The 42097-nt window shown below is 60.0% G+C and carries 31 protein-coding genes, 8 tRNA genes and 2 pseudogenes (1 of these 41 only partly in view); 3 read left to right on the top strand and 38 right to left on the bottom strand.

Features of this window, described 5'->3' with window-relative positions:
• Nucleotides 1–2: 2 nt before the first annotated feature.
• The 4 genes and pseudogenes from ACM6IK_RS04090 to ACM6IK_RS04075 all read right to left on the bottom strand — a co-directional run.
• Nucleotides 3–602 (bottom strand): annotated as a pseudogene (locus ACM6IK_RS04090) (group II intron maturase-specific domain-containing protein); the annotation flags it as partial.
• Nucleotides 599–733 (bottom strand): annotated as a pseudogene (locus ACM6IK_RS04085) (group II intron reverse transcriptase/maturase); the annotation flags it as partial. The pseudogenes ACM6IK_RS04090 and ACM6IK_RS04085, both read right to left, overlap by 4 nt.
• A gap of 736 nt (nucleotides 734–1469) precedes the next feature.
• The gene (locus tag ACM6IK_RS04080) at nucleotides 1470–3089 is read right to left on the bottom strand and encodes a hypothetical protein (RefSeq protein WP_414873256.1); all 1620 of its coding nucleotides are present in this window, start codon (nucleotides 3087–3089) and stop codon (nucleotides 1470–1472) included.
• A 362-nt stretch (nucleotides 3090–3451) separates the two neighbouring features.
• Nucleotides 3452–3528, bottom strand: a tRNA-Val gene (locus ACM6IK_RS04075).
• Between the two features lie 184 nt (nucleotides 3529–3712).
• Between ACM6IK_RS04075 and ACM6IK_RS04070 the strand changes: the two genes are divergently transcribed.
• On the top strand, nucleotides 3713–4996 hold the full coding sequence (locus ACM6IK_RS04070; RefSeq protein WP_414873255.1) for an NAD(P)/FAD-dependent oxidoreductase: 1284 nt from the start codon (nucleotides 3713–3715) through the stop codon (nucleotides 4994–4996).
• A gap of 162 nt (nucleotides 4997–5158) precedes the next feature.
• On the opposite strand, the gene ACM6IK_RS04065 is transcribed toward ACM6IK_RS04070, so the two are convergent.
• The 23 genes from ACM6IK_RS04065 to leuC all read right to left on the bottom strand — a co-directional run bounded on the left by ACM6IK_RS04065 (nucleotide 5159) and on the right by leuC (nucleotide 30286).
• On the bottom strand, nucleotides 5159–6130 hold the full coding sequence (locus ACM6IK_RS04065) for an XdhC family protein (RefSeq protein ID WP_414873254.1): 972 nt from the start codon (nucleotides 6128–6130) through the stop codon (nucleotides 5159–5161).
• A gap of 1 nt (nucleotide 6131) precedes the next feature.
• Nucleotides 6132–7370, bottom strand: coding sequence for a c-type cytochrome (locus ACM6IK_RS04060; RefSeq protein ID WP_414873253.1), 1239 nt, complete (start codon nucleotides 7368–7370; stop codon nucleotides 6132–6134).
• A gap of 2 nt (nucleotides 7371–7372) precedes the next feature.
• Nucleotides 7373–7912, bottom strand: coding sequence for a (2Fe-2S)-binding protein (locus ACM6IK_RS04055; RefSeq protein ID WP_007982256.1), 540 nt, complete (start codon nucleotides 7910–7912; stop codon nucleotides 7373–7375).
• Nucleotides 7905–10736, bottom strand: a complete 2832-nt coding sequence (locus ACM6IK_RS04050; RefSeq protein WP_414873252.1) for a xanthine dehydrogenase family protein molybdopterin-binding subunit — start codon at nucleotides 10734–10736, stop codon at nucleotides 7905–7907. The genes ACM6IK_RS04055 and ACM6IK_RS04050 overlap by 8 nt, the downstream gene beginning before the upstream one ends.
• A gap of 459 nt (nucleotides 10737–11195) precedes the next feature.
• Nucleotides 11196–11272: transfer RNA gene (locus ACM6IK_RS04045), tRNA-Asp, on the bottom strand.
• A gap of 92 nt (nucleotides 11273–11364) precedes the next feature.
• A tRNA-Asp gene (locus ACM6IK_RS04040) sits at nucleotides 11365–11441 on the bottom strand.
• Between the two features lie 53 nt (nucleotides 11442–11494).
• Nucleotides 11495–11570, bottom strand: a tRNA-Val gene (locus ACM6IK_RS04035).
• A 245-nt stretch (nucleotides 11571–11815) separates the two neighbouring features.
• Nucleotides 11816–12592, bottom strand: coding sequence for an SDR family oxidoreductase (locus ACM6IK_RS04030; protein WP_414873251.1), 777 nt, complete (start codon nucleotides 12590–12592; stop codon nucleotides 11816–11818).
• Nucleotides 12589–13800, bottom strand: a complete 1212-nt coding sequence (locus tag ACM6IK_RS04025; RefSeq protein ID WP_414873250.1) for an O-succinylhomoserine sulfhydrylase — start codon at nucleotides 13798–13800, stop codon at nucleotides 12589–12591. The genes ACM6IK_RS04030 and ACM6IK_RS04025 overlap by 4 nt, the downstream gene beginning before the upstream one ends.
• A gap of 82 nt (nucleotides 13801–13882) precedes the next feature.
• Nucleotides 13883–15388, bottom strand: coding sequence for an amidophosphoribosyltransferase (gene purF / locus ACM6IK_RS04020; RefSeq protein WP_007935163.1), 1506 nt, complete (start codon nucleotides 15386–15388; stop codon nucleotides 13883–13885).
• A gap of 41 nt (nucleotides 15389–15429) precedes the next feature.
• On the bottom strand, nucleotides 15430–15990 hold the full coding sequence (locus ACM6IK_RS04015; protein WP_414873249.1) for a CvpA family protein: 561 nt from the start codon (nucleotides 15988–15990) through the stop codon (nucleotides 15430–15432).
• Between the two features lie 98 nt (nucleotides 15991–16088).
• The gene (locus ACM6IK_RS04010) at nucleotides 16089–16751 is read right to left on the bottom strand and encodes an SPOR domain-containing protein (RefSeq protein ID WP_414873248.1); all 663 of its coding nucleotides are present in this window, start codon (nucleotides 16749–16751) and stop codon (nucleotides 16089–16091) included.
• The gene (gene folC / locus ACM6IK_RS04005; RefSeq protein ID WP_414873247.1) at nucleotides 16735–18042 is read right to left on the bottom strand and encodes a bifunctional tetrahydrofolate synthase/dihydrofolate synthase; all 1308 of its coding nucleotides are present in this window, start codon (nucleotides 18040–18042) and stop codon (nucleotides 16735–16737) included. The genes ACM6IK_RS04010 and folC overlap by 17 nt, the downstream gene beginning before the upstream one ends.
• Nucleotides 18039–18959, bottom strand: a complete 921-nt coding sequence (gene accD / locus ACM6IK_RS04000) for an acetyl-CoA carboxylase, carboxyltransferase subunit beta (RefSeq protein WP_414873246.1) — start codon at nucleotides 18957–18959, stop codon at nucleotides 18039–18041. Before accD ends, folC begins: the two co-directional genes overlap by 4 nt.
• A 217-nt stretch (nucleotides 18960–19176) precedes the next feature.
• Nucleotides 19177–19803, bottom strand: a complete 627-nt coding sequence (locus ACM6IK_RS03995; protein WP_414873245.1) for a phosphoribosylanthranilate isomerase — start codon at nucleotides 19801–19803, stop codon at nucleotides 19177–19179.
• Between the two features lie 63 nt (nucleotides 19804–19866).
• Nucleotides 19867–20691 (bottom strand): tRNA pseudouridine(38-40) synthase TruA, encoded by an 825-nt coding sequence (gene truA / locus ACM6IK_RS03990; protein ID WP_223547831.1) that lies wholly within the window; start codon nucleotides 20689–20691, stop codon nucleotides 19867–19869.
• Between the two features lie 289 nt (nucleotides 20692–20980).
• Nucleotides 20981–23572 (bottom strand): FimV/HubP family polar landmark protein, encoded by a 2592-nt coding sequence (locus ACM6IK_RS03985; RefSeq protein ID WP_414873244.1) that lies wholly within the window; start codon nucleotides 23570–23572, stop codon nucleotides 20981–20983.
• A 128-nt stretch (nucleotides 23573–23700) separates the two neighbouring features.
• On the bottom strand, nucleotides 23701–24711 hold the full coding sequence (locus ACM6IK_RS03980) for an aspartate-semialdehyde dehydrogenase (protein WP_414873243.1): 1011 nt from the start codon (nucleotides 24709–24711) through the stop codon (nucleotides 23701–23703).
• Between the two features lie 259 nt (nucleotides 24712–24970).
• Nucleotides 24971–26083, bottom strand: coding sequence for an aspartate-semialdehyde dehydrogenase (gene asd, locus ACM6IK_RS03975; RefSeq protein ID WP_095052129.1), 1113 nt, complete (start codon nucleotides 26081–26083; stop codon nucleotides 24971–24973).
• Nucleotides 26084–26149: 66 nt separating this feature from the next.
• Nucleotides 26150–27232: a 3-isopropylmalate dehydrogenase gene (leuB, locus tag ACM6IK_RS03970; RefSeq protein WP_414873242.1), complete on the bottom strand. Its 1083-nt coding sequence runs from the start codon at nucleotides 27230–27232 to the stop codon at nucleotides 26150–26152.
• A 65-nt stretch (nucleotides 27233–27297) separates the two neighbouring features.
• Entirely contained in the window at nucleotides 27298–28065 is a 768-nt protein-coding gene (locus ACM6IK_RS03965) for a class I SAM-dependent methyltransferase (RefSeq protein WP_414873241.1), read from the bottom strand.
• Nucleotides 28066–28208: 143 nt separating this feature from the next.
• Nucleotides 28209–28853, bottom strand: a complete 645-nt coding sequence (leuD, locus tag ACM6IK_RS03960) for a 3-isopropylmalate dehydratase small subunit (protein ID WP_414873240.1) — start codon at nucleotides 28851–28853, stop codon at nucleotides 28209–28211.
• 2 nt (nucleotides 28854–28855) lie between these two features.
• A complete protein-coding gene (gene leuC / locus ACM6IK_RS03955; RefSeq protein WP_414873239.1) occupies nucleotides 28856–30286 on the bottom strand; it encodes a 3-isopropylmalate dehydratase large subunit in 1431 nt (476 codons plus the stop codon).
• A 148-nt stretch (nucleotides 30287–30434) separates the two neighbouring features.
• On the opposite strand from leuC, the gene ACM6IK_RS03950 reads away from it, so the two are divergent.
• Both ACM6IK_RS03950 and ACM6IK_RS03945 read left to right on the top strand, forming a co-directional pair.
• On the top strand, nucleotides 30435–31325 hold the full coding sequence (locus ACM6IK_RS03950; RefSeq protein ID WP_414873238.1) for a LysR family transcriptional regulator: 891 nt from the start codon (nucleotides 30435–30437) through the stop codon (nucleotides 31323–31325).
• Nucleotides 31326–31392: 67 nt separating this feature from the next.
• On the top strand, nucleotides 31393–34671 hold the full coding sequence (locus tag ACM6IK_RS03945; RefSeq protein WP_414873237.1) for an EAL and GGDEF domain-containing protein: 3279 nt from the start codon (nucleotides 31393–31395) through the stop codon (nucleotides 34669–34671).
• 116 nt (nucleotides 34672–34787) lie between these two features.
• On the opposite strand, the gene ggt is transcribed toward ACM6IK_RS03945, so the two are convergent.
• The 11 genes from ggt to gltX form a co-directional block, all read right to left on the bottom strand.
• Nucleotides 34788–36422: a gamma-glutamyltransferase gene (ggt, locus tag ACM6IK_RS03940; RefSeq protein WP_414873236.1), complete on the bottom strand. Its 1635-nt coding sequence runs from the start codon at nucleotides 36420–36422 to the stop codon at nucleotides 34788–34790.
• Between the two features lie 400 nt (nucleotides 36423–36822).
• Nucleotides 36823–37269, bottom strand: a complete 447-nt coding sequence (locus ACM6IK_RS03935; protein ID WP_414873235.1) for an Hsp20 family protein — start codon at nucleotides 37267–37269, stop codon at nucleotides 36823–36825.
• Between the two features lie 130 nt (nucleotides 37270–37399).
• Nucleotides 37400–38359, bottom strand: coding sequence for a tRNA dihydrouridine synthase (locus ACM6IK_RS03930; protein WP_414873234.1), 960 nt, complete (start codon nucleotides 38357–38359; stop codon nucleotides 37400–37402).
• A gap of 159 nt (nucleotides 38360–38518) precedes the next feature.
• Nucleotides 38519–38968 carry an acyl-CoA thioesterase gene (locus ACM6IK_RS03925; RefSeq protein WP_414873233.1) on the bottom strand — a complete coding sequence of 150 codons (450 nt, stop codon included), beginning with the start codon at nucleotides 38966–38968 and terminating at the stop codon, nucleotides 38519–38521.
• Between the two features lie 49 nt (nucleotides 38969–39017).
• A complete protein-coding gene (locus ACM6IK_RS03920; RefSeq protein WP_414873232.1) occupies nucleotides 39018–39851 on the bottom strand; it encodes an alpha/beta fold hydrolase in 834 nt (277 codons plus the stop codon).
• A gap of 29 nt (nucleotides 39852–39880) precedes the next feature.
• Nucleotides 39881–40420 (bottom strand): TetR/AcrR family transcriptional regulator, encoded by a 540-nt coding sequence (locus ACM6IK_RS03915; RefSeq protein WP_414873231.1) that lies wholly within the window; start codon nucleotides 40418–40420, stop codon nucleotides 39881–39883.
• 184 nt (nucleotides 40421–40604) lie between these two features.
• Nucleotides 40605–40680, bottom strand: a tRNA-Glu gene (locus tag ACM6IK_RS03910).
• 80 nt (nucleotides 40681–40760) lie between these two features.
• Nucleotides 40761–40836, bottom strand: a tRNA-Ala gene (locus ACM6IK_RS03905).
• Between the two features lie 53 nt (nucleotides 40837–40889).
• A tRNA-Glu gene (locus tag ACM6IK_RS03900) sits at nucleotides 40890–40965 on the bottom strand.
• Nucleotides 40966–41044: 79 nt separating this feature from the next.
• Nucleotides 41045–41120: transfer RNA gene (locus ACM6IK_RS03895), tRNA-Ala, on the bottom strand.
• Between the two features lie 249 nt (nucleotides 41121–41369).
• Nucleotides 41370–42097, bottom strand: partial view of a glutamate--tRNA ligase gene (gene gltX / locus ACM6IK_RS03890; protein WP_108217797.1) — the 3' end only. The gene runs 754 nt beyond the window's last position; only the last 728 of its 1482 coding nucleotides appear in the window; its start codon lies beyond the right edge, outside the window; the stop codon is at nucleotides 41370–41372.

The following is a 42097-nucleotide window of genomic DNA, read 5'->3' as shown; positions in this document are numbered from 1 at the left end:
AGTCATGCGACTAAGCCGTTTATCGTATCCAATATTGAGATCAGCCCAAGGCTGTCCCATAGCTTCTTCGGCAGTGCCTGATTCATATGTGATCCTCCAGAGTTCCACCATGGGCCCAGTCCATTGGACGCTGATTTGCAGGCGCGTGCTTCGCTGATCCCCAGACGTATCAGGTTGCGCGCCCTCGTTGGGCGCTGCTTCCATTGACGCCAAATGACACAGCGAAGTTTACGGCGCATCCAGCCATCCAACTCCTCAAGGGGGCGGTTGCTCTGGCTGAGCTTGAAGTAACCCGCCCAACCACGTAGCACCGGGTTAATCCGCTCAATGACGCTTGCCATCTTGTGGCCCCGCGCTCCGCGCAGCAGTTCTCTGAGCCGGTCGCGCAAGCGATTCAGGCTCATCGTCGCTACTTTCAGCTTCGGCTGTTTATGCAAGCTCATCCCGTAACCCAAATAATCACACGCCCACGGCCGTGCTACTCGGCTCTTTTCCTGATTCAACGTCAGTTTCAGGCGCTGATTCAGGAAGCGCTCAACCTTGACCAGCACTCGCTCGCCAGCACGACGACTGCGCACATAAATGTTGGCGTCGTCGGCATATCCGCATCCAATATCCAGTTCACCTTCTGGCCTTTGAGCGCGACCGTTAAAGCATCCAGCGCATCGTGCTGGCTGCGTCCCGGCCGAAACTCGTACGAGAATCCTAGAAAGTCTTCTTCATGGGGTGCGTTTCGCTGACAACGATGAGCGCCTTGAAGGCTATGTGTCAGCCCCGGTTCGTGCCCAGGCTGTACGCGCAAGCGGATCTGGCAAATCTCTCCCTTCGCAAGGGCGACAAGCGCCTCGAAGGAAGTCGGCGATGCGAGAATGGCTTGTCGATCGGGGTCGACGCTGTCCGCGTAGAGCCAAGCTGCGAGGTCACGGTATATCAAACAAAGAATCAGGCCATGGAAAATGGCATGACCAAAGAAATATGCATTGTAGAGGGCAGCAGTGCATTTAGTTTCGACCACAGCACTGAAGGTGCAATCAAAAACCATATCAACAAATTATGCCAGTGCAGAGTTAGAAACGCTTACATGGAGTCAGCCCACACAGAGTCCCAAATGGGTATGAAGGGCATATCCTACATAAATCTGGTTGGGTTCAAATAGCACCTAACAAACAATGCGTATATGGACTCTCCTCACAAGTAGTGAGTAAAGCTCTTCCAACCCTGTCGTCAGTGCGGTTGCATTCGTGTATTCGGCCTGTAGTGGACGTTACCGCCCCGGCCACTCTGTAGTTCGCGCAGCGGGGCGGACGGTACGTTCCAAAGTCCTTCGCCTTGGAGGCTAAGTGACCCTTAGGATTTCGATGCCCCGGGCCGTCCGGGCCGGGGCCATCCGTTGTGCTCAGAACCAGCAGGAAGCCTTCACGCCGAACTCGCGCACCATGGTCACCGACAGGTCTGGGCACAATTTGAACCTATCTGGCACCGGCCGTTGCCTCGGGGCGATCTCTCAACGTGACCAACCCGTTCCGCACGCCGGCAACCATTACACCGCCAGGCAGGAAATTGATTGACAGCATCGGGCTGTCCAGCCTCTTTCCACTTCCAATAAATATTTCTGAAGCTAGTTTGCCAGTCTGGAAATCGAGGGCACTGAGATAAAATGCGTCCAGCTTGTCTCCAGCGCCCGATTTCATAGTGTATTGATAAACATAACCATCGGCAGTCGAAAGTTTGGGTGGAACCTTTGACGAAACCGAGTAATTCTCCCAGATCGTGTTGCATCCACTGTATCCAGGCCTGACATCGACTCTCGCAAGCCCGGGTTCGGATGCTGCCGGCTCAAAGAACTTCGACCCGTAATTATTTTGAATTACAAGTGACTTTCCGTAACCCACAAATGTATTATCAAGATATCCTCTATCTTCTTTAAACACGGGATGCTCACATACGACCCTGGAGCTGCTTGCCATTGCTGCGCCGTCGGTTTTAAGTACCAGCACCCTCGCAAAGCGATGCGAGTCATCGTTCAAACCGAATGAGATCAACTTACCTTCATCGAACAGCGTCGGAGCGGTCAAATCACCACTTGAGTTGGACTGTCCATATTCATATCGCCAGCGAGTGATAATCTTTCCATCATCATCTATTTCAAAGCGATAAAGTGCCATGGTAGTGAGTACGAACGTCGCATCCGCGTTCAACGCCAGTGCCGTACCTGAAACCTCACCCCCCGGAAGTTTAATACGCTCTATCTTGCCGGTCATTTGGTTGATGTAGCCGACATAGCCATACATCGTGCTAAACCAGAGATTATTTTTCCAGTCAGGATGAACATCTGAAATTGGTTGGCCATCAGGCAAGGCGCTGCTTAGGTCATACTCTTTTTCAAGAGACCATTTGTATTGGTCATTGCTTCCAACAATAGAATATATCTGAACTTTTTGTTCCGGGTTCGCCACGATGGCCCGACCCAGAGCGTCGAGGCCGGTGTACCAGCCCATTCCCGGCTCCAGGAAATTCATTTTCTTGCTGGTCGTGGCGACCTGCGCCGCGACCTTGAAATTGTTCTTGGGATCAAAAAGCACCAACTGGCTCGGATTGCCCAAGCCGACGCACAAGGACGCCAGTTTTTCACCGGGCGTCATGAGCATGGGCGTGCACATCGAAATCTCGTTGCCGAGGCGTGTCGGCACATATGTCGCTATTGGCGCGATCCCGAGAGGCCCCGCATATGGCGTGGTACTGGAATTATACGTATCCCCATGAACCCCGCCGCTCGCGGTTTCATCCATAAGAAATGGATGGTCTGGCATAGGCAGTCTCGGCAGGGGGTGCGGAATCAGCGGGTGGCTTCCAACCAGCGTTGGCACCCTGATTCCGTCTGCCACTTGAAATTCGCGGTTTGCCGATCCGTTGGCCAAGTGGCCAATATCGCCTGCCCCCCCGAGGATCTCCCGAAAGGCGGTCAGCGAGAGGGGCAGCTTATCCGCAACCAGGAACTTTATACCAATACAGGCCAGCACCAGCATCGAAGCTGACAGAAGAATATAGATCTTTTTCCTGGACCAGCGCTCATGGATATTTGTTGGCATGATTGGCAAATTCCGGATTAATCGAGAAGCCGCCATTGTCGAGCGCGCGCAAGCATCACTCATCGTCCAATGGGACTATTCCAAGGCCCGCTCGAGTCGCCTCCGTGGAAGTCTTTCCTGGAGGTGCTCAAAGAGCACCAGTCGGTAGGCGTGGCGGCTAATTCCTCGAACAGCCGCCACGGACTTACTTCAATGGCGCATCAGCCGCCGCTTGTTCACCTCACACCAAAGCTGCGGCGCTCACATTGCCCAGTGTGAACGAACCCTATAATTTGTGAACGTTCTGAAGAAATCCAAGACAACAAAAAAGGGCCCACCTTTCGGTGAGCCCTTCCAGACCGCCCAGCAGAGCGGATTTTGTTTGGTAGGCGCGATTGGACTCGAACCAACGACCCCCACCATGTCAAGGTGGTGCTCTAACCAACTGAGCTACGTGCCTGCTGTGAGGCGGCATTCTACGGAATTCCGTAGGGGTGTCAACACCTTTTTTCGAGCTAACCCTATGAATATGCAAAATATTTAATTTTGCCAGTGCAAAGAAGATTTTCCGGGTGGCTGGCGGGCGATTTTCAACTCGGGTACGATCGGCGCACTCGTAAAATATATTAAACAGAGGCTGCAGGATGGCTAACACCCCCTACCCAGAGTCCTACTACGCCGCATCGGCCAATGCGGTTGCGCCGCGCCCGGCGTTGCAGGATGACGTCGAGACCGATGTCTGTGTGATTGGCGCCGGTTATACGGGGCTGTCCTCTGCCCTGTTTCTGCTGGAGAACGGTTTCAAGGTCACGGTGCTCGAAGCGGCCAAGGTGGGTTTCGGGGCGTCCGGGCGTAATGGTGGGCAGATCGTTAACAGCTATAGCCGCGATATCGATGTCATCGAGCGCACGGTCGGTCCCAGGCAGGCCCAGTTGCTGGGGCAGATGGCGTTCGAGGGTGGGAGAATCATTCGTGAGCGCGTCGCCAGGTACAACATTCAGTGCGACTTGAAAGACGGTGGCGTGTTCGCTGCGATGACCGCCAGGCAGATGGGGCATCTCGAATCCCAGAAGCGTCTGTGGGAGCGATTCGGCCATACACAGCTTGAGTTGATGGATCAACGCCGTATCCGCGAGGTGGTCGCCTGCGATCAGTACGTCGGCGGGATGCTCGACATGAGTGGTGGCCACATCCATCCGCTCAACCTGGCGCTGGGTGAAGCGGCGGCGGTCGAGTCCCTGGGCGGGACGATTTATGAGCAGTCGCCGGCCGTGCGTATTGTGCGCGGCGCCAACCCTGTTGTGCACACACCGCAGGGCAAGGTCCGGGCCAAATTCATCATCGTCGCCGGCAACGCTTATCTGGGCAATCTGGTGCCGGAACTGGCTGCCAAATCGATGCCTTGCGGCACTCAAGTGATTACCACCGAGCCACTGGGCGAAGAACTGGCCAAGACCCTGCTGCCTCAGGATTATTGCGTCGAAGACTGCAACTACTTGCTCGACTACTACCGCCTCAGCGGCGACAAGCGTCTGATCTTCGGCGGCGGCGTGGTGTACGGCGCGCGGGATCCGGCGAACATCGAAGCGATCATTCGACCGAAGATGCTCAAGGCATTCCCGCAGCTCAAGGACGTGAAAATCGATTACGCATGGACGGGCAACTTCCTGCTGACCCTGTCGCGCCTGCCCCAGGTCGGACGCCTGGGCGGCAACATCTACTACTCCCAGGGCTGTAGCGGCCATGGCGTGACCTACACGCACCTGGCGGGCAAGGTCCTGGCCGAAGCGCTGCGCGGCCAGGCCGAACGTTTTGATGCGTTTGCCGACCTGCCCCACTACCCGTTCCCCGGCGGACAAATGCTGCGTACCCCGTTCGCGGCATTGGGTGCGTGGTATTACGGGTTGCGCGACAAGTTCGGGTACTAAGCGACACGCAATACATTGTGGGAGCGAGCTTGCTCGCGATGACGGACTGGCAGGCGACATTGCTGTTGAATGTTCCGGCCTCATCGCGAGCAAGCTCGCTCCCACAATGTTTTTTGGATACCCGCAGATGTTGAGTACACCCGCTCCCACAGGGGTTTTGGGTTAGAGCCGATCCCGTGGGATACCGCTGCGAATCCGCAAAATGTCCGCCAGTACCGCCAGGGCAATCTCGGCTGGCGTCTTGCTGCCCAGGTTCAAGCCGATCGGCGCATGAATCCGCGCCAACTCGGCATCCCCCAGCCCACCAATGCGCCGCAAGCGCTCGAAGCGCTTTTGCGAGGTCTGCCGGGAGCCCATCACGCCAATGTAAAACGCCTCGGTGCGAACAGCCTCCATCATCGCCAGGTCATCAATACGCGGATCGTGGGTCAACGCCACCACCGCCGTGTCGCTGTGACAGCCACCGTCGGCGATGAACAGCGACGGCAGTTGGCGACGAATCTCCACGTTTTCCAGCACGACGCCTTCCAGCACTTCGTCTCGCGGATCACACAGAATCACTTCGAAACCAAGACCCACGGCAAACTCGGCACAGGCCTGAGCCACACTGGAATACCCGGCCAGCAGCAAACGCTGAGCCGCGCCGACGCGCACACGCACCCGGTCGATTTCGCGCTCGATACGCACACCCTGCTCACGATCATCGAACAGGCTGCGCGCACCGCTCTGCAGATCGACTTCGCGGATCAACCGACGCCGGCCCGACAACGCCGACTCCAGCTCGCGCAGATGCGCTTGCACGGCACATTCGGCATCCAGCTTCTCGACCAGCACATCGAGCACCCCGCCACACGGCAGGCTGACGCGCGAACGTGGGTCATCGCCTTCGCCGTAACGAACAACGCTGACCGGCTGCACAAACGCGCCCTCGGCGACCCGCTCGAGAAAGTCTTCCTCGACACAGCCACCGGACAGCGAGCCGATCCACTGCCCATCAGCGTTCACCGCCAGCAGCGAACCCGGTGCACGCGGTGCCGAGCCGTAAGTGGCCAGCACCGTACACAGCCAGATGTGCTGACCGGCGGCCGACCACTCCAGCGCCCGGCGCACCACTTGCAGATCGATATGCTGCATGTCAGTGGGCCTTGTGCTCGAGCGGCGGCGCATCGGCCCGCAGCTTCTGCACGTCGTTCACCGCCAGCTCATTCGGCTGACCGCCCCAACCCTGACGCAGGTAGTTCAGCAGATCCGTGAGTTGCTCGTCGCTCAACTTCCCGGCGAACCCTGGCATCGGCTGCATGCGTTCGAAACCGGAGAACTTCTGTTCACCGATACCGTCGTCGATCACCCGTACCAGGTTGCGCGGATCTTCCAGGCGCAACGTGGTGTTGCCGCGCATGGCCACGGCGATGTGCGGCTTGCCCTCACCGCCCGGCGCATGGCACCCGGCGCAGACATTCAAATATTCCTGACGGCCGCGCTGTGCACTTGGGCTCAGTTTGTCCAACGGCACTTCGGTGTGCACTTTCGCCGCAGGCGGCTGATCGCCGAGCAGGAAAGTCGCCATTGCCGCCAGATCCGGATCGCTGAGGCCCTGGGTGCTGTTGTGGAACACCGGGAACATCTCGTTGAACATCGTGCCCTGGGCGCTCATGCCGTGCTTGAGGAACGAGCTCAGGTCCTGATGATTCCAGCCACGGGCCGCCAGGTCGGTGGCCAGCAGGCTCGGCGCCAGATAGCCATTGAGAATGCCGCCGGTCATGCGTTTGTCCATCTGCATCGCGCCGGGCAGGCCGCGTGGTGTGTGGCACTCGCCGCAGTGACCCAACACGTCGACCATGTACTGGCCGCGCGTCCAGGCTTCGCTTTTGCCTTCAGCCGGTTCCAGTTTCACGTCCTTGCCATACATCATGTTCCAGCCCATCAGGCCCAGGCGCACGTTGAAGGGGAAGCTCAGGCTGGTGACCGGTGCGGCACGCTCGATCGGCTCGACGGTTTTCAGGTAGGCATGAATCGCGTCGGAATCTGCACGCGGGATCAGGTGATAGGAGGTGTAGGGCATCGCCGGATACAGGTTCGCGCCATCGCGGCGCTTGCCTTCGGTCAGCGCGGCGAAGAACTCGTCATCGCTGTACAAGCCGATGCCATGCTCTTTGCTCGGGGTGATGTTGGTGCCGTAGATCGTGCCGAACGGCGAAACGATCGGCAGGCCGCCCGCGTATGGGGCGCCACCCGGTGCGGTGTGGCACGCCCTGCAGTCGGCGGCGCGGGCGAGATACTCGCCTTGCCTGACCTGCGCATCATCCGCGTGAGCCGCCACCACAGGCGCAGCCAGACCGACCGCCAACGCCAGGCGGCTAAGTAGAAGTTTCATGCTTAACCCTCCTTGACCAGGCCGAGATCGGTCAGCACGTTGCGCGTGGCGCTGTAGTAGCGCACATACCCGGTGCAACGGCAGATGTGATGACCGAGGCTGTCCTCGATGACTTTTTCCAACTGGCTTTTGACGATCGGCTGACGCTGCAGCTTTTCCACCAGCACGGTCGCGGCATTGACGAAGCCCGGCGCGCAATAGCTGCACTGGAAGGCGAACTCGTCGACGAAGCGCTGCTGGATCGGGTTCAGCTCGGTGACCTTGCCCTGCTCGTCGCGCGTCGCATGGCCTTCGATGGTCCGAACCTTCTTGCCTTCGAAATAGTGTGCGCCAGTGATGCAGGTGCGCACTTCTTCGCTGGTGCCGTCGGGGTTGTCGACGATCACCACGCAGGCGTGGCAGATGCCCTGGCCGCAGCCCAGGCGCGAACCGGTGAGGTTCTTGTATTCGTGCAGGTAGTCGATCATCGGCAGGTCATCAGGGATGTCCACCGGGCCGACGGATTGACCGTTGAGGGTCAGTTGAAGCGGACGGTTAGCCATTGAGGGCCTCCTTGATGCGTGCAGAAGTGATAGGCAGGTCGCGGACACGTTTACCGATGGCATGGGCCACGGCGTTGCCGATGGCACCGACCACCGGGATCATCACCACCTCGGCGATGCCCTTGGACGGGTCGCTCGGCGACAGTGGCGGCAGGATGTCCGCCGTCTGTTTCCACACCGCGACGTGACGCGCCATCGGCAGGCGGTAACGGTTGAAGTTCCAGTCACCCTCCCCCGGCCCGCCTTCGTACAACGGCATCTCTTCCATCAGCGCATGGCCGATGCCCATGGCGATCCCGCCTTCGAGCTGGCCCCTGACCAGTTCTTCCACCAGCACCCGACCGCACTCGACCCACGAGTGATGATTGAGCACCGACACTTCGTTCGAACCCTTGTTGACCTTCACTTCCACCAGTGTCGCGACCGGGCTGTAGTACGTCACCGCCGCGTTGTTCAACTGGGTCGCCGGGTAGGCAATGCCCTGCCGATCCAGCAGATGGAAACCGGCGCTGTTCATCTGCGCCTTCTTCGCCTTCGGTGCGCCGTCGCCGTACTTCACGGCCAGGCCATCGAGCGGCAAACGCTCACGCACGCCGTCGATGCTGAACTCGGCCTCGGCCCAGCTCCAGCGGTTGAAACCGTGCACGGTGGCGCCGCTCACCAGGCCACGCTCATGAACGCGCTTGGCGAGCATGGCGAATGGCAGTGGCTCCATGCCGTTGGCGGTGAGCTTGCCGTCGACCCAATGGGCGTCTTCGCGGCGCACTACGTAAGGGTTGGCCTGACCGCCGTAAGGGCCTTGGCGCCAGATCTCCAGCGCCGCCGGCCACAGGCCGTGGTTGAACAGCACGCGCGCCGCTTCACGGGTCGCATGGCTGAAGTAATACGCCGAGTTGGTCGCCGACGAAGCCGAAGCGACCTTGCCGACCCAGCGTGGATTGCGCAGGAAATTGTCCTGCTCGGCCTGGCTCATGATGTACGGGTTGCCGCCACTGACCAGCTGCAACTCTTTCCACTCGGTTTCGCCGGTCTTCACTTCGTGCGCCGGGAGACCGAGGAAATCGGCCACGACCATGGCTTGCGAGGTGGACATGCCGGTGCCGATTTCGATACCGATGTGGCGCAGGCTGATGCGACCTTCGGCCGTGAACTCAATGCTGGCCATCGGCGCTTCGGACCCGGTGCCGAAGTCTTTCTGGCAGATGGCGAAACCCACCCCGTACCAGTTGTCCGGGTCCGCAGCTTCGCGTTGTTTCTTGATCGCGTCACGGTTTTTCCAGGTGTCGTGGACCGCCGCCTTGTCGAGAATCTCGTGCAGGCGCAAGGCACCGGCCGGGATCGCGCCCTGGGTGTTTTTCATGCCCGAGCGCAGGGCGTTCTTGCGGCGCAGTTCGATGGCATCGACACCGAGGCGGCCGGCGATTTCATCGACCATCATCTCGGTCGCCGCCATGCTTTGCAGGGTGCCGTAGCCACGCATCGACCCGGCTTCAACGGCGCGGGAGTGATAGGCCGTGACCTGCAGATCGTTTTGCGGCATGTAGTAGATCGACTGTGCGGCCGTGGCGCCCACCGCAGCTACGGACGGGCTGTAGTTGATTCGCCCGCCACCGTCGACGCTCATCTCGGAGCGGAAAATCTTGAAGCTGTAGTCGTTCTTGTCCACCGCCAACTGGTAGCGAATGTCGAACGGGTGACGCTTGATGCCGCTCTGGAACTGCTCGTAGCGGTCGTTGGCCAGGCGTACCGGCACACCGGCGCCGTACAACGCGGCCAGCGCTGCGTAGTAGACGAAAATGTTGTGGTCTTTCGAGCCATAACCGACGGTGTAACCGGGGTGCATGTTCAGGTTGGCCAGGCCGAAACGCGACGGTGCGATCATCTTCGCGGTCTCGGTCGCGGTTTCCAGCGGACACTGGGTGGCGACGACGAAATGCAGGGTCTTGGTCGCCGGATCGTACCAGCCGTTGCCGTTGTCCGGCTCCAGGGCGGCCGGTTCGATCGACGGGGTCTTGTAGCGCTCGTCGAACACCAGCCAGTTGTCCGGCGGTGTATCGATCTGCTGCTTCATTCGTTCGGCGTAGAACAGGCCGCGCTCGGTCAGGTTGCCGTGCAGATTCGGCTGGGCATTCCACACCGGACGGCGATTGCGCAGCATCGGAAACAGGATCGAATCCTTGAGGCTGGCGAACTCGTCTTCGTCCGCCGAGGTCGCGCCGCCAACGCGCACATAGCGGAAGCTGCCGTAAGGGTCGCCTTCGTAGAACGGCACCTGCGCACCGTAACGAATCGCCTTGTCATTGAATTTGAGTTGGTTCTTGGCCTGACGGAAACGCTCGAAGTCGTTCCAGATCAGGATCGCCACCGGGTGACCGATGAACATCGGCACCTTGCCGGCCGGCAACAGCGGATCCGGGGCGTGCTCCTCAGGGAACACGATACCGTCCTTGACCAGATCTTCGGCGGTGACGATGCGGTCGGGCTGCAACCCGGTACCGAGCCATGAAAGGTCCAGACCCGCGTAGATGCGGTCCGCCTTGATGGTTTTGAGCAGCATGGCGTGCCCCTGCTGCTGCGGCCAGCCCGGCATGTCCTTGGCGCGGATGTCGCGGGCAAAGACCTTGCTGCCGCAGACCTTGGACAAGGCATCGTTACGGGCGCGCGCCTTGCCGTTGTTGCCGAGCCACTGCTCGGACGGCACGGTCACACTGTTTTCCATCAAGGCGGCCAGCGCCTGGCTGCTCAATGGCGTGAGCGTCACGCTCACACCCGCTATCAGCCCGCCCTGAAGGAACGAGCGCCGGGATATATCACGGTTGGACATGGATCATCCTCTGGGCGGTCATGGGGTCCGCCCTTCTGGTTATGTTCTGGAAATCTCGAGTCTTGCAGAAGCCCTTTTCGACGATGCAAAGGGCTGTTGTTGACAGTGCAAAGCTGACCGAAAGGTTAAGTTTATAGGCTTATGACCTTACGGAAAACCAAAAACTGACCGACAAATCAAAAAAACGCGACTATTCGACGCAGCACGTTAACAGTAGCCGTGAATCTCGGTAGCGCGAGGTCAGAGGCGCCGCTGAACGACAGCGTCGTCAGCTCCAATCGGCCATTCATGTAAAGAGGCATACAGAGAGGTCCGCCAGGAAAAAGGCGAGAGGAGAAAAACCTGAATTCCAGACACAAAAAACCCCGGTCTTTCGACCAGGGTCTTTGCTATCGACTCGAAGTAAACCAGCGGCTTTCTTCGTAGCTCCAAGGCGTTCAGCGGGCCTCGGGGCAGATATGGCGCAGCGGACGGGACTCGAACCCGCGACCCCCGGCGTGACAGGCCGGTATTCTAACCGACTGAACTACCGCTGCGTATCGCTTTGGACTTGCGTCCAAGTAACTTGTCTGATTGAAAACTCAGTAGCTTTTCAATCTCGAATCAAGCATGCCTGACTCGGAAAATATGGCGCAGCGGACGGGACTCGAACCCGCGACCCCCGGCGTGACAGGCCGGTATTCTAACCGACTGAACTACCGCTGCGCGTCGGTGGAGGCATTTCAGCCTACCTCTTGCTTTCGCAAGTATCTCGGGAGTGGTGGGTGATGACGGGATCGAACCGCCGACATTCTGCTTGTAAGGCAGACGCTCTCCCAGCTGAGCTAATCACCCGTTTGCATCTCCGAGGCCGCGAAATTTACGCAGGTAGCGAACCTAAGTCAATAGCAGGATTGAAGTTTTTCTGAAAAAGACAAAATCATTTCAATCCGGCCAATGTCGGCAACCATCAGTCCGCCATCGCGAGCAAGCTCGCTCCCACAGTTAAAAGCATGCTCTCTCCCTCTGTGGGAGCGAGCTTGCTCGCGATGAGGGCAGCACATTCAACATCAAATGCTGAAGACCGCACCCTGCCCCCATCACTCGCTGTAAATCATCTTCTTGGTCATGCCGCCATCGACCACGAACTCCTGACCGGTGACAAACCCGGCATTTCTCGACAGCAGCCAGGCCACCATCGCCGCGACATCCTCGACCGTCCCTACCCTGCCCGCCGGATGCTGGGCATGATCGGCTTCGGTCAAGGGTTCGGCACGCCGCACCGAAGGATCGCGCGCGTCGATCCAGCCAGGGCTGACGGCATTGACCCGAATCTCCGGGCCAAGGCTGATGGCCAATGCATGCGTCAGGGCCAACAAGCCGCCCTTGCTCGCCGCATAGGCCTCTGTGTCGGGTTCCGACTGCCCGGCGCGGGTCGAGGCCAGATTGACGATGGCACCGCTGTGAGCGCGCAGGTACGGCGCACAGTGTTTGGCCAGCAACATCGGCCCGCTGAGGTTTACCGCCAACACCCGATTCCAGTGAGCCAGATCGAGGCTTTCCAGGGTGATGTTGTGCGGATCGGCAACCGCCGCGTTGCAGACCAGCGCATCCAGGCGCCCGAACTGGCCGAGTACCTCGGCCACGCCAAGTGCGACTTGCCCTTCATTCGAGACATCCATGGTGATGAACCAGGCGTTGTCACCCAGCACCTTCGCCACTTTCGAACCGCGCTCGCGGTCCAGGTCCGTCAACACGACTTGCCAGCCTTCGCTGATCAGCCAGGCCGAGATCCCCAGGCCAATGCCCCGCGCAGCACCGGTCACCAGCGCTACGCGACCATTCGAGCCGGTGGCCGGTGCAGACAACTCGATCACAACGCAGCCAGGCCGCGCGCCAGATCGGCTTGCAGGTCCGCCACGTCTTCCAGACCGACCGCAACGCGGATCAGGCTGTCACGAATGCCTGCCGCTTCACGCTCTTGCGGCGCCAGGCGGCCATGGGAAGTGGTGCTCGGATGGGTGATGGTGGTCTTGCTGTCGCCCAGGTTGGCGGTGATCGAAATCAGGCGCGTCGCATCGATAAAGCGCCAGGCGCCCTCTTTGCCGCCCTTGACCTCAAAACTGACGACCGCACCGAAACCCTTCTGCTGGCGCAGCGCCAGTTCGTGCTGCGGATGGCTCTTGAGGCCGGCGTAATGGACCTTCTCGATGCCTTCCTGCTGCTCCAGCCACTCGGCCAGTTGCTGGGCGTTGGCGCAATGCGCCTTCATCCGCAGGTTCAGGGTTTCCAGGCCCTTGAGGAAAATCCAGGCGTTGAACGGGCTCAGGGTCGGCCCGGCGGTACGCAGGAAGCCGACCACCTCTTTCATCTGCTCGCCACGACCGGCGACCACGCCGCCCATGCAACGACCCTGGCCATCGATGAACTTGGTGGCCGAGTGCACGACGATGTCCGCGCCCATTTTCAGCGGCTGCTGCAAAGCCGGGGTGCAGAAGCAGTTGTCGACCACCAGCATCGCGCCTTTGGCGTGGGCGATTTTCGCCAGTTCGGCGATATCGACCAATTCAGCCAACGGATTGGACGGTGATTCGACGAACAGCAATTTGGTGTTGGCCTTGATCGCCGCGTCCCAACCGGACAAATCGGCCAGGGCCACGTAGTCGACCTCGATGCCGAAGCGCTTGAAGTACTTTTCGAACAGGCTGATGGTCGAACCGAATACGCTGCGCGACACCAGCACGTGATCACCGGCGCTGCACAGGCTCATCACCACCGCCATGATGGCCGCCATGCCGGTGGCGGTGGCCACGGCCTGCTCGGCGCTTTCCAGCGCGGCGATGCGCTCTTCGAACGCGCGTACGGTGGGGTTGGTGTAGCGCGAATAAACGTTGCCCGGCACTTCGCCAGCGAAGCGCGCAGCGGCGTCGGCGGCGGTACGGAATACGTAGCTGGAGGTGAAGAACATCGGATCACCGTGTTCGCCTTCCGGCGTACGGTGCTGACCGGCACGTACGGCCAGGGTATCGAACGCTACACCTTCGAGGTCGCTGTCCAGCCGACCGGCATCCCAATCCTGACTCATGCTGTCACTCCTTGCCCTGCTCTTGATAGATGAAGTTCTTTTTGCCAGATACAAAACCGGCCCCTCAGGGCCGGTAGTAAACTCAGTTGTTGTACAGATCGATGATCGCACTGACTGCCTGCGTCTTGACCTTGGAGGCATCGTTGCGTGCCTGCTCGATCTTGTTCAGGTAAGCCTCGTCGACGTCGCCGGTGACGTACTGGCCGTCGAACACCGCACAATCGAACTTGTCGATCTTGATCTTGCCGCCACCGACCGCTTCGATCAAGTCAGGCAAGTCCTGATAGATCAGCCAGTCAGCGCCGATCAGGTCTGCCACGTCCTGGGTCGAACGGTTATGCGCGATCAGTTCGTGGGCGCTCGGCATGTCGATGCCGTAGACGTTCGGGTAGCGAACCGCTGGCGCTGCGGAGCAGAAGTAGACGTTCTTGGCGCCGGCTTCGCGGGCCATCTGGATGATCTGCTTGCAGGTGGTGCCGCGAACGATGGAGTCGTCCACCAGCATCACGTTCTTGCCGCGGAATTCCAGTTCGATGGCATTGAGCTTCTGGCGCACGGATTTTTTCCGCGCGGCCTGGCCCGGCATGATGAAGGTCCGGCCGATGTAGCGGTTCTTCACGAAGCCTTCGCGGAACTTCACGCCCAAATGGTTCGCCAGCTCCAGGGCCGCAGTGCGGCTGGTGTCCGGGATCGGGATGACCACGTCGATATCGTGATCCGGACGCTCGCGCAGGATCTTCTCGGCCAGTTTCTCGCCCATGCGCAGGCGGGCCTTGTAGACCGAGACGCCGTCGATGATCGAGTCCGGACGCGCCAGGTACACATGTTCGAAAATGCACGGAGTCAACGACGGGTTGGTCGCGCACTGGCGGGTGTGCAGCTTGCCGTCTTCAGTGATGTAGACCGCTTCGCCCGGTGCCAGGTCGCGAATCAGGGTGAAGCCGAGCACGTCCAGGGAAACGCTTTCGGAGGCGATCATGTACTCGACGCCTTCGTCGGTGTGACGCTGGCCGAACACGATCGGACGGATGCCATGCGGGTCGCGGAAACCGACGATGCCGTAGCCGGTCACCATCGCCACGACGGCGTAGCCACCGACACAACGGTTGTGCACGTCAGTCACGGCGGCGAACACGTCTTCTTCGGTCGGCTGCAACTTGCCGCGCTGGGCCAGCTCGTGTGCGAACACGTTGAGCAGCACTTCCGAATCGGAGTTGGTGTTGACGTGGCGCAGGTCAGATTCGTAAATCTCCTTGGCCAGTTGTTCAACGTTGGTCAGGTTACCGTTGTGCGCCAGGGTGATGCCATAAGGCGAGTTGACGTAAAACGGTTGAGCTTCGGCCGAGGTCGAGCTGCCCGCGGTCGGGTAGCGCACATGGCCAATACCCATGTGACCGACCAGGCGCTGCATGTGACGCTGATGGAACACGTCACGTACCAGGCCGTTGTCCTTGCGCAGGAATAACCGGCCATCATGGCTGGTCACGATACCGGCAGCGTCCTGGCCGCGGTGCTGGAGGACGGTTAGCGCGTCATACAGCGCCTGATTGACGTTCGACTTACCGACGATACCGACGATGCCACACATGCGACGCAACCCCTACTTAATGGATCTGAACTGAACACAACTCACTGAGGCGTTTTGGCCATCGGCAAGAGGTGCTCCTTGAACGGTATATCAGCGGGTACGCTGATTCCGCTGGCAAGCCACTGACTGCTCCACCCGAGGATCAGGTTTTTGGACCAGTCGGCGACCAATAAAAATTTTGGCACGAGCTGTGACTCTTTCCACCACCCGTCCTGCTGTACCGGCCCCAGGCTCAACAGCCCGACGGCGATGACCACCAGCAACCCGCCACGCGCGGCGCCGAAGGCCATGCCGAGGAATCGGTCGGTCCCGGAGAGCCCGGTGACGCGTACCAGTTCGCCGATAAGATAATTGATCATTGCGCCTACGATTAAAGTGGCGACAAACATGATGGCACAGCCCGTGATTATACGAGCCGATGGCGTTTGAATGTACCCGCCGAGGTACTCGGACAGTGAGCCACCGAACATCCAGGCAACGACTCCTGCGATGATCCAGGTCAGCAGCGACAATGCTTCTGTGACGAAGCCGCGGCTCAGACTGATCAATGCGGAGATGGCGACGATCGCTACGATCGCCCAGTCAACCCAGGTAAATAGCACAGTGCAGCCTACAGACGGATAAGGCGGCGCATTTTAGCAGAGCCCGTGCTTATCGGTAAGCTGCTATTGCCAGTGCATTTCATATCGGGGCGATAGTTTTAGCCACGTTCCGGCTGAAAGCGCACCACAAACCCCTTGAGATTCTGCTGGCGGTTCAACAAGTCACGCAGCCGGTCGGCTTCGGCGCGCTCGATCAGCGGCCCGACAAACACCCGGTTTTTGCCGTCGGCGGTACGGATATAGGCGTTGTAGCCCTGGCTGCGCAGGGTTTTCTGAAGCTTTTCCGCGCTTTCACGACTCGACAGGCTGGCCAGTTGCACCGACCAACTGACAGACAAGCCATTGGCATCGACACGGCTTTGCGTGGTGTCCGGCTTGCCCGGTGCCGCGGTGATCGGCTGGGCAGGCGCTGTCGCAGGTTTGGCCGCCAAAGCCGGGACCGGCGCAGGTGCAGCCGGCTTGGTCGCTGGCGCTGGAGCCGCAGGCGCTACCGGCGCAGTTGGCACCGCCGATTCCTGCTGGGCGATGTCCTCATCGCTCGGCACGGGTTCCTGAGGCAATGCTTGCGGCTCGGGCACCACCACGGGCTCGACCTGTACCTGGGGCATCGCAGGCGCCTGCGGAGCCGCGGGCGCCTGGACCGTCACCTGGCGCTGTTCGTCCTGGCGGGAAAACAGCATCGGCAGAAAAATCACCGCCAGCGCGACCAACACCAGGGCGCCAACCATGCGCTGCTTGTATGCCTTATCCAGCAATGCCATTCGCCGCGTCCTCCGTGGAGCGCCGGGCCAGCCATTCAAGGGCCTCGGCGACACAATAAAATGATCCGAACAACAGGATTTCGTCGTTGCTCGTGGCCTGCGCGCACTGCCCTTCCAGGGCGGCCGCGACACTGCCGTATGACGTGACCGACGCCCCAAGACCTTGCAACGCATCGTGCAGATCCGCAACCGAACGCGCTCGAGGCGAATCCAGAGGTGCAACGGCCCAGTGCTGGACACTAGCATTCAATTCGCCGACAACACCATCCAGATCCTTGTCCGCCAGCAAACCGAACACCGCCAGACGCTTGCCGACCGGCGGGCGACTGGCCAGACGACGCGCCAGATACTCCGCCGCGTGCGGGTTATGCCCCACATCCAGCAATAGACTCAAGCGCTTGCCTTGCCACTCGAACTCACGGCGATCCAGACGACCGACCACCTTCGTTGCCCGCAGCGCCTCGATAATCTGCGCATCCACCCAAGGCAAGCCGAGCAGCAGGTACGCCTGCAACGCCAGCGCAGCGTTTTCCATCGGCAGATCGAGCAGCGGCAGGTCGCGCAGTTCAACCGCGCGCCCTTGCGCATCGACACCGCGCCACTGCCAGTTGTGATCGGTCATACCGAGATCAAAATCGCGCCCACGCAGGAAAAACGGGCACTTGAGCTCGCGCGCCTTGTCCAGCAGAGGTTGTGGAGGATTCAGATCACCGCAGAGCGCAGGCGCGCCCTGACGGAAAATACCGGCCTTCTCGAAGGCCACGGACTCTCGGGTATCACCGAGGTAATCCGCATGATCGACGCCAATGCTAGTGACCAGCGCCACGTCGGCGTCCACCACGTTGACCGTATCCAGGCGACCGCCAAGACCGACTTCCAGCACCACGGCATCGAGCCCTGAGCGCTGGAACAGCCAGAACGCCGCCAGGGTGCCCATTTCGAAGTAAGTCAGGGAAGTATCGCCGCGCCCGGCCTCTACCGCAGCAAAGGCCTCGCACAGCTCGGCGTCAGTGGCTTCGACGCCATTGAGCTGGACCCGCTCGTTGTAACGCAGCAGGTGCGGGGAGTTGTAAACCCCCACTTTCAAGCCCTGGGCCCGCAGCAAGGACGCCACGAACGCACAGGTGGAACCCTTGCCGTTGGTCCCGGTGACCGTAATCACCCGCGGCGCCAGCTTGCCCAATCCCATGCGGGACGCTACCTGCTGCGACCGCTCCAGGCCCATGTCGATGGCCGAAGGGTGCAACTGTTCGAGGTAGGCGAGCCATTCGCCGAGGGTACGTTGAGTCATAGGCTGGCGGGTACCGGTGGAACCACGATCGGCTCGATAGGTGCAGCCACGAACGTCGGAGTCGGCAGCCCCATCATTTGCGCCAGCAGGTTGCCCAGACGCGGACGCAGCTCCTGACGGTCGATGATCATGTCGATGGCACCGTGCTCCAGCAGGAACTCGCTGCGCTGGAAGCCTTCCGGCAGTTTTTCACGCACGGTTTGCTCGATCACACGCGGACCGGCAAAACCGATCAACGCCTTCGGCTCACCGACAATCACGTCGCCCAGCATCGCCAGACTGGCGGAAACGCCGCCGTAGACCGGATCGGTCAGCACGGAGATGAACGGGATGCCCTCTTCACGCAAACGCGCCAGCACCGCGGAGGTCTTGGCCATCTGCATCAGGGAAATCAGCGCTTCCTGCATCCGTGCACCACCGGAAGCTGCGAAGCAGACCATCGGGCAACGTTTTTCCAGGGCGTAGTTGGCAGCGCGAACGAAACGCTCACCGACGATGGCGCCCATCGAACCGCCCATGAAGGAAAACTCGAACGCCGAAACCACGATCGGCATGCCCAGCAAGGTACCGCTCATGGAAATCAGCGCGTCTTTTTCGCCGGTCTGCTTTTGTGCAGCGGTCAGGCGGTCCTTGTACTTCTTGCCGTCGCGGAATTTCAGACGGTCAACCGGCTCCAGGTCTGCACCCAGCTCGGTACGACCTTCGACGTCGAGGAAGATGTCGATACGGGCGCGGGCGCCGATACGCATGTGATGGTTGCACTTGGGGCAAACGTCCAGGGTCTTTTCCAGCTCCGGACGATACAGCACAGCCTCGCAAGACGGGCATTTGTGCCAAAGACCTTCAGGCACCGAGCTCTTCTTGACCTCGGAACGCATGATCGAAGGGATCAGTTTGTCTACTAACCAGTTGCTCATGCTTTCTTTCTCCAGTACCGGCGGCCCGAACGCTCTGGTTCGCGGCCCCGTGTATGCCCTAGCGCTAAATTCATGTGTGCGGCGACGGTCGATGGACTGCCACGGTCAGCGCGAAACATGACCTGCGTGCAACCAAAAACCCTCGGATCTGCCTGCTGTGTGCAGTGCATCCGCTTTGTACAGTGCAGTGGACGGCGGCAGTCTGCCAGCCGTCACATCAACAGGTGCTACCACGTACCGCTTTGATAAATGCCTGAATCTTTGCGTGATCCTTGATGCCCTTGCTCGCCTCAACCCCGCCACTGACATCCACGGCATAAGGCCGGACGCGCGCAACCGCTTCGGCGACGTTATCCGGCGTCAGACCGCCCGCCAGAATGATCGGCTTGCTCAGGCCTTGCGGTATCAGTGACCAGTCAAACGCTTCGCCGGTTCCTCCGGGAACGCCTTCGACATAGGTATCGAGCAAGATGCCGCTGGCACTGGCATAGGCTTCACAGGCCGCGGCGATGTCATCACCCGCCTTGACCCGCAGCGCCTTGATGTACGGGCGATGCCAACCTTCGCACTCGGCCGCGCTTTCATCGCCGTGAAATTGCAGCAGGTCCAGAGGCACCGCGTCGAGAATCTCACCCAACTCGCAACGGCTCGCATTGACGAACAAGCCCACGGTGGTTACGAACGGCGGCAGCGCCTTGATGATCGAGCGCGCCTGCTGGAACGTCACCGCACGGGGACTCTTGGCGTAAAACACGAATCCGATGGCATCCGCCCCGGCCTCGACGGCTGCCAACGCATCCTCAATGCGGGTAATCCCACAGATCTTGCTGCGAACGGCTGACATGTCGACACAACTCCAAGACAAATCCGGGAAAGTCCCGGATGGTAACAAAAGCATTCGAGGGCGTCAGCCGCCAAGTTCCGAGAAACCGGTCAGGAAGTGTGGACCGATGTAACGCTCGGGCAATTGGAACTCGTCGCGGTATTCGACCTGCACCAGATACAACCCGAACGGATGCGCCGTCACGCCACCGGACCGGCGAATCCGGCTCTCCAGCACCTCTTTCATCCACTCCACCGGACGTTCACCGGCACCAATGGTCATCAGCACGCCGGCAATGTTGCGCACCATGTGATGCAGGAAGGCGCTGGCGCGAATATCCAGCACGATCATCTTGCCGTGACGGGTGACGCGCAGGTGGTGCAGCTCCTTGATCGGCGACTTGGCCTGGCACTGGCCGGCGCGAAACGCGCTGAAATCATGGGTGCCGAGCAGGTACCGGGCGGCCTCGGCCATGCGCTCGACGTCCAGCGGACGGTGGTTCCAGGTCACTTCTTCGTTCAGGTGCGCCGGGCGGATCTGATCGTTGTAGATCACATAGCGATAACGCCGGGCGATGGCCTTGAACCGCGCATGGAAATGCGCCGGCATGACCTTGGCCCAACTGACACTGACGTCGTGGGGCAAGTTGATGTTGGCGCCCATGGTCCAGGCCTTCATCGAACGCTCGACCCGGGTGTCGAAATGCACCACCTGTCCGCAGGCATGCACCCCGGCATCGGTACGCCCGGCGCACATCAGCGAAACGGGCGAGTCGGCGACTTTCGACAAGGCGTTTTCGAGGGTTTCCTGCACGGTGAGCACCCCGGACGCCTGGCGCTGCCAGCCGCGGTAGCGCGAGCCTTTGTATTCGACGCCCAGCGCGATGCGGAAAAAGCCGTCGGCTGCCATTTCGGCGGCCGGGTTATCTATATTTGCCAAGGAGGGACAGCCTGCTGATGTACCAAAGGCGGGCATTATAAGGCTGACTGGAGGGGATGCCAGTACAACTGAGGGACTGGAGTGAATGTTAGGGCCTCTTCGCGAGCAGGCTCGCTCCCACAGTGATTGATGCCTGGCATAGAACCCTGTGGGAGCGAGCCTGCTCGCGAAGGGGCCACAGCAGACGACATCAACTCATCGGCCAAATAAAAACGGCAGCCTCAATGGGCTGCCGCTCTGTTTACAACCTACCGGACACTCAAGCCAGGCGCGAAAGCATTTCCTCGGCTTCGCTCTTCTGCTCGGCACTGCCTTCGCTCACCACCTCATTGAGGATGTCGCGAGCGCCATCGCTGTCGCCCATGTCGATATAGGCCTGAGCCAGATCGAGCTTGGTGGCGGCTTCGTCAGTGCCCGAGAGGAAGTCGAAGTCATCATCGTCGCCCAGTGCGGCATCCGCTTCGGTGAAGGTCAGCTCGCCGATGCTGTTGGACAAGCTCTCCAGCTCGGCATTGACATCATCCAGCTCTGCCGCGAAGGCATCCGGCGCGTCCATTTCGTCGGCCAGCGACAGGTCGAAATCGGCCGGTAACTCCAGATCATCCAGCGCGACTTCAGGCACAGCCGGGGTTTCGGCAACCGCAACGTCCTTCACGCCTTCGTCCAGATCCAGCAGGAAATCGTCTTCAGCCAGTATCGCCGGAGACGGCTCTGCACCGAGATCCAGGTCCAGGTCGAAGTCCGACAGATCATCGAGGTTTTCCTTGATTTCAGTCTGTTGCTGCAACACCGACTCAAAACTCAGATCGTCATCCAGCGGGAATTCATCCAGGTCTGCCAGCGCCGCCACTTCCGGTTCAGGTGCAGGCGCCACAGGCGTGATCGCGTCCAGATCATCCAGACTCAGGTCGAAGGCGCTGTCGAGGTCATCCTCGAACGCCGCTGGCTCTGGCGCCGGTGCTTGCGGCTCATCGAGCAACAGATCCTTGACGTATTGCGCGTCCAGCTCGGCGGCAACGGCGGCTGCGGCAATGCCACCGGCAGCCACCAGCGCCATGGCCGGGAAACGGCTTTTGAGTTTTTCAACCTTGGCGTAGTTGTCGCCATTGGCCACCAACTGACGCTCCTGGCCGACGAACGCATCGCGATCGCCTTGCTGTCCGTAGACCTCCATCAGTTTCAAGCGCAAATCGCTACGCTGCGGCTCTTGCTTGACGCCATCCTCCAGCAACGCGGCAGCCTGGTTCAAGCGACCGGCATTGATGTGCGATTGAGCCTGGCCCAGCACGTCGTCGGAACGCTCGGCAGCCGGCGCCACCAAGGGCGCGGCGATCGGCGTGGTCATCACGACTGGAGCGACTACCGGCGCTGGCGCGGGAGCTGGCGTCGGTGCAGTCGCCAGCTTCGCGCTCGGCAGTGGAACTTCCAGGCCTTCGAAGCTGCTTTCCGGCAAGTCGAAATCCGCCGAGAACGGCTGCTCTTCGGCCAGGGCCCGGGCCATGCGCAGATGTTTCTCGGCTTCTTGCTGGGCCTTGCGGCGACGCGCCAGCAACAGTAGCAGGAGCAGCAGAATCACCGCCCCGCCACCCACGAGGCCCAGCAGCACCGGATTGCTCAGCAACTCATTGAATTTCTGATCGTCGGATGCCGCTGGTGTCGCCTCAAGGGGCTGCCCGGCCGACGCTGGAGCTGCCTCGGGCGCTGGCGCAGTGTCAGCCGGGGCAGGCGCTGCCCCCGGGTTTGCAGCCAGTTCGGCCGACATTGCCGGCGCCGGCGCAGCAGCCGGGGCGCCATTTGCGCCCTCGACCTGCAACTTGGCCAATTGGTTGTTCTTCAGCTCGATCAGGCGCTGCAGCTTATCCACCTGGCTTTGCAGGTCGGCCATGCGGCTTTTCAGTTCGGCGTTATCACGACGACTGGTGTCGAGGCTTTCCTGGGTCACCGCCAGCTTATTGCTGAGGGTGCTGGCATCGCCGGCAGGTCCTTTGCCACGGTTCTTGCCGGACTCGGCAGAAACCAGGCTCAGCTTGTCGGTGGCCGCTTGCGCCGGAGCACCATCGGTGCGTGCGCGATTGGTGGCGTCGAGCTGTTGCTGCCCTGCCCCGGGTTTCGCCACATAACGACGCCCCTGGCGCCAGGCCTTGTTCTGCGCGGCCACTTCAGCAATGGCCTTGGGTTGCGGCAGGCCCGTACTCTGCACCTGGTCCGGCAGGCGCAGCACCTGGCCGGTTTTCAAGCGGTTGATGTTGCCGTCGATAAAGGCATCCGGGTTCAGCGCCTGGATGGCCAGCATGGTTTGCTGGATCGAACCGCCATTACGCGCCTTCGCGGCGATTTCCCACAGGGTATCGCGCGGTGTGGTGGTGTATTGCGACGCTTTGGTCGCACCGGTGACGGGCGCGGCAACCGTTGACGTTGGTTGCGCCGCCGCTTCAGCGGTTTGCGGCGAGAATTTGGACGGATCGAGCAGCACACTGTAGTCGCGCAGCAAACGACCGTTCGGCCACATGACCTGAACCAGGAACTTCACCATGGGTTCGGAGAGTGGCTTGCTGGAGGTCACGCGCAGGATGCTTTTGCCACTGGCGTTGAGCACCGGGGTGAAGGTCAAGTCGTTCAGAAACGCCTGGCGGTCGACACCGGCCTTGGCGAAGTCGTCTGGTGAGGCCAGGCTCGGCACCACTTCGGCAGCCGTGAGATCCTTGACATCGAGCAGCTCGATTTCCGCTACCAATGGCTGGTTGAGCGTCGATTTCAGGGTCAATTCCCCGAGCCCGAGGGCATGCGCCATACCGGAGGACAGCGCCGAGGCGGCCGCTATTGCTAACACCAGTTTGCGAACTTGAACCATTAGCTCATCCTTAGTTTGAACATTCCTCGGCCAGCGAGAAGATATTGATAGTCGCTGCCGTAAGGCATTGCGCGCAACGGCGAGGGTCGTCACGCGTAATCATTCGACAAATTGTTGCAAAGTATCTTTTACAGCAGGTCTTTAAGCAACAACTCGGCCAGCTGCACAGCATTGAGCGCGGCGCCTTTGCGTACGTTATCTGACGTCAGCCACAGATTAAGTTCCGACGGGTCGTCGATACCCTGGCGAACCCGACCGACGTAGACCACATCCTGCCCTACCGCATCGCCCACCGGGGTCGGGTAATCACCGGCCTCCACCAGCTCGATGCCGGGTGCGTCTTCCAGGGCCGCATTGACTTTCGCCAGGTCGACTTCACTCGCGGACTGCAGGGTCACGCTATAGCTATCGCCAAAAAACACCGGGGCTTGAATGCATGTGACGGAAATCTTCAATGACGGCCGCGCCATGACCTGGCGCAGCTCACGCACCAGGCGCTTTTCCAGCAACGTATGACCTTGCTCATCCGGTTTGCCGACCTGGGCCAACAGGTTGAAGGCCATCTGCCGATCAAAGAATTTCGGCTCCAGCGGCCGCACATTCAGCAGCTCCGCAGTCTGCCGCGCCAGCTCGCTCACGGCTTCGCGGCCCTGGGCCGATACCGCCAGGCTGGCGGTCAGGCTGATGCGCTGCAAATCGAGCAAATCCATCAGCGGCGCGAGCACCACCGCCAGCGTGGTGGCCGACGGACTTGGACTGCTGACCTGAAACGGTTTTTTCAAGCCGGCCAACACCTGAGCGTTGGCCTCAGGCACGACCTGCGGCGCCTTTTCGGCCGGCAAGGCACCGGAGAGATCGATCACCGAGCATCCGGCATCGGTCGCGCGGGAAGCAAAACTCAACGAAACCGCCGGGCCGGCCACGAAAAACCCAAGCTGCACCTTGCTGAAGTCGAACTCATCGACCTCCCGCACCCGCACGTTCTTGCCGCGAAACGGCACCGAACTGCCGGCCGATTCGCTGCTGGCCAACAAATGAAGGGTGCCGATCGGGAAATCGCGCTCTTCGAGAATCTGCACGAGCGTTTCGCCGACAGTACCGGTGGCGCCGATCACGGCAATATCAATGGACTGGCTCATGGGTTTTACCTCTGGCGAAACGGGGGGAGCGGCACTTTACCGGGTGGGTGGCATGCAGGCAATTCTGTGGTGCCTGACCTGGCCCTATCGCGAGCAAGCTCGCTCCCACAGGGATTGATGGTGTACACAAAATATCTATTCAACTCCAACTCACTGTGGGAGCGAGCTTGCTCGCGATGAGGCCGGCACTGACGACGCTAATTGCATAAAAAAACCCGTACCTCTTGCAAGGCACGGGTTCTTTCATTGCATCAACCGATCAACGCTCGAGCAGGATCCGCAGCATGCGGCGCAGCGGTTCGGCCGCGCCCCACAGCAACTGGTCGCCGACGGTGAACGCACCGACGAACTGCGAACCCATGTTCAGCTTGCGCAGACGGCCGACCGGCACGTTCAGGGTGCCGGTGACTTTCGTCGGGCTCAGCTCTTGCATGCTGATTTCGCGGTTGTTCGGCACCAGCTTGACCCAAGGGTTGTGCTGGCTGATCAACCCTTCGATGTCGGCGATCGGCACGTCTTTGTTCAGCTTGATGGTCAGCGCCTGGCTGTGGCAACGCATGGCGCCGATGCGCACACAGATGCCGTCGACCGGGATCGGGCTCTTGAAGCGACCGAGGATCTTGTTGGTCTCGGCCTGGGCCTTCCACTCTTCGCGGCTCTGGCCGTTCGGCAGTTCCTTGTCGATCCACGGGATCAGGCTGCCGGCCAGCGGTACGCCGAAGTTTTCGGTCGGGTACGCGTCGCTGCGCATGGCGTCGGCAACACGGCGGTCGATGTCGAGGATCGCGCTGGCCGGATCGGCCAGTTGATCGGCGACAGCGGCGTGGGTCACCCCCATTTGCTTGATCAGTTCACGCATGTGCTGCGCCCCGCCACCGGAGGCCGCCTGATAGGTCATGGCGCTCATCCACTCCACCAGACCGGCTTCGAACAGGCCACCCAGACCCATCAGCATCAGGCTGACGGTGCAGTTGCCGCCGATGTAGTTCTTGGTGCCCGCGTCCAGCTGCTGGTCGATCACCTTGCGGTTGACCGGGTCCAGAACGATCACCGCGTCATCCTGCATGCGCAGGCTGGAAGCGGCGTCGATCCAGTAACCCTGCCAGCCGGCTTCACGCAGCTTGGGGAAGACTTCGCTGGTGTAGTCGCCACCCTGGCAGGTCAGAATCACGTCGAGGGTTTTCAGCTCTTCAATGCTGTAAGCGTCCTTGAGCGGAGCAATGTCCTTGCCCACGGACGGGCCTTGGCCACCGACATTGGAAGTGGTGAAAAACACCGGCTCGATAAGATCGAAATCCTGCTCTTCCAGCATCCGCTGCATGAGCACGGAACCGACCATACCGCGCCAACCGATCAGACCTACACGTTTCATCGCAACTACACCTTCTTGAAATGTGGACCGCTGCCTTGTCTTGAATTTGGCAGCGGGCCCGAGAGATTACAGATTCCGCAGCGCGGCGACTACTGCGTCACCCATTTCCTGCGTACCGACTTTAGTGCAACCGGCCGACCAGATGTCGCCCGTGCGCAAGCCCTGATCCAGCACCAGGCTCACCGCTTTCTCGATGGCATCGGCTGCGGCCTGCTGGTTGAAGCTGTAACGCAACATCATCGACACCGACAAAATGGTCGCCAGCGGGTTGGCAATGCCTTTGCCCGCGATGTCCGGCGCCGAACCGTGGCACGGCTCGTACATGCCCTTGTTGTGGGTGTCCAGGGACGCCGACGGCAGCATGCCGATGGAACCGGTGAGCATCGAGGCCTGGTCGGACAGGATGTCGCCGAACATGTTGTCGGTGACGATCACGTCGAACTGCTTCGGCGCGCGCACCAGCTGCATGGCGGCATTGTCGACGTACATGTGGCTCAGTTCGACTTCAGGATAATCCTTGGCCACTTGCTCGACCACTTCACGCCACAGCTGGCTGGAGGCCAGTACGTTGGCCTTGTCTACCGAGCACAGCTTCTTGCCGCGGACCATGGCCATGTCGAAACCGACACGGGCGATACGACGGATTTCGCTTTCGCTGTACGGCAGGGTGTCGTAGGACTGACGCTCGCCGTTTTCCAGGGTGCGGGTGCCACGAGGCGCGCCGAAGTAGATACCGCCGGTCAGCTCACGCACGATCAGGATGTCCAGCCCGGAAACGATCTCCGGCTTCAGGCTGGAAGCCTCGGCCAGTTGCGGGTACAGGATCGCCGGGCGCAGGTTGCCGAACAGGCCCAGTTGCGCACGGATCTTCAACAGGCCGCGCTCAGGGCGGATGTCACGTTCGATGGCATCCCATTTCGGGCCGCCAACGGCGCCCAGCAACACGGCGTCGGCCGCACGGGCACGTTCCAGGGTTTCGTCGGCCAGCGGCACGCCATGCTTGTCGATGGCCGCGCCGCCGATCACATCAAAGCTCAGGTCGAAACCCAACTCGAACTTGTCACTGGCCAGCTCCAGAACCTTGACCGCTTCGGCCATGATTTCCGGGCCAATACCGTCACCTGGGAGAATCAGAATCTGCTTGCTCATGCTTTCCTCATGTCATCAGTCGGTGCGCCCTGGGGCGCTCCCGGAAAAGTTCTATCGCTCAGCGCCTATCGTTCTGCCATCAGCACCAGTACATCGGTACTGAACGAACCATCGGCCTCAATCTCGAAATATTCGCGTACTTCGTTGCCCATCGACTGCTGCAACGCGCGGATCGCCGCGCGCATCACTTCAGGCGTGCGCATGCGCTCGACCCAGCTGTTGTACTCCAGACGCAGGCGCTGACGAGTGGTACTGCGCGTGTGCAGCCCCGCCTCGCTGACCTGGCGCAACCACTCGCCGGCGGAATAATCGCGCACATGGCTGGTGTCGCGCAGTACTTCGACGCTTTGCAGGTAAGTGTCGAACAGCGGGCTACCCGGTGACAACACGTCGACGAACGCCGCCACACCGCCCGGTTTCAACACCCGGCGCACTTCCCGCAACGCCACGCCCAGATCGCTCCAATGGTGCGCCGAATAACGGCTGAAGACGAAATCGAATTCGCCATCGGCGAACGGCAGGCGCTCGGCGGCACCGTTGACCGTGGACACATTGCTCAAACCACGATCGACGGCGGCAGCGCTCACCACGTCGAGCATCTGCTGTGACAGGTCGTAGGCCACCACTTCCTTGACCAGAGAAGCCACGTGAAAACTCACATGACCGGCCCCGCAGCCAAGGTCCAGGACCCGGGCATCGCCATGCCCGGCCAGTTCCGCCTGTAGCAGCGCGAATTCAGTGCCCTGAGCGTGTACGGCGCTGCTCAGGTAGGCCGAGGCCTGTTCACCGAATTGCTTCTGGACTACCTGGGTGTGCTGGGCGGTGCTGGTCATCGGGACTTCCTTTTGGGGTGAGTCTTGGGGTGTCTTTTCTGGCCTCATCGCGAGCAAGCTCGCTCCCACAGGTTTTGTTTACGCCGCAAATCCAATGTGGGAGCGAGCTTGCTCGCGATGACGGCATTACGCCTTATGCAAAATCACGCGTCGCGAAACAACCAAGGCTGGCTAGCCCGGTGCTTGGCCTCAAACGTCGCAATTGCCTCATGGTCCTGCAACGTCAGGCCGATATCGTCCAGGCCGTTGAGCAGGCAATGCTTGCGGAAGGCATCGATTTCGAAGCTCAGCACCTTGCCGTCAGGGCGGGTCACGGTCTGGGCTTGCAGATCGACCTGCAACTGATAACCCGGAGTGGCCTCGACCTGCTGGAACAGCTCATCGACTTCGGCATCGCTCAAGATGATCGGCAGCAAGCCGTTCTTGAAACTGTTGTTGAAGAAGATGTCGGCATAACTCGGCGCGATGATGCTGCGGAAACCGTACTCTTCCAGCGCCCACGGCGCGTGCTCGCGGCTGGAGCCGCAACCGAAGTTCTCGCGGGCCAGCAATACACTGGCGCCCTGGTAACGTTCGGCGTTGAGGACGAAGTCCTTGTTCAGCGGACGCCTGGAGTTGTCCTGATAAGGCTGGCCCACATCCAGGTAACGCCATTCATCGAACAGGTTCGGGCCAAAACCCGTGCGCTTGATCGACTTCAAGAACTGCTTCGGGATGATCTGGTCAGTGTCGACGTTGGCACGATCCAAAGGCGCGACAAGTCCAGTATGTTGGGTAAATGCTCTCATGCTTACTGCGCTCCCTGGATCAATTCACGAACGTCGATGAAACGCCCGCTCACCGCGGCGGCCGCGGCCATGGCCGGGCTGACGAGGTGGGTACGACCACCGGCGCCTTGACGGCCTTCGAAGTTACGGTTGGAGGTCGAAGCGCAATGCTCGCCACTTTCCAAACGGTCCGGGTTCATCGCCAGGCACATCGAGCAACCCGGCTCACGCCATTCGAAACCGGCTTCGAGGAAAATCTTGTCCAGGCCTTCCGATTCGGCCTGGGCTTTAACCAGACCCGAGCCCGGCACGACGATGGCCTGCTTGATGGTCGAGGCCACTTTGCGGCCCTTGGCAATCACGGCCGCCGCACGCAGGTCTTCGATCCGCGAGTTGGTGCAGGAACCGATGAACACGCGGTCGAGCTGAATGTCGGTGATCGCCTGGTTGGCGGTCAAACCCATGTATTTCAAGGCACGGACAATGGAGTCGCGCTTGACCAGGTCCATTTCCTTGGCAGGATCCGGCACGTTCTGATCCACCGCCAACACCATCTCAGGCGAAGTGCCCCAGCTGACTTGCGGCTTGATGTCGGCTGCATCGAGTTCGACAACGCTGTCGAAGACGGCGTCGGCATCGGAAACCAGGTCTTTCCAGGCTTCGACAGCCAGGTCCCATTCCGCGCCTTTCGGTGCGAAAGGACGGCCCTTGACGTAAGCCACGGTTTTTTCGTCAGCCGCCACCAGGCCTACGCGAGCGCCGGCCTCGATGGACATGTTGCAGATGGTCATGCGGCCTTCGACGGACAGGTCGCGAATCGCGCTGCCGGCGAATTCGATGGCGTGACCGTTACCGCCAGCGGTGCCAATCTTGCCGATCACGGCAAGCACGATGTCCTTGGCAGTCACGCCGAACGGCAACTGGCCTTCGACCGATACCCGCATGTTCTTCATTTTCTTGGCGACCAGGCACTGGGTGGCGAGCACGTGCTCGACCTCGGAAGTGCCGATACCGTGCGCCAATGCACCGAATGCGCCGTGGGTCGAGGTGTGGGAGTCGCCGCAGACCACGGTCATGCCCGGCAAGGTTGCGCCTTGCTCCGGGCCGATGACGTGGACGATGCCCTGGCGAACGTCGTTCATCTTGAACTCGACGATGCCGTATTCATCGCAGTTGTCATCGAGGGTCTGCACTTGCAGGCGCGAGACCTGGTCAACGATGGCGTCGATGCCGCCCTTGCGCTCCGGCGTGGTCGGTACGTTGTGATCCGGGGTCGCGATATTGGCATCGATGCGCCATGGCTTGCGCCCGGCCAGACGCAGGCCTTCGAAGGCTTGCGGCGAGGTCACTTCATGGATGATGTGACGATCGATGTAGATCAGCGCAGAGCCATCGTCGCGCTGCTTGACCAAATGCGAATCCCAGAGCTTGTCGTAGAGCGTTTTGCCGGCCATCAGACGGTTTCCTCATCAGCTTGTTTCTATGCCCTGGATCTTGAGTGATTCAATAACCCCTTGGCTTGTGAGGCTGATCCTATGGGGTTACATTAAATAACTCAAATTCATATTTTTTATGCTTTGGATAACCAACTGGAATGTGACCATGGACCTGGCCAACCTCAATGCCTTTATCGCCATCGCCGAGACCGGCAGCTTCTCCGGCGCCGGTGAACGGCTGCACCTGACGCAACCGGCGATCAGCAAACGCATCGCCGGGCTGGAGCAGCAATTGAAGGTGCGACTGTTCGATCGCCTGGGTCGTGAAGTCGGCCTGACCGAGGCCGGGCGCGCTCTGCTGCCGCGGGCCTACCAGATTCTCAATGTCCTCGATGATACGCGCCGCGCCTTGACCAACCTCACCGGCGAGGTGACCGGCCGTCTGACCCTGGCCACCAGTCACCACATCGGCCTGCACCGCTTGCCGCCTTTATTAAGGGAGTTCACCCGACGTTATCCCGAGGTGGCGCTGGATATTCAGTTCCTCGATTCGGAAGTGGCCTACGAGGAAATTCTCCATGGCCGCGCCGAACTGGCGGTCATCACCCTGGCACCGGAACCCCATGCGCTGGTCAAGGCCACCCCGGTGTGGGACGACCCGCTGGATTTCGTGGTCGCCCCGGAGCATTCACTGCTCAATAACGGCAAGGTCAGCCTGGCGGACATCGCCCGGCACCCGGCGGTCTTCCCCGGCGGCAATACCTTTACCCACCACATTGTGCAACGGCTGTTCGAAGCCCAGGGCCTGACGCCAAACATCGCCATGAGCACCAACTATCTGGAAACCATCAAGATGATGGTCTCGATTGGCCTGGCCTGGAGCGTTTTGCCGCGAACCATGCTCGATGACCAGGTAGCACGCATACCTTTGCCGGGCATACAGCTCACTCGCCAGCTAGGCTATATCCTGCACACGGAAAGGACGCTGTCGAATGCTGCGCGGGCCTTCATGGCCTTGCTGGACGCTCAACTCGAACCGCCAGGGACTCAAGGCTAACTTGTGCTACTCCTATAGAGCCGAGAATTCCTGCAACAAACGCCCAAACTCAGCTCAAGGCTTGCCAATGCCGAAATCTGTAGACCGTATTCCGCCGATGCCGCGAATTCAGGCACTTGATCCGAAAAGCTCCGAACAGAGCTGGGAAAGTGCCTCGCAATTACTGGCCGCGCTCAACGGCGCCCGCCTGGGCGCCTGGTATTGGGACATCGAGCGCGGGCAGATCAGCTGGTCCCGGGGCACGCAGGCGCTGTTCGGCTTCGATCCCCGGCAACCGCTGCCACGGGATCTGGAATACCTCGACCTGCTGCCCCCGGAGGATCGCGCGAAAACCCTTCGCGCCTTCCACGCGGTCATTGCGGGTGCGCCGCTGGAGCAAGCGATGCATCACCGCATCCGCTGGCCCGATGGCAGCCTGCACTGGCTGGAAATCAACGGCAGCCTGTTGCCGGACAAGCACGGCAGGCCACGGATGATCGGCGTGATCCGCGAGATTACCCACCAGCGCCAGCGCGAACAGGCGTTGAGCAGCTCGGAAAAACGCTTCGCCACCCTGTTTCACCTGTGCCCGAACATGGTCCTGCTGACCCGCCAGGAGGACGGCCTGATCTCCGAAGCCAACCAGCATTTCGAAAGCCTGTTCGGTTGGCCGGTGCAAAACGCGATCGGCCGCACCACCCTGGAACTGGGGCTGTGGGTGTATCCCGAGCAACGGGCCGACCTGGTCAAGGCCACCAAGGCCAAAGGCGACCTGGTGAGCATGGAAGTGCAGTTTCGCGCCAGCAATGGCCAGATCCATGACGGTATCCTCAGTGCGCAAAAAGTCGAGCTCGAAGGCCAGCCCTATCTACTGAGCACGTTCCTGGACACCACCGAACGCAAAGTCGCCGAACATGCCCTCAAGGACAGCCAGGAACGCCTCGACCTGGCCCTGGACTCCGCGCAGCTCGGCACCTGGGACTGGCACATCCCCAGCGGCATGCTCTACGGATCGGCACGGGCCGCCCAACTGCACGGCCTGGACGCCAAACCCTTTCACGAGTCCTTCGACGAGTTCTTCGAAGGCGTGCCCGGCGAAGAACGCGACACCATGCGCGACGCTTACCGCAGCCTGCGCGAAGGCCCGGCCGGCAACTATCAATTGACCTACCGCGTGCAATTGCCTGACGGCAGCTCGCGCTACCTGGAAAGCCGCGCCCGCCTTTACCGCGATGACAACGGCGTGCCGGTGCGCATGGCCGGCACATTGCTCGACATCACCGACCAGGTGGAGCGCGAACAACGGCTGGTGGCCTCCGAAGAGAAATTCGCCACGCTGTTCCAGGTCAGCCCCGATCCGATCTGCGTCACCCACCAGGACAGTGGCCAGTTCATTGAAATCAACTCCAGCTTCACCCAGACCTTCGGCTGGAGCACCGCCGATGTGATCGGCCGCAGCGCCGACGAAATAGGCCTGTGGGACGCTTCAGCGAAAAGTCTGCGACGGATCGAACAAGTGATCCGCGAACAAGGCCTGAACAACGTGGCCATTCTGGTCCAGCACAAGGACGGACAGGTCCTGACCTGCGTGATTTCCAGCCGCCAGATCAGCGTCGGCGACCAGCCCTGCATCGTCACCACCCTGCGCGACATCACCCAGCAACAGCGCTCGGAAGCGGCGCTCAAGGCCAGTGAAGAGAAATTCGCCAAGGCGTTCCACTCCAGCCCCGACGCCATCACCATCACCGAGCGCGACACCGGGCGCTACCTGGAGGTCAACGACGGCTTCTGCCGCCTGACCGGCTACCGAGCCGAAGAAGTGGTGGGCCGCACGGTGTATCAGGTGGGGATTTGGGCCGAAGAAAAACAACGCTCGGCGCTGCTGGCGGAATTGCAGATCAAGGGCCGGGTTCATCACCAGGAAATGCTCGGGCGCAACAAGCGCGGCGAACTGCTCACCGTCGAAGTCTCGGTGGAACCGATCACCCTCAATGAAACCGCCTGCCTGCTGTTGACCGCGCGAGACGTCAGCCTGCTGAAAAACGCCGAAGCGCAGATTCGCCACCTGGCCTACCACGATTCACTGACCAACCTGCCCAATCGGGCGCTGCTGATGGACCGCCTGAGCCAGCAGATCGCGCTGCTCAAACGGCATAACCTGCGCGGCGCGCTGATGTTCCTCGACCTCGACCACTTCAAGCACATCAATGACTCCCTCGGGCATCCGGTGGGCGATACCGTGCTGAAAATCATCACCGCGCGCCTGGAGGCCAGCGTGCGCATGGAAGACACCGTTGCGCGCCTGGGCGGTGACGAATTCGTGGTACTGCTCAGCGGCCTCGAAGGCTCGCGCAGCGAGGTCAGCGATCAGGTTCGCGAACTGGCCGACACCATCCGCGAACTGCTGTCCGAACCGATGTACCTCGATGGCCAGCGCCTGCAAGTGACGCCAAGCATCGGCATTGCGCTGATCCCCGATCACGGTTCGACCCCGACCGACCTGCTCAAGCGCGCCGACATCGCGCTCTATCGTGCCAAGGACTCGGGGCGCAATACCGCGCAGATGTACCACAACACCATGCAAAAGGCCGCGAGCGAACGCCTGCGCATGGAAACCGACTTGCGCCTGGCGCTTTCCCGGGGCGAATTTCGCGTGCATTACCAACCCCAGGTCGACGCCCGGGGCGACCGCATCGTCGGTGCCGAGGCCCTGGTGCGCTGGAATCATCCGGAGCTCGGCAGGCAGTCGCCCACCGAGTTCATCAAGGTGCTGGAAGACAGTGGACTGATCCTGGAGGTCGGCACCTGGATCCTCGACGAAGCCTGCCAGGCCTTCAAGCAACTGATCGACAAAGGCTTGATAGACCCTTACAAATTCAGCTTGTGCGTGAACATCAGCCCGCGCCAGTTCCGCCAGAACGACTTCGTCGAGCGCGTCGAAAACAGCCTGGCCAGCTATGGCCTGCCCTGCTCCCTGTTGAAGCTGGAAATCACCGAAGGCATCGTCATCCAGAACCTGGAGGACACCATCAGCAAAATGCGCCGCCTGAAAAAACTCGGCGTGAGCTTCGCCATGGACGACTTCGGCACCGGTTATTCCTCGCTGACCTACCTCAAGCGCTTGCCGGTCGACACCCTGAAAATCGACCAGTCGTTCATCCGCGACGCCACCAGCGACCCGAACGACGCCGAGATCATCCGCGCCATCGTTGCCATGGCCCACAGCCTGGACTTGAAAGTGATTGCCGAAGGGGTGGAAACAGCGGAGCAGCTGGAGTTCTTGCAGGGGTTGGACTGTCACTTCTACCAAGGGTATTTGCACAGTCAGCCATTGCCGGTGGAAGAGTTTCAGTTATTGCTTAAGTAATGGGATTGAGTAACGGACGTCGCACGGCGCGCCGTTATTTCAATAGACTTCACCTGAGTTTATACAGCTGAAAATCAAGCTCTGTAACCAAGGCGTTTTGACACGGCAGCCTTGCATCAGAAATTGGAGATAGCGGTGTGCCAGTCTCTTCGCTGGTCTACACCAACATCATAGGAAATACCGTCCTGCCCGTAGTGGAAGCGGATGCCCATCGCGTTGCCGATTGCGCCCGTCGCCAGTCGATGCCCTTTCGTCTTGAGTGCGCGAACGACCTCCTCCGGCATTGAGCTCTCGACACGCATCTCATCCTTGTCTTCGATATAGGCAACCTTTGGAGCATCAATTGCTTCCTGCATCGTCATGCCCCGATCAATGGCGTTGATCGCCACTTGCGCTGCATTCTGCGGGATTGTGTGGCCACCGGGCGTTCCCAGTGCAGCCCATGGGCGCCCCTCACGCATGATGATCATGGGTGAATTGCTGCTCAGCTTGTATTTGCCAGCGACCGGATCCATCGGGTTCCCCTTTGGCTCGAAGGTAGAGAATGCCATTGAGTTGTTAAGCCATATTCCTGTGCCCTCTACCATGATCTTGCTGCCGAACCCGTTACCTAGCGTTTGAGTGGCACTCACTACGTTGCCCCATCTGTCCGCAATGACGAAGTGGGTCGTGTTTTCGTGCTCGCTACCAGGCTCAAGGGTAAACTCGGAACTGCGCTCAAGGTCGATAGACTTTTTCACTTGGCGAAAGTTGTCAGCAGTGAGTATTTCATTTCGAATGGCGAGTTGCGCCTCAGGCATTCCTGAATGGGTCAGCCGCACAGCCACGGATTTCTTCTGCGCCTCGGCGAGAGTGTGAAAATAGGAGGGTGAACCGTAATCGATTTGGCCAAAGTTGAACTGCTCCATCACGCCCATAATGAACAGGGAAGTAAAGCCGTTGCCTGGAACCCCCATTGTGGAAACGTTGTAGCCCTTGTACGTGATTTCGGAAGGGGCCCACCATTCCGCCTTATCACTTCGCAAGTCTTCCAGTGAAAGGAAGCCACCCGAATCTTTCATCTCCTGATCAATCCTGCGCGCAATCTCACCTTCATAAAAAGCTTTTGGACCTTCCTGAGCGATGACTCTCAGGGAAGCCCCCAAGTCCACTTGCCTGAGCGTATTGCCGGGCTGAAGCGGCTTTCCTCCTTGCCCGTAGAAGCTACGCGCGTAGTCCGAGAAATTATCGTAATTGTCAGCTATCAACTGGGCAGAATAAGAACTTAACTGATACCCCTGTTCCGCATGCTGTATCGCGCTGGTAAACAGCTTTTCCCAAGGAACGGCACCGTAACTTCGATGCAGTTCGTACCACGAGTTGACATTACCTGGAGTGGAGACAGATTTCGCACCCAGCCGGTTATTCTTATAACCTTCGACAGGGGGGCGCATAAAATCCGAGTTTGTTTTTTTCGGAAACTTCCCACTACCATTCAGGTAACGAATCTGTTTATGTTTCGCATCAAAAATAAGAATGGAACCGTAGCCACCGATACCAGACATCATCGGCTCGACCACATTCAACGTCGAAGCTACCGCCACCGCCGCATCAAAAGCGTTTCCGCCATTCTTGAGGACACTCATCCCGGCCTCTGCCGCCAGTGGATGGCCTGCCGCGACCGCACCAACACTCTTCTCGCCAGCGAGAACGGAAACAGGTGCTAGAAAAAGCAACCCGGAAAGTAAAACTTTAAATTTGTTGAAAAGCATCAATCGTCCCCCTACAACAATATATTTTCTCGAATTGCAGCCGATGGACTATCAGATGTCGCACCCATGGATTTATCGACTGTCCAGCGGTTGCGGGATACGCATTTCAACTGACCAGGTTCTTTTTTTCAAACCTGATTTGATACTGAATGTTCAACTCACAAAATTAAAAACTGCAGACATATTTAAATACAATAAACTGCAAGAGTCTCTTGATCGAAATTTTTAATTACCAGATAAAACAACGACAGAATCACAGCCGGCATACTCAGCGAAAAGATCAATATCCGTCCGCTTGTTTAAAAAGCAAACGCCCCGAACCAGTCGGGGCGTTTGCTTGAGGCAGCTTCATTGAGTTTTCAACGAGGCGGGGCTTTCCCTCTACCTCATTTTGCCGACATTAGTGTTGCAGAGCCTTCTTCTGCGTGCCGTTGATCGGGATGCGCTTGGCTTTCGCCTCTTCCGGTACCACTCGCAGCAGGTCGATGCTCAACAGACCGTTGCTCAGCCCGGCAGCCTTGATCTCGATGTGGTCCGCCAGCCGGAAGGACAGTTTGAAGGCACGTTGCGCAATGCCCTGATACAGATAAGTGACGTCTTCGTTCGCATCGCGTTTACCGCCACTGATCGTCAGCACACCCTTCTCGACTTCGAGCTCCAGATCTTCTTCCTGGAAACCTGCCGCGGCAATGACGATGCGGTATAGATCGTCGCCGTGTTTCTCCACGTTATAGGGTGGATAGCTGCTGCCTGGCTCGTTACGCAGGGCGGTCTCGAACAGGTCGTTGAAACGGTCGAAACCTACCGAGGAACGGAACAGTGGGGCCAGGGATAATGTAGTAGCCATGATTCAAATCTCCTGAAAACAATCAGCAAGGTTTTTTGTCTCCGCGACCCGAATTCGGCATCGCGTAATCCTTAGATAGGGACCGCTGATTGCATTTCAAGAGATTTTTTTCAGCTTTTTTTTAAAAATTTCAGGCCGCTTCCGCCACGGGCAGACCCAGCAAATGCGAGACATTATTCAGCTCGGTCTCACGGCGCAGCAGGGTGAAAAGCTCTACCGCCTCGGGATAATTGCGGGTCAGCATCGCCAGCCATTGCTTCAGGCGACCCGGCGATTGACGCGGCGTCATCTGCGCCTTGGCTTGCAGCCAGAAGTCCTGGATCAGTGGCAGCAACTCGGTCCAGGTCATCTCGACCACCTCCTCCCCGGCCCGCGCCGCGGCGATCTGCCGGGCGAGATCCGGGCGCGACACCAGGCCACGACCGAGCATGATGTCCTCCACGCCGCTGATCTCGCGGCAACGCCGCCAGTCTTCGACGCTCCAGATATCACCATTGGCGAACACCGGCACCTTGACCACATCCTGCACGCGAGGGATCCACTCCCAGTGCGCCGGCGGCTTGTAGCCGTCGACCTTGGTCCGCGCGTGCACCACGATGTGCTCGGCGCCGCCTTCAGCCAGGGCCGTGGCACACACCAGCGAACCGTCCGGGCTGTCGAAACCCAGGCGCATCTTGGCGGTGACCGGAATATGCGCGGGGACGGCGCGACGGACGTGTTCGACGATCTGGTTGAGCAGCTCGGGTTCCTTGAGCAGTACCGCGCCACCACGGGATTTGTTGACGGTCTTGGCTGGGCAGCCGAAGTTCAGATCGATCACTTCGGAACCCAGCTCGCAGGCCAGCGCGGCATTTTCCGCCAGGCACACCGGATCGGAACCGAGCAGTTGCACACGCAGCGGCACACCGGAGGCCGTCCGGGCACCGTTGAGCAACTCCGGGCCGAACTTGTGGAAATAGGCAGGTGTGAGCAACTGGTCGTTGACCCGAATGAACTCGGTCACGCACCAGTCAATACCACCCACGCGGGTCAGCACATCGCGCAGGATGTCGTCGACCAACCCCTCCATGGGCGCCAAGGCAATTTGCATGAAAAACACACTCGAGGAAAAACGTGCGGCAGTTTACTGGATTGCGCGAGAAACCGCAGATCCCTTGTGGGAGCGAGCCTGCTCGCGAAAGCAGTCTGTCAGATACATTGATGCTGGATTTGCCGCCGCCTTCGCGAGCAGGCTCGCTCCCACATGAGATCAGGGTTGCACCAACTCCTGCACCTGAATCGCCGGGCCATAGCCCTCGATGAACTCCGCCGGCATGCGCTTGGGTTTGCCGCTCGACAGCTCGATGCAGACGAAGGTGGTTTGCGCGCGCAGCAAGGTCGAATTGTCGCCGGGTCGCTTCAACTGGAAATGCCGGGTCATTCTCAGACGCTGATCCCAATCGACAATCCAGGTCGCCAATTGCAACTCATCGCCTTCATAGGCTGCCGCCAGGTAATCGATCTCGTGGCGCACCACTGCCATCGCCCGGTCCAGCCGCCGGTATTCGACCAGGTCCAGGCCAAGGCGTTGGGAGTGGCGCCAGGCACAGCGTTCGAGCCAGGTCACGTAGGCCGCGTTGTTCGCGTGCCCCAACCCGTCAATGTCCTCGGCGTCCACTTGCAGATCAATGATAAATGGCGTTTCCCGATCCCAGCCCATGCCCGACTCCCTGGTCAGATAATTTCGACCAGGGCAGTGTAACGGATGCTCAAGCGGATTGGCGCGACTGCAGACGGCGACCGGCCAGCAGTGATAACACGCCATCAATCACCCGAGGGTCAGCCAGCACACGCTGATGCCCACCCTCTTGCAGGCGCAGCAAACGGCTGTCGAACCAGGCTTCGTGGATCAGCTGAGACTCCTTGACCGAGACCATGTTGTCATCTTCGGCGTGGACGATCAGGCCAGGCATATCCAGCTGATAGTGAGCGACATCCAGCGTTGCGGCGCGCATGCCGACGTCTTGCTCGACCTGGCGAATGAATGCCGAACGGGCTTTCGGTGGCAGTCCGACGTAGCGGGCGAATCCACGCAACACCCCCAGAATCCGCGCCGGGGCGGCGATGCTGACCAGGGTTTCCGTGCGCAGGCCCAACTGCACCGCCAGCATGGCGCTGGCGCCCCCCATGGAGTGGCCGATGACCGCTTGCAGTGGCGGCAATTCGGCGGCGGCTTCAAGCATGGCACGCGCAAAGAGCACCACATTCGCCTCGCTGCCCGGCGAGCGGCCGTGAGCCGGACCATCCAGCGCGACCACGGAGTAACCGGCATCGACCAACGCCGTGATCAGGCTGGCAAACTGCGTTGGCCGCCCTTCCCAACCGTGCATCAGCAACACGGCCGGGCCTTGCCCCCAACGCAACGCCGAGAGGCCGAAACGCAAGGTGATCCGCTCGGACTTCGCCAACAGCGGCAGTTCCCAGTCACGGGGCGGCAGATCCCGCGGTGTCATGAAGGCCAGTCGCATTTTGCTAGCGACCAGTTTCGGGGCAAACCAGCCCAAGGTGCCATTAACGCCACGAACCCACTTTAACGCGCTCATCGCATTCTCCTCAGGCCGCAGCCTTCAGGTCAACGCACTGCCGATTTGGCGGCACGCAGTAATCGATCGGACAACTCTCCCGGCCCCAGCGCCCGCGCCAAAGCCAACCCACCCACCATCAAGGCCATGTCGGCCAGGGCTTTTTCGGTTTCTTCAGGACTGGCCGCCAACTGCGCAACCATCATTTCGATGTGTTCATTCAATGCAATACGAAACGCGTCCGGCAGCCGTCCCAGTTCACCGACCGATGCCGGGATCGGGCACGCCGATTCGGAGGAATCACGGTGCTTGCGCGACAGGTAAAAGGCTGCCACCAGAGTGCGGCGCTCTTCGCCGGTCAACTGCGCGTCCATGTCGGCAATCAGGTCGCGGCGGTGACCGAGCAATTGCTTGAACGCCTCCAGCATCATCGCGTCCTTGCTTTCGAAGTGTGCGTAGAAGCCGCCGACCGTCAGGCCCGCCGCGCCCATCACCTCGCCCACGCTTGGCTCGGCCGGGCCGCGCTGAATCAACGCTGCGCTGGCAGCCTTGAGGATGCGTTCGCGGGTTTGAGCTTTTTTATCGTTCATCGTTGCCTCCGAATATTACGATTGAAATATTATTCTCATAATAAATTTTAGCAAGCCATGGGGGTGACCGCTGGTCTGAAGAACTGTTTTTTTGGAAATGGAGGAATTTAGCCAAACGCCAGACAAACAAAAGGGCCATTCAATAATTGAATGACCCTTATAAATCCCGCAGAGCGGGTAATCGTGGCGTCCCCTAGGGGACTCGAACCCCTGTTACCGCCGTGAAAGGGCGGTGTCCTAGGCCACTAGACGAAGGGGACACAAACCCTTCTATACAACTGATCAGTGCTGAGTGCTGATCGATTCAAGGCCGGTGTGGCCAGACCTTGAACTGTAAAATTGGTGGAGCTAAGCGGGATCGAACCGCTGACCTCCTGCATGCCATGCAGGCGCTCTCCCAGCTGAGCTATAGCCCCGGATTTTTCGCCTCGCGGCGGAGCGACATCTTGCAACATCGCTTCTGTAAAACTGGCGTCCCCTAGGGGACTCGAACCCCTGTTACCGCCGTGAAAGGGCGGTGTCCTAGGCCACTAGACGAAGGGGACGCAAACCCTTCTATACAACTGATCAACGCTGAGTGTTGATCGCTTCAACGCCGGTGTGGCCAGGCCTTGAAGTGTAAATTGGTGGAGCTAGACGGGATCGAACCGTCGACCTCTTGCATGCCATGCAAGCGCTCTCCCAGCTGAGCTATAGCCCCTCATCGTTGATGTCATCGCTGAGGACGGGGCGAATCTTAAGGGCGTATCGAATGTCTGTCAAACTTATTTTTCAAAAAATTTAAAGTTTTTTGCCGACATAACAATCACTTACCGCCCTCGCCCCGGAAAATCGGAGTTTCCCCCAACTGTAGGAGCTGGCTTGCCAGCGAAGACGACCGCAAGATCGATGCAAGCTTCGAGGCCGCCTTCGCCGGCAAGCCGGCTCCTACAGAGTCACGCATGGCTTATCAGGCGATAGCGCCCAACAGCTTTTCCCACTCCTTGTTTTCTTTCTTCGACACGCCGCCCAGCAGATCGATCGCCTGGCGCAGACGGAAACGGGTCAGGTCCGGCCCGAGGATTTCCATCGCATCGAGCACCGACACCGAGCTGGCCTGGCCGGTGATCGCGGCGAACATCAGCGGCATGGCGTCACGCAGCTTCAACTCCAGGGACTCGACCACCGCTTGAATGGTCGCGGTGATGCTGTCCTTCTCCCACTGACGCAGGCTTTCGAGCTTCCACAGGATCAACTGCATCAACTGGCGGACCTGATCGCCCGACAGCTTCTTCGATTCGAACAGTTTGACATCCGGATTCACGCCACCGGCAAAGAAGAACCCGGCCAGCGGTGCCACCTGGCTGAAGGTTTCGACGCGGCCCTGCACGTGCGGCGCGATCTTCATCATGTATTCGGAATTGAACGCCCACTTCTGCACGCGCGCGGCGAACTCCTCCACCGGCAGGTCACGCAGCCACTGGCCGTTGAGCCACGACAGTTTCTCGATGTCGAAGATCGGCCCGCCGAGGGACACGCGCTTCAGATCGAAGTTGTCGACCATTTCCTGCAACGAGAACTTCTCGCGCTCGTCCGGCATCGACCAGCCCATGCGGCCCAGGTAATTGAGCATCGCTTCGGGCATGAAGCCCATGCGCTCGTAGAACGTCACCGAAGTCGGGTTCTTGCGCTTGGACA

The organism is Pseudomonas sp. IT-196MI5, assembly GCF_949767415.1.
Taxonomy (GTDB): Bacteria; Pseudomonadota; Gammaproteobacteria; order Pseudomonadales; family Pseudomonadaceae; genus Aquipseudomonas.
This window is presented reverse-complemented; position numbering and strand designations above follow the sequence as displayed.

Coding starts and splice junctions, on each gene's coding strand:
- ACM6IK_RS04080 (WP_414873256.1), bottom strand. CDS start 3,089: ATGCCAACAAATATCCATGAGCGCTGGTCCAGGAAAAAGATCTATATT.
- ACM6IK_RS04070 (WP_414873255.1), top strand. CDS start 3,713: ATGGCTAACACCCCCTACCCAGAGTCCTACTACGCCGCATCGGCCAAT.
- ACM6IK_RS04065 (WP_414873254.1), bottom strand. CDS start 6,130: ATGCAGCATATCGATCTGCAAGTGGTGCGCCGGGCGCTGGAGTGGTCG.
- ACM6IK_RS04060 (WP_414873253.1), bottom strand. CDS start 7,370: ATGAAACTTCTACTTAGCCGCCTGGCGTTGGCGGTCGGTCTGGCTGCG.
- ACM6IK_RS04055 (WP_007982256.1), bottom strand. CDS start 7,912: ATGGCTAACCGTCCGCTTCAACTGACCCTCAACGGTCAATCCGTCGGC.
- ACM6IK_RS04050 (WP_414873252.1), bottom strand. CDS start 10,736: ATGTCCAACCGTGATATATCCCGGCGCTCGTTCCTTCAGGGCGGGCTG.
- ACM6IK_RS04025 (WP_414873250.1), bottom strand. CDS start 13,800: ATGAGTCAGGATTGGGATGCCGGTCGGCTGGACAGCGACCTCGAAGGT.
- purF (WP_007935163.1), bottom strand. CDS start 15,388: ATGTGTGGCATCGTCGGTATCGTCGGTAAGTCGAACGTCAATCAGGCG.
- ACM6IK_RS04010 (WP_414873248.1), bottom strand. CDS start 16,751: ATGGCATTGCTGGATAAGGCATACAAGCAGCGCATGGTTGGCGCCCTG.
- folC (WP_414873247.1), bottom strand. CDS start 18,042: ATGACTCAACGTACCCTCGGCGAATGGCTCGCCTACCTCGAACAGTTG.
- accD (WP_414873246.1), bottom strand. CDS start 18,959: ATGAGCAACTGGTTAGTAGACAAACTGATCCCTTCGATCATGCGTTCC.
- ACM6IK_RS03995 (WP_414873245.1), bottom strand. CDS start 19,803: ATGTCAGCCGTTCGCAGCAAGATCTGTGGGATTACCCGCATTGAGGAT.
- truA (WP_223547831.1), bottom strand. CDS start 20,691: ATGGCAGCCGACGGCTTTTTCCGCATCGCGCTGGGCGTCGAATACAAA.
- ACM6IK_RS03985 (WP_414873244.1), bottom strand. CDS start 23,572: ATGGTTCAAGTTCGCAAACTGGTGTTAGCAATAGCGGCCGCCTCGGCG.
- ACM6IK_RS03980 (WP_414873243.1), bottom strand. CDS start 24,711: ATGAGCCAGTCCATTGATATTGCCGTGATCGGCGCCACCGGTACTGTC.
- asd (WP_095052129.1), bottom strand. CDS start 26,083: ATGAAACGTGTAGGTCTGATCGGTTGGCGCGGTATGGTCGGTTCCGTG.
- leuB (WP_414873242.1), bottom strand. CDS start 27,232: ATGAGCAAGCAGATTCTGATTCTCCCAGGTGACGGTATTGGCCCGGAA.
- ACM6IK_RS03965 (WP_414873241.1), bottom strand. CDS start 28,065: ATGACCAGCACCGCCCAGCACACCCAGGTAGTCCAGAAGCAATTCGGT.
- leuD (WP_414873240.1), bottom strand. CDS start 28,853: ATGAGAGCATTTACCCAACATACTGGACTTGTCGCGCCTTTGGATCGT.
- leuC (WP_414873239.1), bottom strand. CDS start 30,286: ATGGCCGGCAAAACGCTCTACGACAAGCTCTGGGATTCGCATTTGGTC.
- ACM6IK_RS03950 (WP_414873238.1), top strand. CDS start 30,435: ATGGACCTGGCCAACCTCAATGCCTTTATCGCCATCGCCGAGACCGGC.
- ACM6IK_RS03945 (WP_414873237.1), top strand. CDS start 31,393: ATGCCGAAATCTGTAGACCGTATTCCGCCGATGCCGCGAATTCAGGCA.
- ggt (WP_414873236.1), bottom strand. CDS start 36,422: ATGCTTTTCAACAAATTTAAAGTTTTACTTTCCGGGTTGCTTTTTCTA.
- ACM6IK_RS03935 (WP_414873235.1), bottom strand. CDS start 37,269: ATGGCTACTACATTATCCCTGGCCCCACTGTTCCGTTCCTCGGTAGGT.
- ACM6IK_RS03930 (WP_414873234.1), bottom strand. CDS start 38,359: ATGCAAATTGCCTTGGCGCCCATGGAGGGGTTGGTCGACGACATCCTG.
- ACM6IK_RS03925 (WP_414873233.1), bottom strand. CDS start 38,968: ATGGGCTGGGATCGGGAAACGCCATTTATCATTGATCTGCAAGTGGAC.
- ACM6IK_RS03920 (WP_414873232.1), bottom strand. CDS start 39,851: ATGAGCGCGTTAAAGTGGGTTCGTGGCGTTAATGGCACCTTGGGCTGG.
- ACM6IK_RS03915 (WP_414873231.1), bottom strand. CDS start 40,420: ATGAACGATAAAAAAGCTCAAACCCGCGAACGCATCCTCAAGGCTGCC.